The sequence below is a fragment of the Methanosarcina sp. DH1 genome (assembly GCF_020804205.1).
Classification (GTDB): Archaea; Halobacteriota; Methanosarcinia; order Methanosarcinales; family Methanosarcinaceae; genus Methanosarcina; species Methanosarcina vacuolata.
Genome location: NZ_WJBJ01000010.1, coordinates 1 through 57,671, shown reverse-complemented (window position 1 = coordinate 57,671; position 57,671 = coordinate 1). Strand labels below are relative to the sequence as shown.

Below are 57,671 nucleotides of genomic sequence, written 5' to 3'. Positions count from 1 at the left end.
CGTATCACGCTCGTGAGGCCCCGGTACATCATTAAGCAAAAAGATTGGGAAAGCTCCTTTCCAGCGTAATACTGTGAAAGAGATCTTAACCAGCTATGTTTTTTTCAGAAGGCTGGATATGAAATTAAGATAAGGGGTTATTTTTGCTCCTTTAAAAAACTTTATTTTATAAACTTATCCTCATTTCTTTTGTCTTTATTACAGGAGAGGCCAGAGGGCCACGAATACCCCGACCTTTACAGGCTGTCCGACAATGTAGATGAGATGGATTATAGTAAATGAGATGATCTCAAAACTCAAAATTACCTTTCTTAATCCTGTATTCTTAATCCTGTATTCTTAATCCTGTATTCTTAATCCTGTATTCTTAACCCTGTAATAGATGTTAAATGCAATTTTTTAGCTAAAAAAGTAATTATAGGCCGTTTATCTGTATTTAAAGCATTTTCGTTGGTTTTGGCAAAACCTCAAATTAAATAATTTTTTTACGATAAAAATATAAACCTATTTACAAAATAGATCTTATCGGCGCTTCTTGTCAAGTGAATAAAAATTGGGGGAACAGGAAGACCGACTGCGAAAGTATTTGGAAGATTTCAATAACTTCTCGGAACCGATATGACCTTTTATGGTCTTTCGGAGCTAAGAAAAAGCTCAGGCTTTGAGTTATTTTTACACATAAAAAGTACACTTCAGTGATGGGAGTAGTCACAAAGTGTACGTTAAACAACCGATTTTAAAGGGAAGAGTGCAGTGTTAGATTATCTTCACGTAATTTTCTGGTTTATATTTATAGAAATACTGGGCCTGGTTTCCATGCCTCTTGCCGGAATAGCTGGAAATCGGCTTGCTGACAAAGGTTATTCTGCAGCAAGGACTCTGGGAATAGTGCTCATTACGTACCTGGCCTGGCTTTTTTCCTATATATGGGGTTTTAACAGACATACGATCATTATCTCAGCATTTCTACTTTGCCTCATATCGGGAATTATCTATCGAAAACAAAGGAATTTACCGGAAAAAAAGATCCTGTTGTCAAATGAGCTCGTATTCGCTTCAAGCTTCTTTTTTTTTCTGCTTATACGCATTTATCTCTCTGAGATCTACAGGCATGAAAAGTTTATGGATTTTGCTTTTTTGAACGCAGTGATGAGAACCTCTTCATTTCCCTCGGCAGACCCCTGGTTTGCAGGCAGTTCCCTTGATTTTTATTACTATTTCGGATACCTTTCAGTGGGAGTTCCGGGAAAACTACTTTCTGTCGAACCGTCCATGCTTTTCAACCTGGCTATTGCGCTCACCTTTGCTCTGTCCTTCAATCTCCTTTTCGGGTTTGGATATAATCTTACTCATGGAAAAATCAGGTATGGACTTCTTACTGCCTTATCCGTGATCCTGCTGGGAAACTTGCAGGGACTTAAAGAATTCATATCCATGTATCTTACCAGAGAAACTGCACCAATAGAGTACTACTGGAACAGTTCGAGAGTTATCCCATATACAATAAATGAATTTCCTTATTTCAGTTTCATACACGGAGACCTTCATTCTCACATGCTTGCAATTCCGTTCCAGCTTCTGGTACTTGCTTTTCTCCTGAACATATATCTCAGGAAGGACAGCAACCGGGTCTTTGAAAGTATACTGGAACTTCTGATTTTTTCAGTATCACTTGGTTTTTTATTTCCGTCCAATTCATGGGATTTCCCGATATATCTTAGCCTGACATTTGCAGTTGTTTTTGCTTTTTACTACGGGAATTATATCCACAATAAAATCCTATCTAGATCCGTTAATGGCTTTCTGGGAACAGTTGTTTCAGTTTTCACTCTCAGCCTTCTTTCATATTTGCCCTTTTATCTGTCATTTAAACCGCAAGCAGCCGGTGGATTTGACTTTGTTCCGCCAGAACTTCGCACAACAATTGGAGAATTCCTGGTCCTGTTCAGTCTCTTCCTTTTTTTGACCTTTTCTTTCCTCATGACCCGCCTGGAATCCAGAAAAAAAATACAATATTTCATCTTGTGGACTGGAATATCGGCATTTCTTGCCAGAGAACTGGCTATTTCCCTGCTTGTAATCCTTATCCCACTACTTGCCCTTTCGCTCTATTCTTTCCTGAAAGACCTTCCTGAGAGAAGTAATGCAGGATTCAGCTCGCTTCTGATAGCAATGGCGGCATTCATAGCGATTATCTGTGAAGTTATCTTTCTCGATGACCCCATTTCCGGGAGTTTTGCCCGCATGAATACAGTTTTCAAATTTTACATGCATTTATGGGTTTTTCTGGCTATTGCAGCTTCTTATTCCTTCTATCAACTTTATTCCCGCTACAGGCACTTTCCCGAGAATGGTCTTCCTACGAACAGGGTTTATGGAAAAAAAGTCTGGATGTTTTCACTCGTGCTTCTGGTTCTCTCATGCAGTGTCTTTCCTGTAGTAGCTACCTTTACGAGAATAGAAGATATGAATGCGAAACCTGCCCTTGACGGCATGGAATACATGAAAGAGCTGGATAGCGGGGATTATGCTGCCATAAAATGGATTCAGGAAAACCTCAGAGGAATTCCGGTAATACTTGAAGCTTCCTCAGACGACAGCAGTTATCATTATATCTCGCGTGTATCGGCAAATACCGGACTTCCTACGGTTATTGGATGGACAAGCCATGAGAGGTTCTGGGGAAGAGACAACGAAGAAATCATGACAAGAATTGAAGACGTAAATGCCATTTACAGTACCGGCAGTATAAAAAAAGCTCTTGAGCTCATGAATAAATATAACGTAAACTATGTTTATATCGGTCAACTTGAACGACAGACGTATGATATAAAGACGGATAAGTTCGAGGACAAAACTTATTTTGAACCGGTTTACCAGGGTTCAGTCCGGATTTATAAAGTAAAAAAGGGGTTTTGAGTTTTCGGTTTTTAGGGGGAACCTTAAACTCAGAGTTATATAAAGGTCTATTTATACAAATCGTAGATTCGCTCCCAATAATGGAATGAAAATAGAGGGGTCTTATCCATTACCAGCGTATCGGTGGTTTTACCAGCTTATAACGAGGCAGCGAATATCGAGAAAGCTGTCTTAGTTACAGCAGAGACACTTTTTAAAACAACTGGTCAGTTCGAGATTATCATAGCAGAAGATGGCAGCACGGACGGTACAGACCGGATGGCTTCCAGGCTTGCGGAGCAGTATGCTTACGTTGTCCACCTGCATTCGGATAAACGGCAGGGCCGGGGAAAAGCTCTTAACCGGGCTTTTAAGGCCGCTTCAGGAGAAGTCCTCTGCTATATTGATGTGGACCTTGCAACAGATATGAGGTATCTGGAAAAACTTATCAGGGCTGTGAGCACGGAAGGCTATGATTTTGCTACAGGCTCAAGAATGATGCCTGAAAGCGATGCAAAAAGACCTTTTAAGCGGGAGTTTGCAAGCAAGGGATATAATTTTCTTGTGAGGCTTTTTCTGCGTTCAAAACTCTATGACCACCAGTGTGGTTTTAAGGCTTTCAGGAGAGAAGCTCTCTTTGAACTTCTCGATGAGATCGAGAATGAACACTGGTTCTGGGATACTGAAGTACTTGTCAGAGCCCAGCATAAAGGATATAGGGTAATAGAATTTCCGGTTTGCTGGAGACATGGAGGGTCAAGCAAGGTTAATTTAGCAAAAGATGTCAGAGGAATGGGGTCCGAGATATTCCGGCTCTGGAGGGAACTCTCATTCCCACTCGAAGTTTCAGGAAAAGGAAAAGTCTTTTTAACAACTGCCCTTGCAATTCTGATCCTTGCGTTTGTTGCAACCTTCCTGGGTGCATCCGATATTCTGGAAAATGTAAAGCAAGCGTCCTTCAGGACTCTGGTTCTAGCCTCTCTGGTGTACTGTGTTTCCTGGCCTTTAAGAGGAGTCCGTTTCCAGCAGATCCTTAACAGACTTGGAAATCAATACGGGCTTGGGTTTCTTACAGGCAGCATTTTTATCAGCCAATCCGCAAATGTAATTCTTCCGGCACGGATCGGAGACCTGAGCAGGATGTATATCCTGAAAAAAAGCAAGGACCTTGCCTTTACAACTAGCTTCTCCTCGATAACCGTAGAAAGAGTCTTTGATATAGTTGCAATAACTTCCATAGCAATACTTGCGTCTTCAGGTGCTGCATCCCGTTTTGAACTTGCCCCCTGGATGGAATCCCTGATACAGCTTTCCGGACTTGCAGTAGTGCTTTTTTTCTCAATTCTCTTTATTGTGTCTTTCCGAGAAGGCAACACAAGAAAAAGATTGGGAATGAAAAAATCCCAGAACGGGATCTCTGGAAAGATAAAGAGTTTTGCCTCTACTTTATTACATCAGATGAGCGTCGTTGCCGTACGTCCGAGCTCGTTTCTGGCAGTAACCGTCTCTTCTCTTCTTATATGGGGAATAGATATACTCACCTGTTTCCTTGTCCTTAAATCTTTTCCGACAGTAGCCGAAAGTGTCTTGTCTACATATATGATATCCCTGATTTTCCTGGCTGTAGCCCTGGGAAATATTGCAAAAATCTTTCCGATAACACCTGGAGCCATAGGAACATATGAAGTTGCCCTTACTGCAGTTTTCGGGCTTGGAGGAATCGAACCGGAGATAGGATTTACGGTTGCCGTGCTTGATCATATTATAAAAAATTCAATTACTTTGATAGGAGGCGGTCTTGCCCTCTCTGAACTCGGACTCAGGTGGAGAGAAGTGCTTTGTACGGATAAGGATGTTTTGAAAGGGTAACTACCACCTGGGTAAAGACCAACTGGCTTCTTGATTCACATATGGCCATATATGTCCATCGACATCCCCCAAAAGATGTAGTTCGGACCTCACTGGCCCTATTGAGCTATTTTTCCATTTGTCCGTTAGCTTTACACGAAAACAATCTGGTACAGAATACTTATAAAAGAATAACAAGAGTAAACAGGATAATGTAAATCAGATCTAAATATTTAAACCGGAGAAACTAAGAAAAATCTGACACTTGAACCGGAGAAACTAAGAAAAATCTGACACTTAATCCGGAGAAACTAAGAAAAATCTGACACTTAAACCGGAGAAACTAAGAAAAATCTGACACTTAAACCGGAGAATCTAAGAAATAAATGGAGCATTAAACCGGAGAATCTAAGAAAAATATGACACTTAAACCGGAGAATCTAAGAAATAAATGAAGCATTAAACACAAGAAATTAAAATAATAACCACATGCTTTATTTGAACTAATGGTTAAGTGGAAGAAATGTCTGAGAAAAAAATAATTGAAGTAAAGGATGCATATTGTCTTCCGGAGGACGTGCTTGATGCCGTGCATGCGGCAATGAATGAGGATGTGGGAGAAATCGGTAGCCTGTTTAAGATACTTTCAGATCCTACCCGCCTCAGGATTCTTAAAGCCCTTGAAGTCCAGAGTCTCTGTGTCTGTGTCCTTGTGGAATGTACGGACCAGCAGCATTCAGCTCTTTCCTATCATCTTAAACTGTTAAAAGAAGCAGGCCTGGTGAACTCGCGAAGAGAACGGAGTTTTCAGATTTATGAACTCACGGAGTTCGGAAACCTGCTCCTGAAGCATATTGAAAAGCACTTTGAAAAAACTTAAACATAGAAATCAAGAGGAATTTAGTATCCTCTTTGAAATCTTTTCTGTCTAGAAATCTTTTCTTTACTCCAGTCTTACTTTCTCATGGCTGTTCGAGAAAAACTTCTGCCTGGGGGAAGATCAGATTTTATCGTTTGATGCTACGGTGGTGAGCTTTGAGAACTTTACCCCTTTGAGGGCCATTATAGCTTCGGCAAGCTCCTTTATTTCTTCACCTTCCCCGTCTAGAACAATCACTTCAAAGCAGTTGTCATGATCAAGGTGTATATGCACCGAAGATTTTATCAGGTGAGAATATTGGTGCTGAATATCTGCGAGAGCATTTGAGAGCCCCCTTTTTGTATGGTCGTAAATAACCGAAACGGTTCCAACACGGTAACCCTTAATATCACCCATCCATTCGTAATAAGAAATGTAACTCCTGATGGCATCCCTTATGCCTTCAGAGCGAGAAGAATAACCTCTTTTTTCGATAATCTCATCAAATTTATCTAGAAGGGTATCAGGAAGGGAAACTCCTATCCTCATAAGTTCTGTTTCCATAATATCACCAAATAATCTTGGACTTGTTTACGAGTTAATACGTTAGTATATTATATGTAGCACTATATATGTTTTTTTCACATAGCTACTAATATAAAAGAGTTGATAACAAATATTCATTCTTTACAAATATTAATCTTTGGGAAAGCTCACATCTGCCACCAAAAATATATAGGCTTTTTTATGTTAGAAAAGGAACAATCCAGCCTGGAATTAATTAGAGATTAACGGATTAATATAGGAAGAAACAATATCAAAATATGATAAAAAGTAGAAGAAAGTCTTAAAACAACTTATGTTTCAACAGGACTTTAATAAAATTGTATTAAAGATTGCTTTCAGGAATGAGTACATTTTCCAGGTAAACCATTTTTCCGCCATCAACAATTTCACATTCTCTGTATCCTTTCATCGTTTTCTGTGTCCTTGCTCTCTTCTCCTTGCTCTCTTCTTGTTCTCTTTATCGCCTGTCCACCAGCCTTTTAGGCCTGCCTTTTATCCTGTTAAGTTCGAGCCCCAGAGGGCCTGTGAAATTGAATACTATTTTGAAAGTGCCTTCGGCATAAGCCCTGGAAAGTGGGGGCTTATATCTGAGAAAAATACGAAGAAAGTTCTCTTTTATAAGGTCCCGGTCGCACACCTCAGGATTTTCACATTCCATACTAACTCTGAGTACGGTTTCTCCCTCGTCTTCTGTGCCATAAAGAAAAGCCTCATATTCTCCGGTCAGGTAGTCCATGTTTTCGCGCTGAAAAACGCCCCTTTCCACATCTACGCGGTTAAAAGGAGTTCCTTCTACCCATGCGGTTTCAGCCTCCCGCTGAGGAGTCAGAATTTTCATGTGCGTCCTTCCGCAGGGACACTGTTTGCGCGTAAGCACTACAGTCGTGTCTTCTGTATCATAATTTAAAAGAAGGGTTCCTGCTTTTGCCCCAACAGGCAGCAGCGTGCTCAGGATAACTCTTCCGCACTCTCCGTCAGGTACATAATTCTCGAGATGGGGATCGTAAATATCAACATGGACAAGATCTTCAGGCACATGCAACCCTGAAACCTCATCACACTCACCGCACATCGTGCCTTCCGTGCTTCCATAGATGTTATACACAGGACAACCCCAGATTTCAGAAAGGTAATTTCTCGACTCGTCAGCAAAGGCTTCTCCTCCCACAACCAGTTTATCTATGCCTGACTCCCGAGGGTCGATAACCTCTGCCCGTAACCTTCTGGCAAGGCTAAGGAGCTTGAATACGCTGCCTACTATGCCTGTAGGTCTGTAAGCTTCGATAACGCGCAGGGGAAATGTGCACTTGCCCTCAGGAATAATGCTCATACCAAGCTGCCTGGCCGCAAGGGTCATGGTGTTTGCTCCTACGTTCATCCCATAAGAAGCACAGACAACAACCCTATCTCCAGGGCCGAAGCCCTGTGACCTGAAAATACGAGCGTATTTTTCCGAATACCGTTCCCAGTCTTCCCATGTAAGGAAAAAACTCTTTGGGTTTCCGCTGGTTCCACTGGTCTCATGAACTGTGAAAACGTCCTCCCAGCCCACACTCCTGAACATGAATTCGCTCGTTTCCGGAGGCTGGTTTTCGCGGATTGTATTTCCCGAGATTATTGGAAGGTCCAGAAGGTCTTCATGGGTTTTGATCTCAGCCGGGTTCACGCCATGCTTTTCAAACCATTTTCTGTAAAAAAGAGAATTTTCTGCCGCATATTTTACCGTGTACCGTACCCGCTCCTCTATGAGAGCATCCAGTTCTCCCCTGTCCATAGTCTCGATTTCAGGGTTGAAATAAGGTTTTGAGTTGTCTATAGAAAGCACCCCCAACTGGAATAATAAGATATAGAAAGATAAGATATAGAAAGTCTATTATTTATTGGCTTTAAAGATGAAACATTTTCTGCGGCTTGTAGATTAATAGCCTCTTTAAACTTTAAAAATAGTAAGGTTGGACAGATAAAATCCGGATCTCTCCCCTTCCACCTTTTTTCTCTTTAAGCTGCGTTTTATAGCTGTGCTTTATGGCTCTGCTTTATGGTTCCATTTTATAGCTATGCTTTATGGCTACGCTTTTTTCCACCTTATTTTTCTTAGACTTTTTAGATTTTTGTCAGATTCTGTTCATCTTCTTAAAGGTAAACACACTTTCCTTTTCATATCCTCAATTTCCCTGACAGCTACATTTACACCATAGACTGAAGACATCATCTTACTGGTTACAACGGTTTCAACTTTTCCTACAGCAACCAGTCTACCTCCAGACAGTGCTGCAGCCCTGTCACCTAACAGAAAAGCATGGTCTGGCATGTGTGTATTCATTACAATGGACATTCCAAGTGAAGCCAGTTTCTGGACAGTTTCCAGCACAAGGACCTGGTTTCCAAAATCGAGGTGAGAAGTTGGTTCGTCCAGCAAAAGCAAAGCAGGCTTCTGGACAAGAGCCCTGGCAATAAGCACCATTTGACTCTGTCCTCCACTGAGGTTAGCAACCGGCCTTTCTGCAAGATCAGAAATTCCCACCATTGCTAGCGATTCTTTTGCAAGTTTAATATCATCTGCACCAGGGGATGAGAACATGGAAAGATGAGGGGCACGGCCCATGACTACAAAATCCAGCACAGTAAATGGAAAAACCACTTCATTTTGCTGAGGTACATAACCTATATGCCTTGCAATTCCTCTTACCCCAAGAGAAGCTGTATCCTTTCCCTGAATAAAGACAGACCCGGCAGCGGGTTTGAGAATTCCTGCAATACATTTGATAAGTGTAGATTTTCCTGCTCCGTTTGGGCCCAGAATACACATGATCTCGCCCTTTTTTAACGAAAAAGATACATTTTCAAATACTGGCCTTTTTCCATAAGAAAAAGCAAGGGACCTTACTTCCAGCATCAGTTCCATCCCATACGCCCCTTCTTAATAAGATATGCAAAAAGCGGAGCTCCTACCAGGGAAGTGAGGATTCCCAGGGGAATTTCTGTAGCTACAATAGTCCTTGAAAGGTCATCCACAACCAGCATAAATGATGCTCCAATAACCATGCTCATCGGCAGGAGGCGGCTATAATTGGGACCGACGATCATTCTTGAGATATGGGGCACAACCAGCCCGACCCAGCCAATGACACCGCTGATACTGACTGCTGCTGAAGTTACAAGTGTCGCACAAACAATGATTACCAGACGCATTTTTTCCACGTCCATCCCGAGAGCTTTAGCTTCCTCATCCCCCAGGGACAAAATATTGATGCGCCACCTGAAAAGAAGCAATACGAGAGTCCCAATAAATATAGGCAATAATATGTAGAATAGATCACCGTACCTGACAGTGGCAAGGCTTCCCATAAGCCAGAATACTATTGCAGGAAGTTGATCATAAGGATCTGCTACATACTTTGCCAGCGACGTAAGCGCCGTGAAAATAGAGCTCACAATAATTCCCGAAAGCACAAATACCAGAGTTCCAGTACCTTTGCTGACTTTACCCATACTTATGGCAATAAACATCGCAAGGAGTCCGAAAGCAAAAGCCATCAACTGTATAATCAGATAATTGTTCCAGAGCAATATTGCAAGGCATGCTCCAAAACCAGCTCCAGATCCCACTCCCAGGATATAAGGAGACACAAGTGGATTACGAAAGATTCCCTGGAAAGAGGCTCCAGCTATGGAAAGAGCCGCACCTACCAGTAAAGCTGCAAGTATCCTCGGTAACCTTACATTGAACAGTACTGTGTGTTGAGTGGAAACCGAAGCAGGAGTGCCGAAAAAAAGAGATGAAAAAGCACTAATGCTTTCATCCGCAACTGCCGACAGTGGAGTCTGATATCTTCCGACAAAAAGGGAGATTACGAGTAATGCGATAGGTAACAGGTACACCAGAATAGTGCGATTAAACTTGTAATCAGGCATGAGTATACCTCATAACATGCCTGGACCAGATACCGGAGGAAGGTCTGTGAAATGACCTGTTAGGTTTTGCTTCCTCAAAAGGTATACCGTAAAACCGTAGATAAAACTCATCTGCTTCCTTTTTCAGGTCGATTGCTGAACTTCCAGGGTTCAGTTTGTCTGCTATGTACATGAGTCCCAGTATCCAGCGAGGGTTTCCGAAATCCCAGGACGGTGGGACTTCATATATCCGGTGCTCTTTTACCGCATCTGCAGATATGCCGTATTGCTGGCACAGTCCATAAAATTCATCGAGAGGTCGAGAAAGGAAACCTGAAATAAAAATTGTCTCAGGGTTCTGTTCATTTATAAAAGATGGAGAAACATTTACCCCGGGTTTGCCTTCTTTTTGAATCTGTTTATTGATACTGACTCCCCCGGAAAATGCCACAAGGTTGTTTTCCATTCTCCCAGCGTTCAGAGCAAAAAGAGGAGAACCCATACAATAATACACCTTATGACCGCTATTTTCCGCCGCAAGAGACTTGACAAGTTCCAGGCGTTCACGGATAAAAGAAATAAGTTCTTCTCCTTTTTCCGACGCATTTGCCTTCTCAGCAACAAGCCTGACAAATTCAAGGTAGGAATATGGTTGTTGTATCATATGATGTATTTGACTCAGGGTTTCGGGATTGGAGACCTTTACCCAGATTTCGATTACCCTGTGGTCGTCCAGTATTCCCAGGCATGTAAGTACTGCATGGACCATACTGAAAGCCCGGCTTATCCTGTAACCACCCATGAAGCCCTCTTCGTTGAAGCTCTCAGTTGCAGTTGACCCTTTAACCGGAGTATTTTTACCACAGGTACAGGTGTAATTTATCCAGGGTTTTAGAGGTTTGGAACCCATGGGCCCGTAAAACTCCCTTTCTGCAAGAAGGCTACCGCATTCAGGACAGTACGTGTTTAATGATTCCGTACCTGGAGAATTGAAAAGATAGGCATAGTCTACATGCTCCCGCAGAGAGGCACACAGGCTCTCGGCTTCTCCAATAGAGGGTTCAAGCTCAATCGGGGCATCCCCAAAAGGAATGAATCTCATTACCTGAACCGGAATGGTAGGGGAGATATTAGACAATGTTTTTGCAACATTTATTACGTCGTCCTCATTTCCCCTTGAGTATACGACCGAAGTTTCAACATGCACACCCATATTGAAAAGCCGGGAAATATTGCGGAAAACAGGTTCAGAGGACGGAACTCCACAGTTTACGTAACTCTGATCGGAATAGCCTTTAATTCCGATATTCATGAAATCTACAAATTTTCCAAGCTCCTCAAGTGTCTCATCTGTGAAATAACAGTTGGTAGAACAACCTGCAAGTAAACCTTTTTCTTTTGCCTGTAATGCAAGTTCCCTGAAAAGATAATAGTTTGCAGCAGGCTCATTGAGTGTAGAAACTACACCAAGGCATTCCTGCTGCACTGCTTTTTCCACCGCCTGAGACGGGGTAAGCGCAGGAAGGTCAAGCGATTTCCCTGAAGCTAACAGGCGAGCTACGCAGCCTGAACACTGGAAGTTGCATCCAGTACTGAAAACCTGAAGGAATTTACCTGAGGGATAATAGTGAAGTAAGGGAATGGTTTCTATAGAAACAGGATATGCTCCAAGATATCCGATATCAGGGTCCTGGATGATAGTATCACCAGCACATACGTAGTTCCCGCACCTTCCCCTGCTCCATTCATCGATTTCACACCTGAATTCACACACATTGCACTTCATTTTTAACCTTCCTTGCTTAATACCATCCAGAACCCAGAGTCATCCTGGACTACATGACAGGGAATCTCTGTCTGCCTTCCAGCTTCCTTTATATCCTGAAGGTTTTCAGGACTGAGACGTTCTTTTGAACTTGTATGCCAGTCCGGATCTATTTCAACCATTTTTTCAGAGATCTGTGCTCTCAACTCTTTTGTGCCGAAGCCACCTCCTACCCATGCCTGCCCACCCGGAGCAAGAACGCGAGAAATCTCATTAAAGGCAACAGGCAGGTCATTCCAGAAAAATACGGAACCACGGCTTACTATGAGGTCTGCACAATTATTCCTGAAAGGGAGCAGGTGTACATCAGACTGCACAGGAGCAACTTTACCTGAAATGCAATGGCGGAAAGCTTTGTTTTTTGAAAGCCTGCACATCTCAGTTGAAATATCGACTCCATATACCTGCATATCCGTTATTTCCGCAACAGCAATTCCGAGGGATGCGATACCGCATCCCAGGTCAAGGCATATACCTTTCTCTATCCCGCTTTGCTTGACAATATTAGCAGCTATTACAGGGTAGATGGGGGCAAAGATATTCTCTGCAATATAGGGAAAGCCCGGAGATTTGTCTTTCTCGCTCACGTCTTGACCTCTGCTGAAGGGTTAAGTAGTGTATCAAGTTCTTTATCTGTGAGATTATAATGGAAGAATTCCGAGTAGAACTCACGGGTCAGTTCGGAGAGGTCCATATCTGTGAAAAGATCAGGATACAGCATTTTTGCAGTCCAGGCAGTTCCGAGAATAAGGTGAGGGCCCTGTGGCCTGTCAATCCAGCAGAAAGGATTCTGAGGAGCAAGGTACACTCTTTTATTTTTCACAGCATCTACACTTGACCAGAGAGAATCAGAGTAAACTGTTGAATAGAACTGTGGATTTGAAGTGATGATTACCTCAGGGTTCCAGTTCATAACCTGTTCGATTGAAACCTGCGTCATGCCATTCCCTGGCGTAAGCTGACAGTCTGCAACGTTAATGCCACCGCAGATATCAATGACCTGGGAGTGCTGAGAACCTGAAGGATCGGTCATTAGCCCTTTTGGACCTTCGGCATAATAAACACGTACTTTCTGGTCTTCAGGAATGTCTTTTACAGTGTTATTTATCTCACTAAGGACTGAACTGCGGAAATCAATCAGTTTTTGTGCCTGGTCTTCACAATTAAGAAGTTTACCCACATATTGTATGGTAGGATCAGATTTGTTGACGAAGATAATAGAATCATTAACAGCCACTACAGGAATGCTTCCAAAATTTTCCTGTCTGCGCTCTATAGCCTCATGGATTTCCCCATCAGTGGTGTATCCTTCAATTACAATGTCAGGATGCATGTTGATTATAGTTTCATAGTTCCCGGTCTGTGTCCCGAACCAGCCCCCTATTACAGGCAGGTTTGAATAGTTTTCAGCCATGAAAGGTTGAGTAAAATTATTTTTGAAGTTCCACCCTGCAAGTTTGTCCGGAGCAAGCATATACACGAGGATGGTGGACGGCGGAGAAGTGGCTACAACTGAAGAGATTTCCGCTGGCACAGTTAACTGCCTGCCCAACATGTCGGTGATCTGTATCGTGCTTGAGTTTTGAACAGCCTGCTGATTCGCATTTTCTGCACATCCACAGGATGCAACAGCCAGAACCAGAATAGAGAGTAGTAGTATTGTACTTATTTTTCCACGCATAGAAATACCTGACCGACTTTTATAGTTTAATCGTTATGTTTGCATGAACATAATGTTATAAATATATATTCTTACAGGTGGAAACTGGAAAAACGCTCTTGAACACGCTTTTTACAAAGTTTCTTCGTTTTTACGGTCGACTGATAGTTTTCAGCATGTTTGCTATATCAGTTAATTGTTTTCATGGCAGATTAATAGGAAAACGGTAACCTATTTCCTACTACTATATATTTATAAGTTTGCTTTTTACGATTTATAGATTAGTCAGCCCACTTTCCGCAGAAAAAGTGTAGCATATTTGCAATCGCGTCTGTTATCGATTTTTAATTTGACACGACTTTATTGGATTTCGATGCAGGAGTTAAAAATAGTGAGATGACCATGTTTAAGACGGTTAACAGTTCGATGCTGTTGATTTTTCATTTCAACTGCGTAAGTCCTATAGACATCACCAAAATCACAGTTATGTCTTTTTCACACAATGAATATCGTCATAAGACGCTGAATTAAAACAAAAAACAACTATAGATTGGCTTATTACTGGACTCATTATAAGACGGGAAAAGAAAATTGAGAATTACTTTGCTATTCCTCATTTCGCGTGTGCATGGATAACATTTAGAGAGCAAGACTTTTTGGAGAGGGTCTAAGCGAATCAGCACGGTTCGCAAGTTATATATAATAAATCGCATATGAGTAATTTGATGGTAAATAGAGTTAAACGCAGGGTATCGTGCCTTCCAAAAGCCACATATTATAAACCCAGGAAGGTTTCTCTCTGCGATCTCGAAATTATTAACTTATCCATAGGAGAGCTTGAAGCTATCCGCCTTTGCGATCTCATTCACGTTGATCAGAACGAGGCCGCAGATATTATGGGTATCTCCAGAAAAACCTTCTGGAATGATCTGCAAAAGGCCCGACAGAAAGTGACTGATGCCCTTGTAAATGGAAAAGCAATAGAGATCTCCGGAGGAGAGTATATAAATAGAGGGGAGTGTAAAGTCGAATTCCTCTGCAGCGGGTGTGAGTATAGATGGGAATTACAGTGCAATACTGAGCACCCAGATAGCTGTCCAAAATGCGGCTCCGAAATCGTTTATCAAGTAGGCGGCAACGGAAGAGGAAATAATTTCATTGAGAACGATTATTGCTGCTCCAAAAGCAAGGGGAAAACAGCAGCGTTAAACGTTAAAGCAGGAAGTGTGAAAAATGACAAAAATTGCTATACCATCGATGAATGACAGTGGATTGGAATCTGACGTTTGTTATCATTATGGCTCATGCGAATATTTTACTATCGTGGATGTAAAAGAGAAAGATATTGAAAGTGTTAAAACAATAAGTAACCTGTCTCCTGAGATCGAGCATAATTGCGCTGCTCCGTCAAAAATTTTGGAATCAAATAATGTTAATGCTGTGCTCGTCGCGGGTATTGGCGGAAGGCCATTAATGTCACTGGCGGAAAAGAACATCAAAGTATTTGCAGGAATAAAGGGTAAGGTTTCCAATGCAGTTGAGGACTATAATAATGGATCGTTGCAAGAAATATCTATGAACGGCACCTGTAATTGTTCTCATCACTAAACTACTTAATTAACAATGCTTGAATTGGGGCTTGAATCAGAGCTATCTAAAGAGGTGGAACCGTAAGCCGACAAGAAACCAATTACTTAATTGACCTTATTCTGACAACTTTATTTTTTATTGTTGCAGTTACAGGTTTAGTTATGTATTTTTTAATACCTTCAGGAATTCCAAGAGGGCAATATATAGTATATATGGGATTAACGAAAGCTACCTGGATTTGGATACACAGCAAAGCAGGGATCTTGATAGTTATTCTTATAGTTGTCCATCTTATCCTGCATGGTCAATGGATTCTATGTACCACAAAGAGATTTTTCAGAATAGGAAAGAAAAACGCTGTTTGTGAGACTAATACAGTGACTGATAAAGTCCGATAAGAAAATTTTTCAAAGAGAATCTAAAAGTCGGAGTTGAGAGAATGGATATTAAAGAAATAAACAGATACGGGCAAGAACTTGTAGACTGCCTGAAACTGAAAACGTCCCCTGTTGCAGTAAAGCTGATCCCGAAAGGAGGAGAAATTCCCGAAGGAATGAAAGAAGTAGATGAGACTATGAGGCACTGCCAGCTGGTTGATAGGGTTAGAAGAACAGGTGAAGAGTTCTATACCCTTGGGGAAGACCAGATGTGCAAAGGCGGAGCCGGTGCAATGGGCCTTGGCGAAATGCCCCCAAAAGTCGCAAGTGGAGAATTTTATTTTAATAAACTCAAACAGTTCAGCACCCAGGGCGCTGCAAGGCGTACCCTTGAAAGAGTTCCAAAGCTTCCCCCAAACTCAACAGAAGCCATCCTGTATTCTCCTCTGGAAAAAACCACGTTTGTCCCTGATGTTGTTGTGGTTATCGGTTATCCTAAACAAATAATGTTACTTACACAGGCTGCAATGTATAAAGCAGGCGGCAGGGTTGAAGCGAGTTTTGCAGGAAAGCAGAGCCTGTGCTCAGACGGGGTTGTAAATGTATATAAAGAAGGCAAGATCGGAGTCACAGTCGGTTGCAGCGGTAGCAGGACATACACCAAAATCGCAGACGAAGAAATGATTATGGGAATACCCATTGAACTTCTGGCTGATGTAGCTGCTGGCCTCAAAGAAATTTGTCCGAAGTAAGTTTCGAGAAGAGTATCTTCAGGTTTATAAAGTTCGCTGAAATAACAAACTCCACAACCTGAGTGAATACTCTGATACATATTGTTTGTTTCATCATCTTGAAGCGGATCTGGATAGGTTTTACACAAGACCTATCTAACCTTCAAGTAAATAACTGTCACAAAATAATTTTATTTCTGATTAATAAAATAAATAAGATTCTGTTTTTGAGAGATACAGTAAATAAAATAAGATTTTGTATTTGAGAGATTCAGCAAATAAAATAAGATTCTGTTTTTGAGAGATTCAGTAAATAAAAATGTATATGCCCATGATGTATTTTATAAAAGGAAAAGAGGTTAATTAATCACTATTAAGTAACTTTTCTGGTTACACATATTAATTTTAGAATATTTTTGGAGAAAATTTACTTCTATTTTGTGACTTGAACTAAAATAAAGTCTTTTTGGAGTTATTAACTCTCAAAAGGTACAAGATACACGCCATCTGCTCTTTTTTGCCCTTTTAACAGCTCACAATGCCTCAGAATAGCAAACTGGTTCTCGGTTTCCAGAAGGGATATTTGAAACTTTTTTGCAATTTCTTCCTTTTTTGCCCCACCACTGGAGACGATAAATTCATAGATGGCTTTTTGTAATTCAGTCAGGCCCTCTGTACCTTCAAGCCCGGCCTCCTTTCTGAAGGCTTTCTTGGAATAAGCTGCCCAGGGGTCACAGACCTGAATCTTATGGTGAGCTTCTATGAAACAATCTTCACAGAAAACCTTGCCTTCCTCTTCTATACAATCTTCTTTTTCCATTTCACGCCCACAAATGTGGCATTTGACAGGATTGGTTATCTCTTCAGTCAATTTTTCACCTCATTTTTTCAAACGTTCAATTCATCCAGAATTGTAAGAACCACCACAGATCCATATGCTACTGCAGGCCCACCAGCCATTACTATGGCAGTACTGACAGCCTCCATAATCTCTTCACGGGTAGCTCCCAAGTTTACAGCCTCAGGAACATGCTTCCACAGGCAGGGTTCACAGCGAAGGGCAACTGCAATCCCTACCATCATCAGCTCTTTTGTCCTGGCGCTTAAAGCCCCGTCTTTGACGACTTCGGAATGAAGTCCCATTACAGCGTTCATCACTCCCGGGAGTTCCCCGGCCATTTCTTTCATCCTTTCATTCATCTCGGTTTTATCCATCAACCGTTCACCTCAGTATGCTTCAGAGTACACACATACACTGCATAAGAAATTCAAGAGTCAAAAGGCACCATATACATTTCTTCTCCCATTTTTCTCCACTTCAAAAGCTCGCAGTGCCGCAATATTGCAAGCTGGTTCATGGTCTCCTGCAAAGTGAGCTTGAAAAGCGTCGAGATCTTTTCGGGGGTTGCTCCTCCTTCTTCCAGGATAAATTCATAGATCTCTTTTTGCAGTTCTGTTAGTCCGTCTGTCCCTTCAAATCCGTGCTGTTTTCTGAAGAGTTTTTTAGAACGCACTGCCACAGGGTCTGCAAACTTTATTTTCTGGTGCCCTTCCAGATAACAGTCCTCACACATCGGCCTTCCGTTTTCTTTGACATATTCACTTCCCGGGATATTCTTTCCGCACCCCTGACACGTTACAAAGTAAGCTACAGATTCGTCAATTTCTCTGTTCCCGGCTTTATTCGTATTTATAAGGCCGTGAAACTCCAGATAACCTACTATTTCGTAAACTGTCGACCTTGATAACCCATATCCGGCTTTTGCTTTTTTTATAACGTCTCGAATATGAAATCCACACTCGATTTGGACTTCTTTAATGCATTCAAGGACTCCAATTTCTTCTTCATCCAGCACAAGCATCATTACAATCTCCGGAGCCAGAACCCATTCAGATTCAGTCTTATAAAGTAACGTTATAAAGGGGGACTAAGATCCCGACCAGCTCCAAAAACTGGACCTTAAAACGGGCTTTTACACTGAACTTTTTTCTATATCCATCAAATCAAATATTAGAACAGTGTTATTCCCATAAGTCAGTTTCTCTATCTATTTAATACTAATAGTATATAATGATTACGATATATTTATATATAAAAATTAGATTTCCGAAAAGAAAGAATAGTCAAAGAAGGAAGTCCTGTTCACACCGGAAAGTATATATGTGAAATGCATGATAATGTTATTTGTATATTAGTGTGTTTTACACTATGATGTAAATATTATCTAGATAAGTAAAACACATATTGAAAGATTCCCGCCGCATAACACTGACATTCCAATTACATCCACACTCCAGTTACACCGGCGAATATCATAAAACAGTGATCATAATGTCCAGAAACAAATACGGGCGACATACCCCTGCATTTATATTACTGTTCCTTGCAAAGGAACCCGCCTACGGATCTCTCTTGCTCAACAAAATGGAAGAAGAGCTGCCTTTCAATCTAATCGATGGGCCTTCCCTTTACAGGTCTCTACAGGATCTGGAAAAAGAAGGGGCTGTTGAGTCCTACTGGGACACATCAGAACCCGGGCCTGCTAAAAAGTGGTACAGGATAAACCCAAAAGGGATGGAAAAACTGGAGGAGTTCCGGCAGGACATAGAAATGAGAAAGAAAAACCTGGAATATTTCCTCAACGCATTCAGGAAACTGTGAACCCTGGTTACTCAAAAATAATAAGTTCATCCTGAAATTAAAAAACTCTCCAGAAATTCAAAAAATTGACATGAGATTCAAAAAAAAGATATGAAATTCAAAAAAAGGATATGAAATTCAAAAAGAGGATATGAAATTCAAAAAAATGGACATGAAATTCTTCGAATAACAGGCGCAAAGAAATGAAAGCACCTGAAAGCACTTTCATGCCAAATAAAATATCCCTTGAATTAAAAAATGGAAAAAATGTGGTGGTCCCCTGAGTGGTATAATTCTTTACGCCCTGGCTTTTATTTTTTTGGTCGTTTCCTTTTTCAAAGACCGGAAAAAAACGAAAATAGCTATCCTCAAAGCCTGGAAATCCTTCTCATCCCTTCTGCCGGAGGTTCTCTCAATTATGATGTTTGTGGGAATTTCTCTGGCAATCCTGAGCCCGGAAACGATCTCAAGACTGATTGGAGCGGAGTCCGGCCCATTCGGGATTGCAGTTGCCCTGATTGCAGGATCGGTTACCCTTATCCCCAGTTTTGTTACTTTCCCTCTGGGAGCTGCCCTTCTTAAAGATGGGGCAGGGTATGCCCAGATTGCTGCTTTTGTCTCTACTCTTATGGCTGTTGGAGTTATGACCCTTCCTGTGGAAATAAAATATTTCAACAGATACACGGCAATCCTCAGAAACATCTCGGCACTTCTGGTGTCCATAATTTTTACTGTCGTAATCTGGAGGCTTATGTGATGATAAGCAATGAAAACAATGCCATGAACCCCGGAATCTCCACCATGTTGAAGAAGTACAGGTTTGCGATAGGCCTTGCCCTTGTAATTGCAGCCATATATTTTACAAACAGGTCAGTTGGAACAGAAGCCTTTGACATATCCGTTTCGAATACAAAAGAAATGCTCAGCCTTCTCCCTCCGGTTTTCATCCTTGTGGGGCTGCTGGACGTCTGGGTCCCGAAGGAGACAATCATTCGATACATGGGAGAAGATTCCGGCTGGAAAGGAATACTTATGGCTCTTTTCCTGGGATCCGCAGCTGCAGGCCCTCTCTATGTCGCTTTCCCTATTACGGCTCTCCTCCTGAGAAAGAGAGCAAGGCTGGCATACATATTGTTTTTCCTGGGAGTCTGGTCCACCACAAAGCTCCCCATCTTACTTTATGAAATCTCATATATGGGACTAAAGTTCACAGCAATCCATGCAGCCGTTGGACTCCCTTTTTTCCTGTTGTTCTCAATAATAATCGAAAAGGTGATGCCGGAAGATTCCAGAGAATCCCTGTACAGGAAAGCCGAAATGGAGTTGCCCTGAAGAAGTCATACCCTGCACTCACACCCTCTTTCTTTCAGGATCTGAACCTGTTTGTCATAAGAATCCACAAACTCGTCCTGCACAGCTTTTCCTGTAGCAAGAGCAGGATCAAGAGGGGTATGATGTTTATAACCCCTTTCAGTCATTTCCCTGACAAGTGCTTCGTGCCGCAGATAAAGAGCTTTTAACTTTCCTTTCCATCGAAGGGTCTCGGGGTGGTGGGCATAAGCTTTCTTGTTATTGGTGATTATAGACCATAGAGCATGTAACTCACGGTGTTCCCCTAGAAGATGTTGCCTGCACATCTTCTCAGGAGGTATATCCCAGATTCTCATAAGATGAATTCCTGGCACATATAAGAAAGGGTTTTCGGAGATGGAGAAAAGTTTACTTAATCTAAAAATTAAAACCCATGTTCTGTGTCTGATTCTTTATTCTTATACATATTTACATACTATTTGAGAAAATATAGTCCATGAGACAGGGCATCCTCTGGTATTCTGGAATTTTTCTGCTGGTTATTATATTGGTTATTATATCCTTTTTATCCGCTCCTGCGTTTGCCCATGTGCCGGTCTTCGGAGGGGCCGGGAAAAGTCCTGAAACAGCAATCCATATTGAAGACCCTTCGAAATCAAGGGTGCTTTACGGAGAGCTTGCTTCAGGAGATCTTCGGTATTACAGTTTTAATGTGGAAAAAGGAGAGAGAATAGTACTCGGGCTCACTATTCCCGTTGAAGATGGACATAAGGGTTTTACCCCGAGCCTGATTCTTATCGGACCAGGACTTACGGACGAAGAAAAAATACCCGAGAGATTGGAAGTCCCCGAAAGATACGGTGCAAAAGTGCTTTCCTACAGCCTGCCTGAAAGCCCTGTATATGAGGGATTTACTCCAGGTGCCTTTTACTCACTTGTTAAGATCGATATCAAAGCTCCGGAAAGTGGAACATATTACATTGCAGTAGGTGCAATACAGGAAGCAGGTTCGAGAAAAGGAGAAGATGAAATACAGGAAAAAGGTTTGCAGGAAAGAGAAATCCCAGGAAAAGGAAATTATGGGCTAATTCTGGGATACAGAGAAACTTTTACCTTGAAAGAATGGGTATCCGTACCCCTGAGCCAGATAAAGATTTATCATTGGGAGGGGCAGGGACTGTTTTTGATTTTTACTCCGCTTGCGCTAACTCTTGCAGCCGGGATTCTAGCAATTTTCTTAAAAAGGGAGTCTATAGCCGGGTTTAATCCTGCACGCATTTCAGGAATACTTGCAGGCTTCTTCTTTCTTGGCACAGGAATGTCATATATATTTCAGATGTTGATCTCACTGAGTAAAAGTTCATTTTCCTCAGAAGTTTTTATTACTTTCATTCTGATTTTTGCCAGTGTAGGACTTGGAGTTATTGCAATGGCCTTAAGCCTCAAAGATGAAGGTTATGGCACTGGTTCCACAAAAAAACGGCTTTACTTCTCTGGTCTGGGAATAGCCGGGCTTCTGTTCTGGGCAGGGCTGTTCATTGGGCCTCTTCTGGCATTTGAAGCTGCAATATTACCCTGGAAGCGCAAATGATGAAGTTTAAACTCGAAAAATAATTTATTTAATGACATCATCCCAAAACCAATTTTATCGTATCCTCTTCAAATTGTACGGATAAAAACAGTAATATATTTTCAACCGAATAAATGTTTTATCCCAAAATTATTTCGCTTTTTAAACATCTTTTATTACAGTTGTATATCGYATACAGATGRCACATTATTTTACTTAAACTTTGAATTTGTTTCATTTTACGCAATCATTCCACRATACCAAAATGAAATTGGAATTTATTCAACATTTAACYTTTTGCGTCTCCTGCGATTGTATTATGAATTAGACTTCCAAATGGTTGTGAGTCTGCGAAATCATTTCAGGATACAACAAATTCGGATCCTAATTTGATTTCATTAGTAACTAATATATACGTTAAAAATGTATAAAGATCAAATTATTTTCATAATGTAACTAATTCAAACATAGTACTTCTAGAATAATTCTCTGAGAACAGTTATCTGAGAATAGTTGTTCGAGAATAGTTATCCGAGAATAGTTCAACATATGAAAAAAGGCTAGACCGAAACAGCCTCTGGTCTAGGCTGCCACCAAACAGATACGGTAAACCTGTATGCTAGCTTTCCGAATTCGATTATGGCTTTTTTAAATACACAAAAAGTAGCACGTTTTACTAATCTTAAGAGATCTCCAAAAGAAAAAGAGACATAAAGAGACATAATATATGAATTCAAAAAAATCAAGATTATGGACTAACGATTTTGTAGTCATTTTCGTTGAAAATTTTATAGCTGCTTTAAGTTTTTACTTATTGATGATAGTCATCTCTGGATATGCGATGGGTAAATTTAATTCATCACCAGGTGAAGCGGGCTTTTCTGCCAGCATATTCATAATTGGCGGACTTATTGCACGTCTGTTTGTCGGAAAATGGATCGGACAAATCGGTCATAAGAAGACCCTTTACGCGGGAGTTATTTTAAGCTTAATTATGACGCTATTATATTTTAGGATTAATAATATTTTTCTTCTGTTTACTGTCCGCTTTCTTCATGGCATGGGATTTGGCATTACTACTACAGCAACGGCTACAATCGTTGCAAATATTATTCCTCTGGAGAGGAAGGGTGAAGGGATTGCCTATTTCGGATTAAGTCAGATACTCGCAACCGCTATCGGCCCCTTTTTAGGTATGTTCATTAGCCAGCATGGCAGTTTCATCATGATTTTTGCTACCTGTGCAGTTGCCTCAGCAATCAGTCTTGTGATTCTGCCATTTTTATCACCCTTACATAAAATGGAATTAACAAAAGAACAGCTTGAGAAAATGAAGGGATTCAAATTTAACAACTTCTTTGAACCCAGGGTAATTCCAATTTCAGTTGTTTGTATGTTTATTTTCAGCTGTTATTCGAGTGTTGTGTCCTTCCTTGAAGTGTATTCCAAGGAAATTCATCTCGTGGATGCAGCCAGCTTCTTTTTCATAGTATATGCCGCAGTAATTTTAGTTTCGAGGCCGATTATTGGTCGACTGTTTGACTCCAAAGGTGAAAATGCAATCATGTACCCGGCAATTCTGATATTTACGGCTGGAATGATATTGTTTAGCCAAACTCATCACAGTTATACAATTTTGTTAGCTGCAGCTTTGATAGGGCTTGGATTCGGAGCTATACAGTCCAGTACTCAGGCCATTTCTGTTAAAATAACTCCACAACACCGTATGGGATTGGCGAATTCAACCTATTTTGCGTTTTCAGACATCGGAATGGGAATTGGGCCTTTGATGGTTGGATTTATTATTCCTTTTACTGGTTACAGAGGAATATACATGCTCATGGCAGTTTTTGCGGTGGTGTGCCTGCTATTGTATTATTTACTACATGGGAAAAAAGCTATGCGCCGCAAAGGTGTTGGACATTTCTAAATAGTGCCTGAAAGAAAATATAAACCTAAAAATCTACGAAACCTGAAAATCTACGAAACCTAAAAATCTACGAAACCTAAAATCTACGAAACCTGAAAATCTACGATTGTAATCCCAAATTAGTTTCATCCGGTATTAATTCTTAACTAACTTATTCCAAAGCAAACTTCCCGGCGTTATAAAATGGAGGATAAAATCATGGCAGATCCAAGAGAAATTCTCGGTTCGATCGCCATCATCTACCGGAGCCATCTAGCTTGTATGGCAAAATAATTCGAAGCTTACAGGATAGGAAGCGGACAATTTGATTTTTTTTAATGGTTTTATACCTCAAGGATGGCATATCGCAGGAAATTCTTGCAAAAACGCTTAAAGTTAGCAAAGCAACAAGTACAAGATCGATCAAGAACCTGGAAAAAGAAGGTTACGTGTACAGACAAAGAGATAAAAATGACCTTCGGGCTTATAGGGTTTATCTAACTGAAGAAGGAAAGGAAGTAAGAAAGGTGATTCTGGAAAAATTGGTTTTTTTGCCGATATGCTCCTTTCGGATTTCACAATTGAAGAAAGAGAACTTCTCAGGCGGTTGATTCGTAAGGCTTCATTTAAATTTCATGAATCGGAATTCAAGCTCCTTATTTTTGACAGGCTGATCGATGAATAAGCGCGATAAGAAGTTAGTGGATTTGTTCGATTGTCATCGACTATCTGTTATAGAAAGGATAATCTGATTTTCAGATAATCTCCGTACCTCTTGTTATCTTAAAATAGGTCTTTATGAATACTGATAGATATGAAAATGCAGATTAACGGAAAAGCTGTGGACGCATGCAGCGGCGAATTTTTCGATATCATAAACCCGGCAACAGGTGAACTTATTGACCGGGTACCAAAAGGCACGGAAGATGATGCGGTAATAGCCGTTGAATCGGCATCGTCAGCTTTTAATGGATGGGCTTCCACATCTCCGCAGCAAAGAGCCAGGATTCTTTACACAGCTTCGGGAATTGTAAGACAGAGACAGGATGAACTTGCCTTCCTGCTTACTCGGGAACAGGGTAAACCTCTTGCCGAATCTAAAAACGAGATAGAAGGTTTTGCACATGTCCTTGAGTATTATTGCGGGCTTGCAAGCAGTTTTCACGGAGATTTTGTTCCAGTTCATCAAAATGGATACGCTTTTACTGTAAAAAAGCCTCTGGGAGTCTGTACAGCCATAATTCCCTGGAATATGCCTGCACTTATTATGGCATGGAAAATCGGCCCTGCTCTGATCTCAGGAAATACGCTTGTCCTGAAACCTGCAAGCAATACCCCTCTTACTAACCTTACCCTGGCTTCTATCCTCAGCGAGGCAGGGCTTCCGCCAGGTGTGCTCAATATCGTTACAGGCCCTGGTGAGGTTGTGGGAGAAAGCCTGGTTAAGAGCCCGAAAGTTAAAAAAATCTCCTTTACCGGAGAAGCGAGAACAGGGAAACGTATAGCCGAACTTGCAGCCGGCGGGATGAAAAGAGTAACCCTTGAGCTAGGGGGAAGTGATCCAATGCTGGTCTGTGATGATGCTGACCTTGAAGCTGCAGTCGCAGGAGCCCTAAGGGGAAGATTTTACAATTGTGGGCAGGCCTGTACTGCTGTAAAAAGGCTGTTTGTTTTTGAATCCGTAGCAGAAAGATTCATAAAAAAGCTTGAAGCAGGCGTCCGAAATTTAAGGGTTGGAAACGGGCTGCATGAAAACATCGATATGGGACCCCTTAACAACCGCAGGCAATGGGAGTATATAAAAGAGCTTGTCGCAGATGTCGAAGAAAAGGATGAGGGCAGGATAATTACAGGAGGCAGAGTTCCAGAAAGTAGCACCTGCAGTAAGGGATATTTTTTCGAGCCTACGCTTATTGTAGATGTTCCCAGGGAATCCAGGCTCCTGAAAGAAGAAGTGTTTGGTCCGGTCCTGCCTGTAGTCCGGGTAAAAGACCTTGATGAAGCAATTGAAGAAGCAAATAATACCTGCTATGGGCTTGGCGCCTCTATCTGGACAAAAAACCTTGATAAGGCTCGTGCAGGATGCGAACAGTTGAATGCAGGAATTATCTGGCTTAATCAGCACCTTAAGGTTGCTCCTGAAGTTCCTTTTGGGGGTACCAGGGAGAGTGGGATTGGAAGAGAAAACGGGCCTGATGCTCTTTCTGAATATCTTGATCTGAAAACAATAATGCTAAAGATCTAAAACAGTAATGCTGAAATCTAAAACAGTAATGCTAAAAATCTAAAACAGTAATGCTGAAATCTAAAACAGTAATGCGGATATCTAAAACAGTAATGCTGAAATCTAAAACAGTAATACTAAAATCTAAAGTAGTACTGCTAAAAACTTGATATACTCAGTAAAAAAAGCTTCAAGAAAGCCCTGACAATCAAGACTGATAAAATAAAGATTTTTCGATGAGCTAGTTAACATGTAGCTCATCGGACCTTTTTCTAAAAAACCGTATCAATAAATTATAAAACTTATCGAATCATAAAATTTATTTTTTCTGATATTTGGGCAGAAGTTGCATAAATTCGGAAGCTTCCATAACCGGCACGCTGTCAATTACGCAAACATCCGACCAGGGCAAGTTGAAAGCTCCATAAGCTTCGGCACTTTCGGCTTCGTAAAGGATGTAATAGCGATTTCCGGAAAGGTCAACCCACTGGTTAATGATATCGATTCCTTCTGGAATCTCCAGTTTCTTAAAATGCTCAAGGATCTTATCGCGGTTCGAAGGGTCCCAGGTACTAACGTCCATGAATAACATCTTTTACCACTCCTCTTATTTTATGCTGCCAATACCCCTTCCCGGAAGCCAGGGCAGCTTTTTATAGCATCCGGGATCTCTTTGAGAGCAAAGCTCAAGGGAAAACAAGTCTATTCTCCTGTGCCATCTCCACAAATGCGGATTTGACCAGCAAGCCCCCAAATGCCGACTAACGGCAGAAGTCCAGATTTTTTAGAGTTTTACTGTCTTTTCCTAATTCATCATTGCTTAAATCCCCATAAATGATAAATCCGAAAGGACAGGTAATCATGCAGAACTTCTTTCTGCACGCAGATACAGACAATATATTATCATCCCTTAGCCTATATAATAGTTAGTCCTAAAAGACTATATTAAGTCCGGGGGCTTCATCAGGCGCACAAAACTTTTAATGAAAATACAGGAAATGAAAAACATAGGAAATAAAAACATAGGAAATGAAAAACATAGGAAATAAAAACACAGGAAATAAAAACACAGGGGGCAGGTTTCTCAGTCAAGCCAGCAAACCTCGCACTTCTCTTCTTTTTTCGTGAAGAATTTTGCAGCTTCAAACCCGGCTTTTACAGAGCCGTTCATGCTTCTTTCCGGATAATTGGTTGATGAGAACATTCCTGCCAGGTAAAGTCCAGATGGGCCTGGAGCAAACGGCAGAACCTTTTCAAGGTACCCCTGTTCATATACAGGTGCAGTATCCATTCTTCGGAAGAATTTCGTCCAGTGGATATCGTTTCTTGAGAAATCAGGAAACATATTTTCCAGGCCATTCAGGTAAGAATCCAGAACTTCGTCTTCCGTCTTCAGCCAGAGAGCATCGTTTTCATCCTGGAAATAGGAGGTTACATAAACGAGGTGTTCTCCATAGTCCTCAAAAGGCATAAAATTGGTGTGCTCAATTACGGCTCCAAAAGGCACGTCAGCTTTTATGTTCAACCAGTAATTCCCATCTTTCATAAGCCCTTTTTCAAGTCCTATAAGGGCACACGCAGTTCCTTGATACCGAATATCCTGCAGGGTCGCGTGAAGTGTCCCAAGTTTGCCTTTCGTAAGGATATCCAGTACTCTGGGTTCAACAGTTGAAATCACCGCATCGCAGGGTATGAAATCCCCGTCTGCCACCACTCCCTGCACTGTATTGTCTTTGATTATTATTTCCGTTATTATTTTATTCTGTAAGATCCTGCCTCCCTTTGCAGTGATTTCCTTTGCCAGAGCTTCTATAAGAGAATTAAAACCTCCTCTCAGGTACCCCAGTTTTTCCCCTTCTTTTCCCCTATCTGACCTTATTTTCACACGCCCTATAAGCCAGGCTGCAGAAACGTTTTCAGCATTTTCACCGAATTTGCTTTTCATGAGAGGAGCAAAAAAGTTTTCGTATACGGATTGTCCCGCAGTGTCAAGAATCCAGGTTTTTGCCTTTATTCTGTCGTAGGAAGTCGTATCATTTATTAGCTTTATTCTGAGCACCAGCAGCCCAAGTTTTACCAGATCATTAAAAGAAAGAGGTTTAAACCTTAAAATTTCAGCAGGGGTATTCATGGGATAGTTTTTACCGTCCACAAAATAGGCGTTTTTTCCTTTAAGCCACAGCATTTGACCTTCAAGCCCCAGTTCTCTGATCAGGTCAAGAAGCTCTGAATCACTCCTGAATATATGGTGATAATATTTCTCTATAAAGTACTTCTTTCCAGCAAAATCCTGACAATAACTTGCAGCCATCCCCCCGATTTCCGCATCTTTTTCAAAAATAACAATCTCATTCGATTTGCAAAGCTTATACCCGGCTGACAGCCCTGCGAGCCCACTTCCTACTATTACGATTTTCATACCCAACTTTTCCCTTATCTGTTACTTTTAAACAGAATCTTAATGCCCCTTAAGAAATCAAACAGATTTCAAACAGATTTCAAACAGATTTCAAACAGATTTCAAACAGATTTCAAACAGATTTCAAACAGATTTCAAACAGATTTCAAACAGATTTCAAACAGATTTCAAACAGATTTCAAACCCCTATCTCAATAGAAAAAAAGCTAAAGTGTTATATCTCTTTTTCCACAAAAGTTCTTATACAATAGTTCTTTGAAAACCCCTTAACCTATCGATGGGTTTTACCACATATATACTTTGAAAACCCCTTACCCTGTCGATGGGCTTTACCACTATATATCCTTTGAAACTTATATTAGATAAGCAGATATATTATAGTCAAATTATAGTCAAGGACCAAAATTTCGTCACCAATCTGAAGTAAAAGGTTAACCACGAAAATCACGGAAACCACAGAAAAGGAAATATGGGTCCAATTCTTCCGTGTTTTCCACGTTTCCCATGGTTAGAAAGTAAGTGCAAATACTTACGTTAAGGACTATAGTTGAGAATCTCTCCAGATAATCCGGAGGCTTGAGGGGTAAAGGGGTGTATTACGACCAGGAAATAAACTCCGTTTTTGAAGAGTTTGGAGTCTCAGAAGCAGGTTTGAGTTCTGAGGAAGCCGAAAAAAGGCTTGAGGAGTATGGTGAAAATGAACTTAAAGAAAAAGAAAAAGTTTCGGTCCTGCAGCTCTTTATCTCACAGTTTAAAAGTATCTTGATCATTATTTTGATAACGGCCTCCATTGTTTCGGCTCTTCTTGGGGAGTTCGTTGATGCAATAGTCATTATTTTTACGGTATTTCTTGCAGGAATTCTCAGCTTCGTGCAGGAATATCGAGCCGAGAAAGCAATTGAGCTTCTAAGGTCCCTTACCTCACCGGAAGCGACTGTTATAAGGGACGGGGTTGAAAATAAAATTCCCTCAACGAATCTCGTTCCTGGAGATCTGATCCTTATTCAGACCGGAGACCGCATTCCAGCCGATGCCAGGATAATCAAAGGGTTCAATCTTAAAACTGACGAATCCTCCCTTACAGGAGAATCCGTGCCGGTTCAGAAAAGCATAGAAGCCCTTCCTTCCGAAACTCCTGAAGCTGACCGGACAAACATGGTCTACACAGGAACTGCAGTTGCTTACGGAAGAGGCAGTGCCATTGTTACTGCAACCGGAATGAATACGGCTTTTGGGGAACTTGCCGGGCTTCTGGGGACAATAGAGAGGTCCAGAACTCCTTTACAGGAAAGCCTTGACAAGTTCGGCAGATGGATTGGTACTGCGACTCTTTTAATTGTAGCTTTTGTTGCAATGCTTGGGGTTTTTTACGGATTTCCTCTCCTTGATATGTTTTTATGGGGTGTTGCTCTTGCGGTTGCTGCTATCCCTGAAGCTCTCCCTGCGGTTGTTACAGTAGGGCTTGGGCTTGGGGTGAGGCGTATGGTCAAAAGGCACGCCCTTGTAAGAAAACTGCCATCCGTAGAAACGCTTGGAGCCACAAATGTTATCTGTTCGGATAAGACAGGCACGCTTACACAGAACAAAATGACAGTTGAAAAAATTTGTGTTAATAAGCAGGTTTTGAAAGTTACGGGAGCAGGATATTCTTCTGAAGGAGAATTCTTTAATGGAGATGAAAAAGTTTCTACAGATGATCCCCATCTTCAGATTCTCTTGATGGGAGCTGTTCTCTGTAACGATGCTGGTCTTTTTAAGGAAAGTGATAAATGGGAGATCAAAGGAGACCCTACGGAGGCAGCTCTTGTGGTTGTTGCTGCAAAGTCAGGGTTCCATAAAGTTGAGCTTGATCAAAAATATCCTCGCCTTGGAGAAATACCCTTTTCCTCTGAAAGAAAAAGAATGACTACCTTCAATAAACTGGAAGCCGATTCTGGCAGCTTACCTGTAAAAGGACTTACTGCTTTCTCAAAGGGAGCCCCTGAAGTGATTCTTGGCTCATGTACGAAGATTTTTCTTGACGGTGAAATAAAATCCTTATCTTCCGAAATGAAGCAGTTGATTGAAGAAAAAGTTAAGGAAATGGCTGATCAGGCCCTCAGGGTTATGGCTATTTCATTTCGTCTTCTGGATGAGGAACTCGATATCGAAAAATCTTCTTCAAAAGATCCCCCTTCAGAGAGAATAGAAGAAGATATGGTCTTTTCAGGTTTAATGGGCATGAGAGACCCTCCAAGAGAGGAAGTAAAGGTTGCAATCCAGAAATGTGAAGATGCAGGCATTAAAACCGTAATGATAACAGGAGACCATAAGATTACGGCGTCTGCAATTGCAAAGGAACTGGGGATTTTAAAGGAAAACGATCTTACTCTTACAGGCTCGGAGCTTGATAGCCTTGGGGATGTCGAGTTCGAAGAGAAGGTAGAGAAGGTTTCGGTTTATGCCAGGGTCTATCCTACTCATAAGTTAAGAGTAATAGACGCCCTTAAGAAAAAGGGCTATGTCGTAGCAATGACCGGAGACGGGGTAAATGATGCTCCTGCCCTTAAAGCTGCAGATATGGGAATAGCTATGGGAATTACTGGCACGGATGTCAGCAAAGAAGCCTCAAGCATGATCCTTACGGATGATAATTTTGCGTCGATTGTTGCAGCGGTTGAGGAAGGGCGAAATATATTCAAAAATATTAGAAACTTCATCACTTACGGACTCTCAGCCCATATCGGTGAGGTTCTCATAGTTCTCATTGCTATCCTGGGATGGCAAATCCTGCCTCTTATTGCTGTTCAGATCCTCTGGATTAACCTGATTACGGACGGGCTTCCTCCGATGGCCCTATCAGTTGAGCCTCCTGACAATGGTATTATGAGACAGAAGCCAAGAAACGTTGAGGAAGGGCTTATCACCCGTCGGGAAATATCAGCTAGTCTGGGAATTGGAGGGTTGATTGCGCTCCAGGCTCTTCTCGTTTTAAACTGGGCTCTTGACAGAAATTTCTCTATTGAGAAACTCCAGACCATGATCTTTACGCTGGTAGTTTTCTCAGAGATGTTTAACGCCTTTAACTGGCGGTCTGACCGATACTCGATCTTTTCCCTGGGGCTTTTTACGAACAAACCTCTGGTTTATGCAGTCCTGACAACAATAGTTCTGCAACTCGTGGTAATTTATGTTCCTTTTTTCCAGACCGCTTTTCGGACCGTTCCACTTTCTCTCTTTGAATGGGGAGTGGTGCTGTCTCTTGCTTCTACCACGCTGATCTCAATGGAACTCGTAAAATATTTCTCAGGAAAAAGTTCTCAGAAAAAAAATTAAGAGACTTTTTAAGAGACTTTTTATTGTCTTCTTGTTTTTTTAGCGATGTTTGCCAACTGTCATTGAAATAAATACCATATTTTGATGATCCCGGAAGATATCAAAAGTCTCTATTTTAAAACTGGGTTTCTAAAACCAGTACTTTGCACAGTTAGGGCCGCGTCTTTCTTTTTAAGGTGTTTACGTATACGTGTTAATGTAAGAGTCCTGCAACTGCCGGATATATTTTTCAATATGGGGTTTATATATAGGATTTATTTTGTAGATTATGCTTCTTCCTTCTTTTATCTCTATTATAAGGTCATTTTCTTTGAGATTCTTCATATACCAGCTAATTGTTGGCCTGGAAACTCCAAATTCTTGTGCAAGAGCTACATTCGTGTTACAATTTCCATTTATTATCTCTATAATTATCTTCTGGTTAGTTAAGTTTTGAAGAACAGAAATAACTTTTTTTTCATCCTCATTGTAAACAAGAAGATTTTCAAAATACCTTGTCTTCACACCGTCTTTATAGGATTCAATCTTTTTATTAGCTTTAAGGGTTTTAATGTGATATTTTACTATTTCTCTATCTAAACCAACCTGTTCTACAATTTCACCAATATATGCTCCAGGTTTGGTTTTTATATATCTATAAACTCTAAAACGGCTGGAATTTTCAAGTACATTCCCAGGATTTACAATTCGATATCCAACTATTGAGAAAAAAAGCTTTTTAGGGTAGAAAAGGTCGACTGTGGCTAAAATATACATCATACCAAGCCATAACAGAAACTGCCAGTAGGGTATTTCAGTGACCTCAAGCTCTGTTACTTCTTCTCCGTTAATTGGGACTCCTACCTGGTCACTTGAAATGGGTTGTACTATATACTCATGAGCCTCAGATGTTGATATTAAAAGAACAAATGAAAAAAATAATAAACAGAAGATGAGCTTTTTTTGAAGCTCAATGGTGCGCATAGACTTTAAATGTGTAATCCTCATTTCCATGGACAGATACACCTTTTACCTTGAACCTCCAGACTCCCGATTCCATACCATATCGAGAGGATATCTTGAGGCTTATTTTACCGTCTACTCCTTTTGGATCATCCTTATCATAGTAGGTCCTAAGAATGTGTCCTTCAGGGTCATAGGGACTAAGGGACAGTTTACTTTGTGTATTTCCCCAATTCAACATCAAGGTAAGAGCAGTTGTTCCTGAAGGGACAGTTGCTTTGTGAACTTTACTCTGTCCCTGTTTTATGTATGTCATTATGGCACCTCTTCTTCGTCCTCTTCTTCCTCTACCAAAATGGGGGAAAGTGAGATTTCAGAAACAGGAGACATTTCGTTCAAGCGTTCGACAATGTATTCTTTTCCGGTAGAAGTCAAAATAACTTCCCCATGTGAGTCTACTAAGTTCGAAGTTGTCAAAGTATCACCAAAAAAAAGGTGAAAAAAACGGTATATAAATCTTTTGACTAAGTATTAAATAAATAAAATCACAAAATTTTTAAAAATTGTATTTTATATTTAGTCTACTGTTTAAGGTACAATTTTTAACCATGAAGTTGATTATACCGGATTGTTACTAATCAGGCACCTTGAATCGGCATCTTAAGCCGTAATTAAAAATGTTTGACATTTACAATATACTTCAGTCTGTTTTGTAAACTGATGTCAAATGATGTCATTTTTTGATTTTGCGATGAGTTTCTTATTAGAGAAAGATCCATATGGAAAAAATCGATATTAGTTGACTTATTTAGGGTACCTATATAGTAACACCGGGTTTTATCTATAATGTACACGAGTCATATTTTTTCATAAATGAAATTTTTCGATATATTTATTAAGTATACTAACATAACGCAATCTCTTTTTCTCTATATTGGGAGGGATCACTATATATATTCAAATTATTTAACAGTTTTATTGTTAACCTCTGTAGAATCCCTGGTAATTCATGAAACTTCTCCCTATCGCACTACAGATCTTTTGGTACATTGCCAAATTTTCTGGCAATATCCAGAATTTGTGAGTACCAAACATCCCCTACATAGGCATTTCCACATATTGGTTTCTTTTCTGAATTCTCGTTATCATTACACTGAACCCAACCAAAATCTCTCATGAGCCTAAAGCTCTCATCCAGTTGTTTTGCACCGCACTCTATTGCATGATCAACTGCATAGACAAACTCTGCCCGGTGCGGATAGGAAACAGCAAATAAAAAGAAATGGATAAAGAAGAATGAATATTTTCGATGAAAGTGCCTCCAAAAATTGAAGAGTTTTTTGAAAGTGAAAAATTTTGCGCTGAAATTTTTTGATGGCTAAACATTAGCTACTTTTATGACTACATCAAAATAAGTATAAAGATAAATTCAACTTTATTTGTGATTAGTTCAGGTTTTAAGTTCAGGTTTAAATAATTAATGAGAAAACAAGCATTGTGGGGCAATCTACTATGATTGCAGCATGCATTTTGTGATCATAAAAAGAGTTCATCCCAAAACAAGGCTCATTTTCACATCAAAAAGAATCAGGATTAATTTCATATTCTAACTGGTTGATCATTCAGAGTTTGAAAATTTGGAGACCCATTCTAAATTTTGTTGGGATAAACTCATACTTTATGAAAGCCGTAATCAAGAGAGGTATAGGATCGAAACAATGAGAACCAGAGATATTAATAATGCTTCAAATATCGAAAAAAAACTTTGCGGCTACCTTTACGGCACCGCCTGCGCGGATGCCCTCGGACGTCCGGTAGAACATCTAACCCTTGAGCAAATCCAAAAGAAGTATGGGGAGGAAGGAATCCTTGAACTCCCACCCAATTCTCCCTGGACTGATGATACCCAGTTAATGCTTGTACTTGCTAGGGCTCTGCTTCGAGGAGCAGAACTTGAACTTCCCGATCTTATGGACAAGATTGCAGAGGAACTTGTACTCTGGCTGGATGAGCCTGATCTTGGTGCAGGAGCAACTACCAGAGGCGCAGCCCTGAACCTTAGGGACGGAATTCACTGGAGCAATTCCGGACTAAATTCAAAAACCTGCGGAAGCCTGATGCGGGCCGGAATCCTCGGTTTCATTTACAGAGATGATCCAAAGAAACTGGTTAAAGTTGCCCTGGCTTCAGGCCGGATTACTCACTCTCATCCAGTTGCAGAAGCTGCTTCTCTTGCAGGAGCATATGCAGTGAAACTGGCCCTTGATAGGATAGAACCCAGGGAAATGTTTGAACCGCTTCTTGAGGTAACTCAGGGAATCTCTCCGGAATTCACTCAGGCACTGAAAAGTTCCTATATCACGGCTTATAGTGACATCGAAGACGAAGAAGGTTTGAAGAAACTCGGGCAGGGATGGTATGCGGACGAAACTTTTGCCCTGGCATACTTTTGCATATTACGTTATCCGAATGATTATAAAAAAGCAATCCAGACCACAGTGAATATTACCGGAGACTCGGATTCGGTTGCAAGCGTAGCAGGAGGTATTCTTGGAGCCAGACTGGGAGTTGACGCAGTGCCTATTTCCTGGATTGAAGCACTTAAGGAGAAAGAAATACTGGAGGAAATGGTCGGGCCTTTGCTTGAAAAATATTTTCAGCTTTCAGGACGTAAATTGAGGTCTTGAAATTTGATTGAACTATTGAGGTAAATTTGAGGTTTTGAAGTTAAATTGAGGTCTTGAAGTTAAATTGAGGTCTTGAAATGGATTTTTCCGAAAAAAATGGTTCTCCAGGAAGAAACGTTTACTCTGAAAAAAATGACTGTTTTGAAAAAGATTCTCCTGAAAAAGATCTCTTTTCCGGAAAAGGGGTCTACTGTTTGATATTCGAAAACCGGAACTGCAAGATTGAGGTAGGTAAAAAGGGCAAGTTCTCTTTCAGTCCGGGGTTTCATATCTATGTAGGGTCTGCTCTGGGGCCAGGTGGCCTTAAAAGATTACAGAGGCACATCAAACTTTCCAGAAATCGTGACCGAAATCCCAGATGGCATGTGGATTATCTTCATCTGAATTCTGCTTTCAGGTTAGTTTCTGCAGTTTATGCTTTTACTTCTAAGCGGCTTGAATGTGAAATTGCCAGCAGGATCGGAGGCGATTCGGTGTCTGGCTTTGGGTGTACAGACTGTAAGTGTAGTTCTCATCTTTTTTACCGAAGCAAAAATCCTCTATCAGAGATTACTGAAGTTTTTGAAGCCTCTGGAATTTCTGCTTTTGTACTGAAACTTTAACCCTGGATCATCTTTTTTCTGTACTGTAGGAAAGTTTAAGGTAAAGCAGAATTTATTATATTATCAAAAAAATAGAGTTGTTTTAATCAGGGGATGTCCAATGGAACAATTCTCTTTTATTGCCTGCATGCCTGATATACCAGGAGCACTGCACAGGGCAGCCGAAATTATCACGCGGTACGAGGGAAATATTAACAGGATTCAGTACGACCGCAGGATAGATACACATACTGTTTTCTTTGAAGTGACTGCTCTTCCTCAGGCTTATGAAAAAATTCGTGAAGAACTGGAAAAAATAGGATATCTCCAGACTTCCCTTCAGCCTGTAGCTTTTGTGAAGTTCCATGTATATCTCCCGAACTGCCCTGGCGCTTTATTTGACCTCCTGAACGATATCACTTCATCGAAATCAAACATTACTTTTCTTGATTTTGATGACCGAGGACAGCATCCTGAAAGGCTTGTCGTAGGCCTTCACATTGAGGACCCTAATATGATAGATGCCTTCCTGAATCAGCTTAAGTCCAGATACAGGCTAGATATTTTAGAATATGATACCACCGGGGAAAAACTTGATGACACGGTATTTTATCTCAGGCTGGCACAGAAGCTCAGGTCGTTTATCGGGAGTGCTGAAGATGCTTTTTTGATGAGGTTCTTGCAGGACATTAATCATATTACTCAGGAACTCTCAAACCTTCAGAAAGATCCAATTGAGATTTTTGAGAACATCCTGAAAGTTGGGGAGTACCTTAACCGGACTTCAGGAGACAATTTTTATGCCGATGTACAGAGGGTCAGAATAAAGGACGATATCGAACTTTTCTGTTTTCAACCTCCCTGTGGGGGAAACATCTATCTTTTTGATACCCCTTCCGAAAGGGTTATGATTGACACAGGGTATGGAATTTATTACCCGGATCTCGTGAATATGCTCCAGCACTACGAGCTTGGAGATCTGAGCCGGCTTAAAAGGATTTACATTACTCATGCCGATGCTGACCATTGTGGGGCAGCCGGTTGTTTTCCCGTACCTTCCTACCTCAATCACGAAACTTTTCTGATCACACGGGAAACCAGCAGAGCCTATGGGTCAAGTAATCAGGATTGGATTCTGGAAGAGGTTTATACAAAGATAATTAACCTTTTTTCCAGATTTACTCCCCCTTCAAATACGGTTCTCTTTCCCGAAGTCTCCCTCTCAGACAAAACAACCGAAAAGCGAGGCGCATTTCCTGTTATCGCTCGGTTCCGGATCGGCGACATGGAATTCGAAGCCCTTGAAGGGATGGGCGGGCATATGCATGGAGAAGTCTTCTACCTCTGCCCCGAAGAAGGGCTGCTCTTTCCTGAAGATGCGGTGATTAATTTCAAAAGCCTGAGCCCTGATAGAACTGCATATAATGTTCTGGCTGATTATCTTATGACATCGGTGAATGTTGACAGCAAGCTTGCACGGGAAGAACGACATGCCCTTCTTTCCCTCATTTCCGAGATTGATGAACAGCTCGCCGGGAAAAACAAAAAATGCCTTATCTGCTGCGGCCACGGTTCAGTATCCGTAATGAACAATGGAAAACTTGTCGAATACACAGGTTCTGAGAGATATATGGCAGGGCAGAAATGTATTTCTAAAGAAAATTTGTGAAAATTTAAACAAAAAGCAAAAAATCTCAAAATCAAATCTCAAAATCAAATCTCAAAATCAAATCTCAAAATCAGATCTCAAAATCAGATCTCAAAATCAAAAGAAACAAGATTCATAGGCTGCAGACCACAGATCACAGATCCACATACCACAGATCCACATTTCCGTTGTTTTTTTTTCAGGGTCCATTCGGATTTTTCTAACTTTAGAAACTCAGTCGTTCTAATCTATAAAGGGTAAATTCGATCTCTTCTACGCCCAATATCAATGTATTTCCCGCGGCGGAAAATATCTTTAAAGAGTGATATTGCTGTGTCTAAAAGGCACTACAAAAATCCGGCCTGAAGAGTTTCGAAAAGTATTGGGTAAAATAGATGCGAGGGGTGCGATTCGAACGCACGAATTCCTACGAAAATGGGTCCTAAGCCCATCGCCTTTGACCTAGCTGGGCAACCCTCGCACTGATGTCTGATTTTAGTATTTCATTTAATATGTTTTAATTTATACAAAATAGGAAAAAGAGCAGTTCAGATTTTCTAATTCGAGAATTATTTAATGCGCCGACCGGGATTCGAACCCGGGTTTTGGGCTTGGAAGGCCCAAGTCATAGCCGCTAGACCATCAACGCAAACTGCAACACATCTAGAGGTATTTGTCATATATATTCTTTTCGCTACCAGAGTCCCGTCTTGAGAGATTAGGAGTGTCTGCGTTGAGAAACTCTAAAAAACATTTTTCTACGCGTGTATTTTTTGTGATATAGTAACTGGATGAGTTAAGTACAGATATTCGTTTGAGACTGTCCAGGGGGGGTTAAAACTGGATATTATGTACAATCTATCATTAATGAGTAAGCTCATTTCAACACCAATTTTATCCCCAAATCCATAAAGTTTTCATAACTATTTTCATGATTCAAAGATCTATTGATTGTTTGGAATTCGGGGTTCTAGGAAGTGATTTTGATTTTTGGGATCCGCTCGATGTGAAAATTTCCCACGTATGCTGGCGTTCCGCAATATCTCTTAATATTATATAGATAGTTTTATCTTATTGTCAACCTTCGATTTTGAAACGAAAATATTTTTTGAACACATATATTTAAGAGTATATTGTAGAAAATATACTCTCCATAAGTCTATTTTATTACACTGTTAAAACCAGATTTTTTCATTGATTTCTCTATATTTTTATTAATTTTTTAATAAAAATATCTTTTTTTCTATACTAATCTCTCAAAATATTATTATTTAACATCCAAAGCGATATAACACTTGAAATGTAACAATAATTTATCCCTGATGAGGGGGTAACAAATGCTATTTATTTGTGCTGTAATAAGCAAATATCTAATCTTCCTGGCCTATTGTCATCTTAATTTCTTATTTTCTTGTTCTCTTACTCTTGTTCTCTTACTCTTGCTCTCTTACTCTTGTTCTCTTACTCTTGCTCTCTCATCCTCTGAGTCTCTTGTTTTTGTTTTCTATCGGTATATCTCTATGATGTAGAATATGTATCTCGTCTACTAACCTTAATATAAATTTCAAAAGAGACTTTCACTTTCTAACGATCTGGTTCCAGACTTGACATAAAAATTGTTCTATTCTGGGGTTTGTTTCCCTGGGGTTTTTTATTCCAGAATTCTTTACTCCTGAGTTATTCGCCCCTAAGTTCTTTATTCATGAGTTACTTACATATGAGTTCTTTAATACCAATTCCTATACTTATGAGCCCTTTAATCATGAGATACTCACGTTTAAATCCTTTAATTTTGAGTTCCCCACTTTTGAGTTCTTCGTTCCTAAGTTCTTTATCCCGGATTTTCGGTCAAGCAATTTCCTATAACTTGCATATTCTTTTGTATAACTGACAAAATATCCAGAGCTTAACAAAAAGTTAATGTAATGATCGTGTTATACGGAGTTTAAACGAACACAAAAGAGAATACTGCTCGCACTTTTTCTTACTGCTGGTCTGTTCTGGCGTGTGCGCTTTGGAGTGTTCTTTATAAGGCTGCACGATATTGAGTCTGCAGATAGTCGTTTTGTAATAGTTAGGTTCTATCTAATCTCTCAGCTCATATCGGGCAAAAGGTAAAATTCCAAAACTAATTATAAAATTCCAGAAAATAATTATAAAATTTCAGGAAAATAATGGGAAATTCCAGAAAATAATGGGAAATTCCAGAAAATTATTCAATATGGAAATCTTAAGATGGCCCCCAAAATGACAGTTTTTGAACTAAGGGACGAAAATAATGAGAACTTGAAGGTTCATCTAGAATATACAGGCAGCTCCCCTTCTAACCTTGCCGAAGGAAACAATAAGTATTTACGAGACTGTGTTTCTGAACTTAAGCTTGAGGCGAATAAGATCGTTACCAGATGCCCGTTCAAGTACACGGAGTAATATTGATGAATATTGAAGAGTGGGAAGAATACAGATATGTTGAATCAGGAATAAATAACTTCATTGATCAAATGAACGAGTCCAGCTTAAAAAAAATGGTAGAACATGTCTGTAATACCGGAGGAAAACGAATTAGACCAATAATCCTCCTTCTCTCCAGTGAGATCTGTTCAGGTTCATACCAGCAGAGCCTCAATGCAGCTCTTGCTATCGAAATGATGCACTCGGCTTCCCTCATCCATGATGACCTGCTGGATCAGGGGCTTGTTAGAAGAAACCTGCCTTCAGCCCCTGAAAAATTTGGCCCTTCCAGGGCTCTTCTTTGTGGCGATTATCTGATTGCAAAATGCTTTGAGTTTATTTCTCCATATGGGGAACAAGTGGTCCGAGACTTCGGGAAAGCCGGGATGGATATGGCTGAAGGAGAAGTCCTTGATCTGAAGCTCGATAAGGACAATTTTGGAGAAAACAACTATTTCGAATGCATTTACAAGAAAACGGCTTCTTTATTTGCCATCAGTGCTTCCATAGGGGCATACACTGGAGGGGCTGACGAAACTCTGGCCAGGCGTTTTAATGTCTTTGGAAATTGCCTGGGAACTGCATACCAGATTGTTGACGATATTCTTGAGTTTCTTGAAGTGGTCGAAGGCAAGGAATCGAAATTCACATCTGAAACTCTGCCGCATGTTTACATGAAGAATATGTCAAAAGAAGAAGCAATAGAAAAATCTATAGAAGCTGTAAAACTGCGTGTTAATGCCGCAAAAGAGACACTGTTGACATTTAATGAATGTCCGGCAAGGGACAAACTCTTTCAGATTACCGATTATATAACTGTTGATATGCTTGAGATTGTTTAATGCTCAGCTTTTCCTGAAAAATGAACTGTGACACTGCCAAATTTCCAGTATCTAAAATGGAAAATAATATTATTTAATTATCTAATCTAATAAGTTCTCTAACTTCTAATAAGTCTTCCAATTTTTGCCAACAACTTTACCAGGTGTATCCATGCGAGTATATGATAGTCCGGTGCTTAAGGTAAATGCCAGTACAGAAAACGAAAAAATTGTGCTTGATACAGAAGGTCCTCTTTCCCAGCTTGCAAAGCCTTTCCTCAAACGCATAAACAACATTTTTGCAGAAGAAAAACCCATTTCAGTGGATGAAAATGAGATTATTTTTTCTACATGGATCCCACCTATTCCGGGGCCTGTTTTCAGCCGGGTGATAGGTGCTGAGATTGCAGCTATCCGGAAAAAAAGGGTTCCTGACCAGTTCTCAATAGGAATTACGGCTCGTTGTCCTAACCGCTGTATCCACTGTGGGGCAGCCGGTATCAAGCCAGAAAAAGAGCTTACCCTGGATGAAATTTCCGGAGCTGTAGACCAGAGCCTGGAGCTTGGGTCTTATCTTATTTCTTTCGACGGCGGGGAGACCATGCTTCGAGATGATCTTGTAGAGATGGTAGCCAGAGTAGATAAATCCAGGGCAATTACTACCTGTCTCACCTCAGGTTTCAAGCTTTCCGAAGAAAGGGCAAAGGATCTGAAAGCCGCAGGGTTATATGCATCAAGAATTAGTCTGGACAGCCCATATGAAGCCGAACACGACCGTATTCGGGGCCGAGAAGGTGCATACAAAGATTCAATCACCGGAATAAAAAATTCAATCAACGCCGGGATACTGACTGATATGTTTGTGGTTGTTTCTCCTCACAATATCGATGACCTTGAAGAATTTTACAACCTTGCATTTAACCTTGGAATGCATGAACTTTCAATCTATGAAATTATTGCAGTCGGACGCTGGCTTGAGCACGAAGATGAGGTAATAGGGGAAAACGATGTCTCAAGGCTTGAGAAATTCCAGAAAAAAATGAACTCTAAACCTGAAGGCCCCAGGGTAACCGCGTTTCCGTATTTCCTGGGCCCGAGTCTTTTTGGGTGCTTTGCAGGAAGACGGTGGGTGCACATTGCTTCGGACGGGGAAGTAATGCCGTGTGCCTACACTCCTCTCTCCTTTGGAAATATCTGTGAAGAGCCCCTGGAAACTATCTGGAAGCGTATGGGTAAGCACAAAGCCTACAAAAAAGATGATGCCGCATATTGCATGATGCGCAACCCTGATTTCAGGAAAGAATATATCCATACAATACCCCAGGGCGCAAAGATCCCTTACCGAGTTAAATAACATTTTTTATGTTATTTTTTAACTTTATTTTTTCAATTGTTAACTTCAGTAATAAGTATTTTTATAGCTTTTTTCCTGAAATAATCAGTTTTCCTTTGAAAACTGGTTAATTTTCTATGTCAAATTTTGAATACTGATGTTTGCATACTGGATCTGTCTGTCTTCTGAGCCTGGACAAAAGTCCATTTTTCAAAAGTTAACTTTTGATGGTTTGATTTTCTCGAAAATGGACTTGACTAGATAAAAATTTTCACAGTTTTGGTGGAATAAAGCAACTTATCATTATTACTCAAAAAACCCATTAAAAGCTTTTATTTTAGAAAAAAGAGGCCAAAATTCCTTGAATAAATTGATTCATTTATAATTTTTTAACTGACTTTAATAGAGTTTTGAATATATTCTCCATATTTTACTTGACTTATTCAGGTTACGCTTCACACTTTTTTTTCAGCACTTTATTTGATAATTTTTCGATACTTAATTATATTTCACTGTCAGTATTCAATTATTTTTTACTGTTATATTTAATCTTTTTCATTTTAACCTTATATTTTGCTATTTATATTATTAATTTTCTTAAAAATATCTTATAACTTGGATATGTAATGATTTTTCGTTATAGTTCTTCGACTCTTCTTTGATAAAACCGAAGCTGTTATATAGTTCTTTCGCGAAGGATTTGTTAACTACCTCCATTGGAGTAGGGATTTTTAATTATTAATTTATATATTAAATTTTGAGAGACGGAGATTCACATGGCTAAAAATGAAATCTTATCTGAAATCAAAAAAGCAGAGGAAAGCGCTAAAACAATGGTTGACGAGGCCATTGAAGCTAAAAACAGGCGTATCTCCGAAGCTCGGGCTGAAGCCAGGGAAATCCTGAAACAGTCCGAAATCGATGCACATAAAGCTGCACAAGACTCTTTTAAAGAGGGTGAAAAAAAGATCCTGGAGGAAAAAGATAAGATCATAAACGATGGTGAGAAAAACGCATTAGCCATGTCCCAAAAAGCTCAAGCTAACATCGACAAATCCGTCAATTACCTAGTACAGGAGTTTGAGAGGGCGGTCCTTAATGAGTAGACCTAAAGAGATGACAAGGGCCGTTATTGTCGGGCACAAAAGCATTCTAAAAGAAACCATCGATGCATTACATGATACAAATCTTTTTCACGTCGAAGACTTTGTCGAAGACGAGTCTGGTTTTAAGATCAGCAAGCCATTTAAAAACGCAGAAGAAGTCTCTAAAAAGCTTGTGAAGATCCGCTCTATCGCCAATTATTTGGGGATTGAAAGCAAAAAACCGGTAGTTCAGAAATCTGATGCTGTTCTGCGTGAACTTGACTCGAAGTTAAATGAACTGGACAAGACAATTTCAGCTAAAACGGAATCAATTTCCCAGCTTGAAAATGAATTAAAGGATATGGATTCCCAGAAAAGGGAAATCATGCCTTATCTGCCCATTGATCTTGACTTTGAATATTATCGTGGTTATGAAAACCTCAAGGTTTTCGCAGGCACTTTAAAAAATAATGTAGAAACAAGTCAGATTTCAAGTATCACCCAGGCTTACGAACTGTACTTTGATTCCCAATCAAAAACAGCGGTACTGTTTGTAGCTAAAAATGATGCCGATAAAGTTTACGAATTACTTCAGGGTCTTGGATTCAAAGAGCTTAGAGTTCCGGAAAGAGGTGGTGTCCCAAGCGAACTTTTGAGATCCATTGAACAGAGAGAAGCCGACGTCACTAGAAGGATCGAATCCTTAAAGGGCGAGATCGAGTCCTTGAAAACAAGGTACGCCGATTTTATCCTTGCAAGCGACGAAGTCCTGAGTATCGAGAGTCAGAAAGCAGAGCTGCCTCTTAGAATAGCTACATCTGAAAACGCATTCATAATCGATGGATGGACTCCCACCGAGAGTTATGACAAGGTTGTCAGTGTAGTTAACAGTGCCACTAAAGGCAAGGCGTACATCACCAGCCTCGAAGTCCATCATGAGGAAGAAGATGATGCCCCTGTCGAGTACAATAATTCAAAAGTTGTGGCACCGTTGCAGCAGGTTATGGATCTGTATTCTAGACCTAGATATTTCGAAATTGATCCATCTTCAGCGATATTCATTACTTTCCCGCTGATCTATGGAATGATTCTCGGAGACATCGGATACGCACTGATACTGGGCACGATTGCACTGGCTATTAAAAAAGCAATGAAGTCAGATGCAGTTAGTGATCTCATGAATATTCTTATCTATTGTCAGATTTGGTCTATATTCTTTGGACTTATTTATGGTGAGTTCCTTGGATTCCCTCTGGCGAGTACGCATGAAGAACAAGGTTTACTTCCGTTCTGGCATACAGCGACCCTGTTCAATTCAATCGGAGGAGAGGCATTTACTTTCCCAATTCACAGGGCTCACATGGTAATGAGTATGATTGCACTAAGCGTCTTCGTCGGACTGATTCACTTAAATCTCGGGTTCTTGTTCGGATTTTCAAACATTGCAAGGCACCACGGGATGAAACACGCTATTCTTGAAAAAGGCAGTTGGATGATTATTGAGCTTGGTGTACTTCTTGCAGCTGTTGGTTATTTTGGCGGTTCAGCATTGATGTATGTCGGTGCTATTGTTCTTGTTCTTGGAATTGCGATGCTCGCTATGGGTGAGGGTATCGCTGGTGTGGTCGAATTGCCGTCTCTTATGGGTAACGCTCTTTCGTATGCCCGTATTATTGCAGTCGGTCTTTCTTCGATTTATATCGCAGGTACAGTAAATGATATCGCCTTTGAAATGATCTGGTCTGATCATTCTCAGATTGGTTTCGCGGCAATAGCTGCAATTATCGTATTTATACTCGGACATGGTCTTAACACTGTTCTGAGTATTATTGCTCCCGGACTGCATGCACTCAGGTTGCAGTATGTAGAATTCTTTGGAAAATTCTATCAAGGCGGGGGCAGAAAATTCAACCCATTCGGATATATAAGAAAATACACGGAGGAATAAAAACATGGTAGATGGAGCAACAGCAGGTCTTTTTCTGGACGCAGCAGGAATGAAAGCACTCGGTGCAGCAATCGCAATCGCAATTACTGGGTATGCATCTGCAATCGCTGAAAAAGATATCGGTACAGCAGCAATCGGCGCAATGGCAGAAAACGAAGGATTATTCGGTAAGGGCCTGATCCTTACTGTCATTCCAGAAACCATTGTTATCTTCGGTCTCGTCGTCGCACTGCTTATCAATTCTGCTTAAATTTAAGAGCTCTGCTCTTAAATTTCTTAGAGCATTGCTTTAGCTTACCTGGGCCTTTTTCCTTGCCAGGTAGGCCTGAAGCTGTTATAATGCTCTAAGTTTTCTTAAGGTATCGTTGCACTCTAAGCAGCTTAGAGTTTTTGCTCTAGGCTTTAGAGCACTTTTTTGCTCTAAATTTATTTGGAGGTGTAAGCATGGGACTAGAGATTGTTGTAAAAGACATCCAAGAGGGTGCAAGAGCTGAGGTTTCCCGTATAAAAGCCGAAGGCGATGCAAAGGCCTCCGAGATTCTAAATGAAGCTAAAGAAGTACAGAAAAAGACACTCGGAGACAGTCTTGCCAAGGCAGAAGAGGACCTCCAAAATCTGCACCAGCAGGTCATATCAAGTGCAAATCTGGAAGTGAAAAGAATTACGCTTAATAAGCGTAAGGATCTTCTAGATAAAGTTTATGTCCAGACAGTTGAAAAAATCAAGTCAATGCCGGCATCCAAAAAAGAAGAGCTGTTGAAAACTATTCTCAGCAAGTACGAAGCTAGCGGTGCTAGAGTTTACTCTTCTAAAGATTCAGAAGATATCGTCAAGAAGTTGACTTCTTTATCTTATGCTGGCAATATTGGTTCTATCGGCGGAGTTATTCTGGAAAACGAGGACGGGACGGTCAGGTTAGATTTCACATATGATTCAATCCTGAAAAACGTGTATGAGCGTTCACTGAAGCAGATATCTGATATATTATACGGGTGATGTTCGATGCGGCTTTTGGAGAGACTCTGGGGACAAAAACCCTCACGAAAATCCGATAAGAAGAAAAATGGCACTTCAAATTATCCCTACGCCGTAACCCGTGTCCGCGCTATGAAGAGCAAGCTGCTCCCAAAAGAATCGTATCCCCGGCTTCTCAATATGGGGATTGATGAAATTACCCGCTTTATCCAAGAGTCTGAATACAAAAACGACATTGATGAACTGGCAATGAAATATAGTGGTGGCGATCTGGCAGAACACGCATTGAACAGAAATCTTGCGCTCACCTATGATAAATTGGTACGAATCACCTCAGGAGAATTGAATTACCTGGTTGTCGCATATCTCAAAAAATATGACATCTGGAACATAAAAACACTTCTCCGTGGTAAAATTTACAACGCGCCTGTTGAAGAAATTGTCGAGTCTTTGATTGCTGCCGGTGAGTTTACTTACACTTCAATGTCAGAGCTTGCAGCCAAGGCCACATATCAAGAAATAATTGAATCCCTGAAATATTCCGAGTATTACCCCTTGCTGCAAAAGTTTGACGGAACTAACCTGGCATACATCGAAAACGAACTCGACAAGGTATACTATACAGGCTTGTTTGAAGCAATCGGAAAACCAAGATCCAAGGACCGCAAGCTCTTTGTTAAAATTGTCAGATTGGAAGTAGACGTTAAGAATCTAATTAACCTCTTCAGGCTGAAAAAAGCAGGAGTTGTGCAGCTTGATGAAATCATGCCTCTCATGATTGAAGGCGGTCTCGAGCTAAAACTTGAGAAACTGGCGACTCTCCCATATGACGAGTTTGTCAATGAGCTTCAAAGGACTCAATACTGGGATATAATTTCAAGTGTTACGGGTTCAGATATGAATTCTTTGACTACTCTTGAAAGCAGGCTCACAAGATATTATCTTGAATCTTCAACCATTCTTTCGCATGTATCCCCGATCTCAGTTGCACCTATTCTGGATTATATCATTCATAAACATAATGAGGTAGTTAATCTCCGGATTATCTTCAGGGGTAAGGAGACTGGCCTCAGTGATGAGTTAATCAAAGACCAGTTGGTGGTTATCTAATGGAATTAGCAGTGATCGGAAAGAGCGAGTTTGTTACAGGATTCAGACTGGCAGGTGTCAGGAAGGTTTATGAAGCCGCGGACACCACAGCTACCGAATCCATTGTAAAATCGGTGCTTGAAGATAAAAGTGTCGGGATTCTTATAATGCATAATGATGACATTAGTGATCTGCCGGAAATTCTAAGGAAAAACTTGAATGAGTCAGTCCAGCCTACAGTGGTAGCCCTGGGAGGCAGCGGATCAGGCTCGAGTTTAAGAGATAAGATAAAACAAGCGGTAGGTGTTGATCTGTGGAAGTAAAAGGTGTAATTTATCGTGTGTCTGGGCCTGTCGTCACCGTTACCGGCTTGCAGGCAAAAATGTATGACCTGGTCAAAGTCGGTAATGAAGGTCTAATGGGTGAAGTCATCCAGATATTAGGGCCCAAGACCATCATCCAGGTATACGAAGAGACCGCAGGCATCAAGCCAGGGGAACCCTGTTATACTACAGGATCGTCTCTGTCCGTGGAACTTGGTCCGGGTCTTCTTTCCAGTATTTATGATGGGGTTCAGAGACCACTGCATGTCCTGCTCGAAAGGACGGGCGGTTTCATTGGCAGAGGTGTCACTGCAGATGGGCTTGACCACCAGAAACTCTGGGATTTCAAACCCATTGTCAAGAAAGGCGATGTCGTAAAAGGTGGAGAAGTAATCGGTGTTGTACAGGAAACCGTGAATATCGAACATAAAATCATGGTGCCACCTGATATCTCAGGCACAATTGCCGATATAAAGAGCGGAAACTTTACGGTAATGGACACAATCTGTACCCTGAATGATGGGACCGAATTGCAGATGATGCAAAAGTGGCCTGTCAGAAGGCCCAGACCTGTTAGAGAGAAACGCACTCCAACAAGGCCTCTGGTTACAGGAATGAGAATCCTTGATGGGCTCTTCCCTGTTGCAAAAGGCGGAACGGCTGCAATCCCAGGACCTTTCGGGTCGGGAAAGACCGTTACTCAGCAGTCGCTTGCAAAGTGGAGTGACACCGAAATTGTGGTCTACATCGGTTGTGGTGAACGCGGAAACGAAATGGCAGATGTTCTGAGTGAATTCCCTGAACTCGAAGACCCGCAGACCGGGCGCCCACTGATGGAACGTACTGTTCTTATTGCTAACACGTCAAACATGCCTGTGGCCGCAAGAGAAGCATCTGTGTACACCGGGATCACCATTGCAGAATACTACCGTGACATGGGATTAGACGTATCCCTTATGGCAGACTCCACTTCCAGGTGGGCAGAAGCTATGAGAGAAATCTCCTCCCGTCTGGAAGAAATGCCTGGTGAAGAAGGTTATCCTGCATACCTGTCTGCAAGGCTTGCTGAATTCTACGAGCGTTCCGGGGTTGCGGAGAGTCTCTGCGGTGAGAACGGTTCCATTACTGTTATTGGAGCAGTATCTCCACCTGGTGGTGACTTCTCAGAGCCTGTTACGCAGAACACCCTGCGTATCGTAAAAGTGTTCTGGGCTCTCGATGCCAAGCTATCTCAGAGGCGTCACTTCCCGGCTATCAACTGGCTGAACAGTTACAGTCTGTACAAGGACAGTCTTAATGACTGGTTTGGAGAAAACGTGGCTCCTGATTTTGTGGCTTTGAGAGAAAGAGCAATGGAAATGCTCCAGACAGAATCCGAACTGCAGGAAATCGTGCAGCTTGTAGGTTCCGACGCTCTCCCAGAAGATCAGCAGCTTCTGCTTGAAATCACCCGTATGATCAGGGAAATTTTCCTGCAGCAGAATGCATTCCACCCAATAGATGCCTACAGCCCGTTCTCTGAACAGTACGAGATCCTGAAGGCTATCATGAAATGGGGAGACGCTGCGATGGATGCCTTGAAATCAGGTGTTTCAGTACCTGAAATTCTCAAGCTTGAATCCAAAAATGTGCTTGCTAAGGTCAAGTATGAGGAGAAGTTTACTGAGTCTCTGAACGTTGTCCTGGCACAGATGGATAAAGAGTTTGCATCCCTGAGAGGTAGGTAAGCATGGTAAAAGAATACAAGACAATCACTCAGATTGCGGGGCCACTTATCTTTGTTGAAAAAACAGAGCCTGTAGGCTATAAAGAAATAGTTACTGTCAATCTGCCTGATGGAACCAGCCGCAGAGGTGAGGTGCTGGACTCGTCTTCAGACATAGTAGTTATCCAGATTTTTGAAGGTACTACTGGTCTGGACAAGGAGTGCGGTGTAGTTTTCACAGGGGAAACCCTGAAGCTCCCTGCATCCATTGACCTTCTCGGAAGGATCCTTTCAGGTTCAGGAGAACCACTTGACGGTGGGCCCAGGATTGTGCCTGACCAGCTTCTGGACATTAACGGAGCTGCAATGAACCCATATGCCAGGCTGCCTCCAAAGGATTTCATCCAGACAGGCATCTCCACAATAGACGGAACAAACACCCTTGTCCGTGGACAGAAACTGCCTATTTTCTCAGCTTCAGGTCTCCCACACAACGAAATTGCTCTGCAGATCGCAAGGCAGGCTGCTGTGCCAGGATCTGAATCTGCTTTCGCAGTAGTTTTTGCAGCAATGGGTATTACCAATGAAGAAGCCCAGTACTTCATGAGCGACTTCGAAAAGACCGGAGCTCTTGAAAGGGCTGTTGTGTTTCTGAACCTGGCAGATGACCCTGCTGTCGAACGTATAGTTACTCCGCGTATGGCTCTGACTGCAGCTGAATATCTGGCATACGAACACGGCATGCACGTACTTGTCATTTTGACTGACATTACCAACTATGCAGAAGCTCTTCGTCAGATGGGTGCCGCCCGTAACGAAATCCCTGGTCGTCGTGGGTATCCTGGTTACATGTATACTGACCTTGCAACCCTCTATGAGCGCGCAGGTATTGTAAAGGGCGCAAAGGGATCAGTTACCCAGATTCCGATTCTTTCGATGCCTGGTGACGATATTACCCACCCGATTCCTGACCTGTCCGGGTATATTACCGAAGGGCAGATTGTGGTTTCAAGGGAACTGCACAGGAAAGGTATCTACCCGCCAATTAATGTGCTTCCATCTCTGTCAAGGCTGATGAACTCCGGTATTGGAGCAGGCAAGACAAGGGAAGACCACAAAGCAGTTTCTGACCAGATGTATGCAGGTTATGCAGAAGGTCGTGACCTGAGAGGTCTAGTGGCTATCGTCGGTAAAGAAGCTCTATCTGAGAGAGATGTCAAGTTCCTTGAGTTTGCTGACCTTTTCGAACAGAATTTCGTTACACAGGGCAGAAACGAAAACAGGACAATTGCAGACACCCTGGACATTGGATGGAAAATCCTTGCACACCTGCCTGAAAACCAGCTGGGTAGGATTGACAACAAATACATCCAGAAATACCATCCTGCACACAGAAAGGGTCAGTGATTACCATGGCTCAAGACGTAAAACCAACTCGGTCGGAGCTGATTGAGCTCAAGAAAAAAATCAAGCTCTCTGAAAGTGGGCACAAGCTCCTTAAGATGAAGAGAGATGGTCTTATTCTTGAGTTCTTTAAGATTCTTAACGAGGCAAGGAACGTCAGAACCGAACTAGACGCTGCCTATCTAAACGCTGCAGAAAAAATCAATCTTGCCTCTGCTGTAAATGGAATGGTTGCAGTCAAGTCAACCGCCTTTACAGCAAAGGAATCTCCCGAAATTCAGCTTTCAGGTCACAACATCATGGGTGTTGTGGTGCCACAAATCAGCTCTACTGGTGTCCGCAAATCTCTTGTTGAGAGAGGTTATGGTATCGTTGGGACAAATTCATATATTGATGAGTCTGCAGATGCCTATGAGATCCTGGTAGAAAAGATTATTACGGCAGCAGAGCTGGAAACAACGATGAAAAGACTTCTTGATGAAATCGAGAAGACTAAGAGACGTGTAAACGCTCTCGAATTCAAAGTTATTCCGGACCTCATTGCAACCATGAAGTACATTCGTTTTACCCTCGAAGAGATGGAAAGGGAAGGTACTTCCAGGTTGAAGAGAGTCAAGGCGAGAATGAAATAATCAAGCTTGATTTAAAATGGCTGCATGTGACGATCGACCTAATTTGGTTGAAAGAGCAGTATTCAAGTTGGGTGAACCCAAAAACCAGGCCCGCCTGTTGCAGGTGGCCTGGAGAATTTCCCTTTTGATGATGGTTTTAGGGTTCATCATTATGATAAGAACAATTTCTCCGCTTATATGACCTGAATTTCAGGATGATTCTGATCCTGAATTCAGTCATAGATTTTTGAATCTGTCCAAATTTATTTTGGGTTAATATATAATTTTCATGCCTGTTTTAAAAATGTTATTGTTTACCTGGATTGAAACATGACCTTTCTGTGTTTACAATCTGTGTAGTTGAGGTTTGAATCTATTTCCTATGCTGTCGGACACTTTTATTATTTAGAAAGCTATTTTAACGACAAACAGTAATTTCTATTTTATATGCAAAACGAAGCAAGGCTTCTCCATATTACCGGTACTGTTCAGGGGGTAGGTTTTCGCCCTTTTATATATCAGCTTGCAAAAGCCCATAGGCTTTTTGGGTACGTGAAAAATCTCGGAAACTATGTGGAAATCCTCATAGAGGGAAATAAGGAAAGCCTTGATAATTTCATTAAAGAACTCCCGGAAAAAAAACCTCCTCTGGCTAAAGTTAAGGAATTAAAAACAAAAAATGTCCCTTTTTCCGGATATTCAAAATTTATTATCGTGCCCAGCGAATCCGGGGTTTTTGAAAATTCCATAATTCCTCCTGATACGGCTATTTGCGAACAGTGCAGGTCTGAGATGTTTGATCCTTCTTCCAGGTATTTCCATTATCCTTTTACAGTCTGCACAAACTGCGGGCCCAGATATACAACCGTCCGAACCCTTCCTTATGACCGGGAAAATACCACGATGGTAGATTTTCCTCTTTGCCCGGAATGTGAAACCGAATATATCGACCCTCTCAACCGGAGATATCATGCCCAGCCTGTCTGCTGCCCAAAATGCGGGCCAGAAATCTGGCTTTCGGACCCCGAAGGAAATGTCCTGGTAAAAGGTTATGAAGCAATTGCACATGCTTCGGATCTCCTTCAACAGGGCTCAATTCTTGCCGTAAAAGGATTCGGGGGTTTTCATATAGCCTGCAATGCGCGAAAGGAGGAACCTGTAAAGGAACTTAGAAGGCGGTTAAGGCGCCCGGAACAACCTTTTGCGGTCATGGCAAAAAATGCTGCAGTTACGGAAACCTTTGCAGAACTTGAAGGTGCAGGCAGGGAATATTTAACTTCTTACCGCCGGCCTATTACCGTGCTCCCCAGGTCAAAGGAATCCAACCTGGCAGAATCGGTTACTTCTGGCCTGCACAATATAGGGGTTATGCTTCCCTATACAGGCACTCAGAATCTGCTTTTTGATCTCGTGCCTGATGCAGTATACGTTATGACCTCGGCAAACCTCCCAGGAAGGCCCATGGTCGTTGAGAATAAAGAGGCGCTTGAGAAACTTAAAGGGATTGTCGATTATTATCTGCTGCACAACAGGGTTATTGCAAACCGGAATGATGATACGGTTATCAGGGTTGTGAATGGAAGGGCGGCTTTTATTCGCCGTTCCCGAGGTTTTGTGCCTGAGCCCGTAGAATTGCCTTTCGAAGTCCAGGCTTCTATAGGCGTGGGGGCTGAAATGAATTCTACGGTTACTGTGGCAAAAGGAAAGCTTGCCTATGTTTCTCAGTATATAGGAAATACCAGTCATGTAGAAACCTTCAGGTACCACTCCGAGGTTGTCAGGCATCTGATCCAACTTACCGGGATCAAGCCCATTTACTGGGGCTGTGACCTTCACCCTGCATTTAATACAACACGTTTCGCGCTAAATATGGGAGGGGAGGACACTCTTCAGGTTCAGCATCATCACGCTCACATGTTAGCGCTTATGGCTGATAACTCTCTTCCCCTGGATTCCCGAATTCTCGGAATCGCGCTTGACGGCGTAGGATATGGCACTGACGGTACAGTATGGGGAGGAGAACTCTTTGAATCCTCTTACTTTGGATATGAACGTATTGGGCACTTACTCCCTCAACCAATGCCAGGTGGGGACCTTGCCTCGAGGATACCTTCAAGAATGGTTCTGGGGATTCTTTTTGAGAAGCTTGGGAGAGCAGAATTGGAAAAACTTCCCCTTTCTTTTCCGAAAGGAGATATGGAGTTTTCAACTGTGATGAAACAGCTTGAAACCGGGATAAATATTGCTCAAAGTAGCAGCACAGGACGAGTACTGGATGCAGCAGCTGCCCTACTCGGGATCTGCAAGATGAGAACCTATGACGGGGAGCCATCAATGAAACTCGAATCTGCCGCAACAAAGAGTACCCATTTCGTAGACCTTCCCATAATATTCAGGAAAGATCAATTCTCCGGAGTTCCTCTGCTTGACACCACCGAGCTTCTTCTGGGAGTATATGAACTTTCCGGAAAGTATTCCCCTGCTGATCTTGCTTTTGCGGTTGAGGAAAACCTTGCGAAGGGAATTTCGGAACTTGCCATCTCTCTTGCCGCAAAAAGAGGGCTTGAAAAAATAGGCTTTAGTGGAGGAGTTGCCTATAACAATCATATCACTTCGTGCATTGCAAGGACTGTTACAGAAGCAGGTTTTGAATTCCTGGCTCACCGCCAGGTTCCCTGTGGAGACGGATGCATCTCATTCGGGCAAGCTCTTGCGGCAGGGTTGAGCATAAATCCTGAGAATAAATTTTAAAAACTTTTCTGTCCGTCGGGCAGGCTATTTCTTATAAAATATGATTATAACTTCTCTTAAACGATGAGATTTAGTAAGATTTCGGCATTCTCTTACTCATTTACTTTTTTTTCGAAAAAATTGAGCATTGATAATACAATTTTACTGAAATTTGATTAGAAAGACTAAAATACAAAATTAAATAAATGATACATACTTAGTAGAAAAGGGAGCATAAATGGGGCTAGGTAGTGTACGCATCAGAGTTGTAACAAACAGGGATGAGATTTCCAGCCTGGAGACCGAGGAAAAGGCAGTACATCTTGCTTTTAGACCTTCGGACCGAGACCTTTTCAGTCTGGTCAAGGCATGTCCTGAGATCGAGTTACTTCAGCTTCCCGCGTCTTCCTACGAAGGACTCTCTAAATTTATCAAGATGTATCTTTCTTCTTCAGGTATTCATCTGGTAAAAGGGGATGTCAGCGGGCACTGGCATGATCTTAACAATTACTTTGTAATACCCGCTTACGTGCTTGAAAAAATAAATGAACTTAAAGTCCAGGGAAGGTCTGAAGAAGAAATAATATGTGAGATTACACATATAAGAAAAATTAGCCCTGATATGATTCTTCACTTACTTCACAGCTCTTTTCTGACATCAGGCCCTGAGAGGCCGCGAATGAACAAAGTTTAAATAGAAGAATTCTGGCTTTTCTTCAGTGGGTTTACAGGCGTTTCCACCACTTTTTTGAGGCTTTTTGTTCGTCTATCTGCCTTAACCCCTCGGATGCTAGTTTTTGCTGCATTTTATATTTCCGGTTTTCCTCACTAACCCTCGAAAAAGCTTCTTCTTTACTTGCAAGGGTTCCTTTTAACTGTTTTATAAACTCTTCTTTTTCTCTGAGCTGAATTGCCAGTTTTTCTTCTCCTTCAAAGGCCGAGAGCTGTTTCTCAAGGTTTTTTACTTTTTCTTCTGCTGTTGTAAGCATAGTTTCCATAGTGCTTATTTTTCTTTCTTTCAAGGTAAGTTTCTCTTCAATTTTTTTCATCTCTCCAACCCTTGTAATAACCTCTTCAGCCAGGGTCTTAAGATCTTTATCTTTTATGGAAATGCTTTCCTCGAGTTTTTCAATCTCTCTTTCTTTTACTGAAAGTTCCTCTGTAAGGATCTTTACATTTTCTACTTTTTCCCTGAGTTCCTTAGTAAGACCTTCAATCTCGTCTTCTTTTTCTGTTATTCTGGACTCAAGGCGTGTGTCGTCTTCACTTTTTTCCGTAAACTTTTCCTGAAGGGCTTGCAGTTCCGAATCCTTCTCAAGGAGAAGTTTTTCACGTGCTTCAATTTCTGTTCTCAGGCTGCCGATTTCTTCTTCCCTGTCTATAGCCTGTTCGTCAAGTTCTTTTATTTTCTGGATTTTTTCCTTAAGTTCGGCTTCCAGGTCTCTCGTTTCTATCGGCTTGCTGTCAGGCTGAGTATAAACAGTATTTATTTCTGAGCTCTCGTTGTCCTCTTCTACAATAAAAGCTGGAGACATTTCATTTTCACTCTCAGAAGTATACTCTTTTTCCTCGGAAAGGAGCCCTATCTGTCCCCGGGTGTTTTCACAAATTTCAGCCCAGGCAAGGATGGAAGCTACAGGGACAGTTCTCTTAAGTACGGGATCGCCTATCCTGCAGCCGTAAACTTTACTGGCAATGTAACCTTCCAGGGTCTCAAGACCAAGATTTTGATCCCCCAACCTTGAGTTTGTTGCGTTTCCTTTCTTTACTTTCCCGCCATTTTCCTTTATACAATTGACAGCTTCGGTAAAGATTTCCCAGGGGAGAAATGGTTCTTTTTTCAGGTTGTCAACATAGACTCCATCCATTTCGGATCGGGCTTCAAAGAATTTTTTCCCGCTCATCAGCGGAATCTTTGCCGGATTTCCTTTCTTATCGAATTGACTCTTTATTTTTGAGATAACAGGATCTTCCATGCATGAGCCTCTTCAAATGATATCTGAAGTATATTGAACATGGCATTTTATAAAAGTTGTGTGATTTTGCCGGGAACCTGGATTAATTTAATTTTGTAACATTTAAAATATATTAAAATTGCCCTGACCTGACGAAAATGAAATTATCTCCAACAAAATTCTGGATTTTTTATGGATTTTGTTCTTGACGCAGCCACAAAATCTCTCAAATATTTCTTTAAGTTTTTCTAAAAACACTGTTACACATATTGATTTTTATTATTTAGATGGAGTTTTTGCAAAAACGCCTGATAAAACACAAATAAAAATATCTTTTAAATGATTTCAGTTATTATAGAAAAATATTTAATGAAGAATTTTTTACTATCAAGTGAAAAAATAGATACATCTGGAGGTTAAACTTTGAAAATAAGGGTTGTGAGTTCAAGAGAAGAAATCTTTACACTGAATCCAAATGAGAGAATAGTACATCTGGCTTTTAGGCCTTCAAACAAGGATATTTTTTCATTGGTTGAGAACTGTCCGAAGATTGAAGTTATACAGCTTCCTAAATCTTACAGGCGTACAGTCTCAAAATCCATAGAAATGTTCCTTGAAATGCAGCGTATCCAGCTTATCGAAGGCGATGTCTGGGGCCACAGGAAGGATATAAACGAGTATTATCGTATTCCTTCATCAATAATTGAGGAAATCAGAGAGCTGAAAACTGAAGGTAAATCTACTGAAGCCATCGAGGAAAAGGTCTCAAGAGAAAGCAAACTTAATCCTGAGATGGTTGCTTACATCCTTAGAAAAGATGTTACAGCCTGAGAGGCTGAAGCAGTAGCTTTAACTTCTCCTCATTTTTTTCTTTTTTATATTTTGTTTACTATTGTTTTACGATTTGTATTCTTTTTATAAGCTCATTATTTCTTCAAAATATGCTTTTTTTATAATTTGAGTCTCTTATAATTATGATCTTTTTTACTTTTTTACTTCCCAAACATATTTAATTTTATTATTCCATAACTTGACTCAGTCCCAAAATCTAGTGATAAAAGTAAGTGTAACATCACTACACAAAATTATAATTCTATAATTATGTAATGATGTTACGGCAAAAACAATGGTAACTATAAACCTTACTCTTAATAACTTTTCGGAGCTCCCTGCTCTCTTAGACGTTTTTGGTTGTTTTGGAAACGAYTATGAATATACYACACGAGGAATTTTTCGTAGAAAAATTCCTCCAGTCTGTTCAATTTGTAGTACTCCAATGGTTCATAATGGCTATAATCCYCATACTAAAGAAGGTCTTGGAGAAATCAACATTGGTCGATATAAATGCTCAAATTGTGGTARTACACACGAAGAAGATCATAGTTTTTGGGAAGATCTGAAGACTTTACTTTTTAATTCATTCAATGATTTCTTCCAGTTACTCAGATACCATAACGTTTCATACGATGGAATTTCTGATATAATGGACTTCATCTATCCAAGRTCAAAAAGCACTATTTTAAGAGCATTCTACGAAGAAATGGAGCAGAAAACTGTTCCATTTTCAGAAAATATACATATGGTGCACTATGACGAACAACATCCAAAAGAAGGAAGATGTCAGAAATACCGTTTAACTTTACTGGATGCAAAAACTCAAAGAACGATAGCAGATGAACTTTTTGAAGATAAGAGTTCAGAAACCATCAAGGGATTTTTACAGAAAAATCTGGATGCATCAGAGC

Annotated in this window: 50 protein-coding genes, 2 tRNA genes and 3 pseudogenes (1 of these 55 running past the window's edge); 36 read left to right on the top strand and 19 right to left on the bottom strand. The window is 40.9% G+C overall.

The features are described from left to right. From FXW07_RS05250 to FXW07_RS05235, 4 genes are all read left to right on the top strand, one after another. Positions 1-35, top strand: partial view of a DUF378 domain-containing protein gene (locus FXW07_RS05250; protein ID WP_048122454.1) — the end only. 199 nt of this gene lie to the left of the window's left edge; the window shows 35 of its 234 coding nt (coding positions 200-234); its start codon lies beyond the left edge, outside the window; its stop codon occupies positions 33-35. Positions 36-753: 718 nt separating this feature from the next. Next, a complete protein-coding gene (locus FXW07_RS05245; protein WP_229394522.1) occupies positions 754-2,919 on the top strand; it encodes a DUF2298 domain-containing protein in 2,166 nt (721 codons plus the stop codon). A 123-nt stretch (positions 2,920-3,042) separates the two neighbouring features. Then, a complete protein-coding gene (locus FXW07_RS19495; RefSeq protein WP_229394521.1) occupies positions 3,043-4,767 on the top strand; it encodes a flippase-like domain-containing protein in 1,725 nt (574 codons plus the stop codon). Positions 4,768-5,269: 502 nt separating this feature from the next. After that, complete coding sequence (locus FXW07_RS05235; RefSeq protein WP_229394520.1) at positions 5,270-5,626, top strand: metalloregulator ArsR/SmtB family transcription factor; 357 nt, start codon at positions 5,270-5,272, stop codon at positions 5,624-5,626. A 120-nt stretch (positions 5,627-5,746) separates the two neighbouring features. Here the strand turns inward: FXW07_RS05235 and nikR are convergent, their stop codons facing one another. The 7 genes from nikR to FXW07_RS05200 form a co-directional block, all read right to left on the bottom strand. Continuing rightward, positions 5,747-6,169 carry a nickel-responsive transcriptional regulator NikR gene (nikR, locus tag FXW07_RS05230; protein ID WP_048122457.1) on the bottom strand — a complete coding sequence of 141 codons (423 nt, stop codon included), beginning with the start codon at positions 6,167-6,169 and terminating at the stop codon, positions 5,747-5,749. A 460-nt stretch (positions 6,170-6,629) separates the two neighbouring features. After that, positions 6,630-7,997 (bottom strand): coenzyme F390 synthetase, encoded by a 1,368-nt coding sequence (gene ftsA, locus FXW07_RS05225; protein ID WP_346655628.1) that lies wholly within the window; start codon positions 7,995-7,997, stop codon positions 6,630-6,632. 300 nt (positions 7,998-8,297) lie between these two features. After that, the gene (locus tag FXW07_RS05220; protein ID WP_229394519.1) at positions 8,298-9,077 is read right to left on the bottom strand and encodes an ABC transporter ATP-binding protein; all 780 of its coding nucleotides are present in this window, start codon (positions 9,075-9,077) and stop codon (positions 8,298-8,300) included. Then, the gene (locus tag FXW07_RS05215; protein ID WP_229394518.1) at positions 9,068-10,087 is read right to left on the bottom strand and encodes an iron ABC transporter permease; all 1,020 of its coding nucleotides are present in this window, start codon (positions 10,085-10,087) and stop codon (positions 9,068-9,070) included. Before FXW07_RS05215 ends, FXW07_RS05220 begins: the two co-directional genes overlap by 10 nt. Further along, on the bottom strand, positions 10,080-11,852 hold the full coding sequence (locus FXW07_RS05210) for a radical SAM protein (protein WP_229394517.1): 1,773 nt from the start codon (positions 11,850-11,852) through the stop codon (positions 10,080-10,082). The genes FXW07_RS05215 and FXW07_RS05210 overlap by 8 nt, the downstream gene beginning before the upstream one ends. 2 nt (positions 11,853-11,854) lie before the next feature. Beyond that, positions 11,855-12,478, bottom strand: coding sequence for a class I SAM-dependent methyltransferase (locus FXW07_RS05205; protein ID WP_229394516.1), 624 nt, complete (start codon positions 12,476-12,478; stop codon positions 11,855-11,857). Then, positions 12,475-13,572, bottom strand: coding sequence for an iron ABC transporter substrate-binding protein (locus FXW07_RS05200; RefSeq protein ID WP_229394515.1), 1,098 nt, complete (start codon positions 13,570-13,572; stop codon positions 12,475-12,477). Before FXW07_RS05200 ends, FXW07_RS05205 begins: the two co-directional genes overlap by 4 nt. A 545-nt stretch (positions 13,573-14,117) precedes the next feature. Here FXW07_RS05200 and FXW07_RS05195 point away from each other — a divergent pair. From FXW07_RS05195 to FXW07_RS05175, 5 genes and pseudogenes are all read left to right on the top strand, one after another. Next, a pseudogene (locus FXW07_RS05195) lies at positions 14,118-14,222 on the top strand (IS5/IS1182 family transposase); the annotation flags it as partial. Between the two features lie 42 nt (positions 14,223-14,264). Next, positions 14,265-14,558 (top strand): annotated as a pseudogene (locus FXW07_RS05190) (DUF134 domain-containing protein); the annotation flags it as partial. Positions 14,559-14,784: 226 nt separating this feature from the next. Next, positions 14,785-15,159, top strand: coding sequence for a NifB/NifX family molybdenum-iron cluster-binding protein (locus FXW07_RS05185; RefSeq protein WP_229394514.1), 375 nt, complete (start codon positions 14,785-14,787; stop codon positions 15,157-15,159). An 89-nt stretch (positions 15,160-15,248) separates the two neighbouring features. After that, positions 15,249-15,539, top strand: a complete 291-nt coding sequence (locus FXW07_RS05180) for a DUF4405 domain-containing protein (RefSeq protein ID WP_346655629.1) — start codon at positions 15,249-15,251, stop codon at positions 15,537-15,539. Positions 15,540-15,580: 41 nt separating this feature from the next. Continuing rightward, complete coding sequence (locus tag FXW07_RS05175; RefSeq protein ID WP_229394513.1) at positions 15,581-16,270, top strand: DUF169 domain-containing protein; 690 nt, start codon at positions 15,581-15,583, stop codon at positions 16,268-16,270. A 454-nt stretch (positions 16,271-16,724) separates the two neighbouring features. Here FXW07_RS05175 and FXW07_RS05170 read toward each other — a convergent pair whose 3' ends face one another. Genes FXW07_RS05170 through FXW07_RS05160 form a run of 3 tightly spaced genes read right to left on the bottom strand, consistent with a single transcriptional unit; the run spans position 16,725 to position 18,114 of the window. After that, entirely contained in the window at positions 16,725-17,120 is a 396-nt protein-coding gene (locus FXW07_RS05170; protein ID WP_229394512.1) for a hypothetical protein, read from the bottom strand. Positions 17,121-17,137: 17 nt separating this feature from the next. Beyond that, positions 17,138-17,464 (bottom strand): carboxymuconolactone decarboxylase family protein, encoded by a 327-nt coding sequence (locus tag FXW07_RS05165; protein ID WP_229394511.1) that lies wholly within the window; start codon positions 17,462-17,464, stop codon positions 17,138-17,140. 53 nt (positions 17,465-17,517) lie between these two features. Then, positions 17,518-18,114, bottom strand: coding sequence for a hypothetical protein (locus FXW07_RS05160; protein ID WP_229394510.1), 597 nt, complete (start codon positions 18,112-18,114; stop codon positions 17,518-17,520). Between the two features lie 467 nt (positions 18,115-18,581). Between FXW07_RS05160 and FXW07_RS05155 the strand changes: the two genes are divergently transcribed. From FXW07_RS05155 to FXW07_RS05145, 3 genes are all read left to right on the top strand, one after another. Beyond that, a complete protein-coding gene (locus FXW07_RS05155) occupies positions 18,582-18,911 on the top strand; it encodes a PadR family transcriptional regulator (RefSeq protein ID WP_229394509.1) in 330 nt (109 codons plus the stop codon). A 298-nt stretch (positions 18,912-19,209) separates the two neighbouring features. Next, entirely contained in the window at positions 19,210-19,647 is a 438-nt protein-coding gene (locus tag FXW07_RS05150) for a permease (protein ID WP_229394508.1), read from the top strand. Beyond that, the gene (locus FXW07_RS05145; protein WP_229394507.1) at positions 19,647-20,222 is read left to right on the top strand and encodes a permease; all 576 of its coding nucleotides are present in this window, start codon (positions 19,647-19,649) and stop codon (positions 20,220-20,222) included. Before FXW07_RS05150 ends, FXW07_RS05145 begins: the two co-directional genes overlap by 1 nt. A gap of 5 nt (positions 20,223-20,227) precedes the next feature. Here FXW07_RS05145 and FXW07_RS05140 read toward each other — a convergent pair whose 3' ends face one another. After that, the gene (locus FXW07_RS05140) at positions 20,228-20,557 is read right to left on the bottom strand and encodes a pyrimidine dimer DNA glycosylase/endonuclease V (protein ID WP_048122486.1); all 330 of its coding nucleotides are present in this window, start codon (positions 20,555-20,557) and stop codon (positions 20,228-20,230) included. A gap of 140 nt (positions 20,558-20,697) precedes the next feature. Between FXW07_RS05140 and FXW07_RS05135 the strand changes: the two genes are divergently transcribed. From FXW07_RS05135 to FXW07_RS05120, 4 genes are all read left to right on the top strand, one after another. Next, complete coding sequence (locus FXW07_RS05135) at positions 20,698-21,792, top strand: hypothetical protein (RefSeq protein WP_229394506.1); 1,095 nt, start codon at positions 20,698-20,700, stop codon at positions 21,790-21,792. 706 nt (positions 21,793-22,498) lie between these two features. Continuing rightward, on the top strand, positions 22,499-23,701 hold the full coding sequence (locus FXW07_RS05130; protein ID WP_229394505.1) for an MFS transporter: 1,203 nt from the start codon (positions 22,499-22,501) through the stop codon (positions 23,699-23,701). Between the two features lie 317 nt (positions 23,702-24,018). Continuing rightward, a complete protein-coding gene (locus tag FXW07_RS05125; protein ID WP_229394504.1) occupies positions 24,019-24,291 on the top strand; it encodes a MarR family transcriptional regulator in 273 nt (90 codons plus the stop codon). 203 nt (positions 24,292-24,494) lie between these two features. Further along, entirely contained in the window at positions 24,495-25,925 is a 1,431-nt protein-coding gene (locus FXW07_RS05120) for an aldehyde dehydrogenase family protein (protein ID WP_229394503.1), read from the top strand. 298 nt (positions 25,926-26,223) lie between these two features. Here the strand turns inward: FXW07_RS05120 and FXW07_RS05115 are convergent, their stop codons facing one another. Both FXW07_RS05115 and FXW07_RS05110 read right to left on the bottom strand, forming a co-directional pair. Beyond that, on the bottom strand, positions 26,224-26,496 hold the full coding sequence (locus FXW07_RS05115) for a DUF3303 family protein (RefSeq protein ID WP_011305536.1): 273 nt from the start codon (positions 26,494-26,496) through the stop codon (positions 26,224-26,226). A gap of 492 nt (positions 26,497-26,988) precedes the next feature. Next, the gene (locus tag FXW07_RS05110; protein ID WP_229394502.1) at positions 26,989-28,323 is read right to left on the bottom strand and encodes an NAD(P)/FAD-dependent oxidoreductase; all 1,335 of its coding nucleotides are present in this window, start codon (positions 28,321-28,323) and stop codon (positions 26,989-26,991) included. Between the two features lie 576 nt (positions 28,324-28,899). Between FXW07_RS05110 and FXW07_RS05105 the strand changes: the two genes are divergently transcribed. Then, complete coding sequence (locus FXW07_RS05105) at positions 28,900-31,638, top strand: calcium-translocating P-type ATPase, SERCA-type (protein WP_255678712.1); 2,739 nt, start codon at positions 28,900-28,902, stop codon at positions 31,636-31,638. A gap of 180 nt (positions 31,639-31,818) precedes the next feature. Here the strand turns inward: FXW07_RS05105 and FXW07_RS05100 are convergent, their stop codons facing one another. From FXW07_RS05100 to FXW07_RS05090, 3 genes are read right to left on the bottom strand one after another with little or no spacing between them, the layout of a single operon-like run. Then, a complete protein-coding gene (locus tag FXW07_RS05100; protein WP_229394501.1) occupies positions 31,819-32,631 on the bottom strand; it encodes a winged helix-turn-helix transcriptional regulator in 813 nt (270 codons plus the stop codon). Beyond that, a complete protein-coding gene (locus FXW07_RS05095) occupies positions 32,588-32,896 on the bottom strand; it encodes a hypothetical protein (RefSeq protein ID WP_229394500.1) in 309 nt (102 codons plus the stop codon). The genes FXW07_RS05100 and FXW07_RS05095 overlap by 44 nt, the downstream gene beginning before the upstream one ends. Further along, positions 32,896-33,057: a hypothetical protein gene (locus FXW07_RS05090; RefSeq protein WP_229394499.1), complete on the bottom strand. Its 162-nt coding sequence runs from the start codon at positions 33,055-33,057 to the stop codon at positions 32,896-32,898. Before FXW07_RS05090 ends, FXW07_RS05095 begins: the two co-directional genes overlap by 1 nt. A 1,241-nt stretch (positions 33,058-34,298) precedes the next feature. On the opposite strand from FXW07_RS05090, the gene FXW07_RS05085 reads away from it, so the two are divergent. From FXW07_RS05085 to FXW07_RS05075, 3 genes are all read left to right on the top strand, one after another. Then, positions 34,299-35,267: an ADP-ribosylglycohydrolase family protein gene (locus tag FXW07_RS05085; RefSeq protein WP_229394498.1), complete on the top strand. Its 969-nt coding sequence runs from the start codon at positions 34,299-34,301 to the stop codon at positions 35,265-35,267. Positions 35,268-35,344: 77 nt separating this feature from the next. Further along, complete coding sequence (locus FXW07_RS05080; RefSeq protein WP_229394497.1) at positions 35,345-35,869, top strand: GIY-YIG nuclease family protein; 525 nt, start codon at positions 35,345-35,347, stop codon at positions 35,867-35,869. Between the two features lie 100 nt (positions 35,870-35,969). Beyond that, positions 35,970-37,517, top strand: coding sequence for an MBL fold metallo-hydrolase (locus tag FXW07_RS05075; protein ID WP_229394496.1), 1,548 nt, complete (start codon positions 35,970-35,972; stop codon positions 37,515-37,517). A 375-nt stretch (positions 37,518-37,892) separates the two neighbouring features. Here the strand turns inward: FXW07_RS05075 and FXW07_RS05070 are convergent. Beyond that, positions 37,893-37,977 (bottom strand) — tRNA-Leu (locus FXW07_RS05070). 96 nt (positions 37,978-38,073) lie between these two features. Then, positions 38,074-38,145: transfer RNA gene (locus FXW07_RS05065), tRNA-Gly, on the bottom strand. 1,598 nt (positions 38,146-39,743) lie between these two features. On the opposite strand from FXW07_RS05065, the gene FXW07_RS05060 reads away from it, so the two are divergent. The 14 genes from FXW07_RS05060 to FXW07_RS04995 all read left to right on the top strand — a co-directional run bounded on the left by FXW07_RS05060 (position 39,744) and on the right by FXW07_RS04995 (position 54,665). Next, a complete protein-coding gene (locus FXW07_RS05060) occupies positions 39,744-39,926 on the top strand; it encodes a hypothetical protein (RefSeq protein WP_157206112.1) in 183 nt (60 codons plus the stop codon). After that, entirely contained in the window at positions 39,902-40,789 is an 888-nt protein-coding gene (locus FXW07_RS05055; RefSeq protein WP_229394495.1) for a geranylfarnesyl diphosphate synthase, read from the top strand. Before FXW07_RS05060 ends, FXW07_RS05055 begins: the two co-directional genes overlap by 25 nt. A 151-nt stretch (positions 40,790-40,940) precedes the next feature. Beyond that, complete coding sequence (locus FXW07_RS05050) at positions 40,941-42,122, top strand: radical SAM protein (protein WP_229394494.1); 1,182 nt, start codon at positions 40,941-40,943, stop codon at positions 42,120-42,122. Between the two features lie 755 nt (positions 42,123-42,877). Next, positions 42,878-43,207 carry an ATP synthase archaeal subunit H gene (ahaH, locus tag FXW07_RS05045; protein ID WP_048122509.1) on the top strand — a complete coding sequence of 110 codons (330 nt, stop codon included), beginning with the start codon at positions 42,878-42,880 and terminating at the stop codon, positions 43,205-43,207. Beyond that, on the top strand, positions 43,200-45,134 hold the full coding sequence (locus tag FXW07_RS05040; protein ID WP_229394493.1) for a V-type ATP synthase subunit I: 1,935 nt from the start codon (positions 43,200-43,202) through the stop codon (positions 45,132-45,134). The genes ahaH and FXW07_RS05040 overlap by 8 nt, the downstream gene beginning before the upstream one ends. A gap of 4 nt (positions 45,135-45,138) precedes the next feature. After that, a complete protein-coding gene (locus FXW07_RS05035) occupies positions 45,139-45,384 on the top strand; it encodes an ATP synthase (RefSeq protein ID WP_048109111.1) in 246 nt (81 codons plus the stop codon). 194 nt (positions 45,385-45,578) lie between these two features. Next, positions 45,579-46,130, top strand: coding sequence for a V-type ATP synthase subunit E (locus FXW07_RS05030; RefSeq protein ID WP_048122513.1), 552 nt, complete (start codon positions 45,579-45,581; stop codon positions 46,128-46,130). A 6-nt stretch (positions 46,131-46,136) separates the two neighbouring features. Further along, on the top strand, positions 46,137-47,219 hold the full coding sequence (locus tag FXW07_RS05025) for a V-type ATP synthase subunit C (protein ID WP_229394492.1): 1,083 nt from the start codon (positions 46,137-46,139) through the stop codon (positions 47,217-47,219). Continuing rightward, complete coding sequence (locus tag FXW07_RS05020) at positions 47,219-47,521, top strand: V-type ATP synthase subunit F (RefSeq protein WP_048122517.1); 303 nt, start codon at positions 47,219-47,221, stop codon at positions 47,519-47,521. Before FXW07_RS05025 ends, FXW07_RS05020 begins: the two co-directional genes overlap by 1 nt. After that, the gene (locus FXW07_RS05015; RefSeq protein WP_229394491.1) at positions 47,512-49,248 is read left to right on the top strand and encodes an ATP synthase subunit A; all 1,737 of its coding nucleotides are present in this window, start codon (positions 47,512-47,514) and stop codon (positions 49,246-49,248) included. Before FXW07_RS05020 ends, FXW07_RS05015 begins: the two co-directional genes overlap by 10 nt. A 2-nt stretch (positions 49,249-49,250) precedes the next feature. Beyond that, a complete protein-coding gene (locus FXW07_RS05010) occupies positions 49,251-50,633 on the top strand; it encodes an ATP synthase subunit B (protein ID WP_048122521.1) in 1,383 nt (460 codons plus the stop codon). Positions 50,634-50,638: 5 nt separating this feature from the next. Then, the gene (locus FXW07_RS05005) at positions 50,639-51,262 is read left to right on the top strand and encodes a V-type ATP synthase subunit D (protein ID WP_197078781.1); all 624 of its coding nucleotides are present in this window, start codon (positions 50,639-50,641) and stop codon (positions 51,260-51,262) included. A 426-nt stretch (positions 51,263-51,688) separates the two neighbouring features. Next, positions 51,689-53,992 (top strand): carbamoyltransferase HypF, encoded by a 2,304-nt coding sequence (gene hypF / locus FXW07_RS05000; protein WP_229394490.1) that lies wholly within the window; start codon positions 51,689-51,691, stop codon positions 53,990-53,992. A 217-nt stretch (positions 53,993-54,209) separates the two neighbouring features. After that, complete coding sequence (locus FXW07_RS04995) at positions 54,210-54,665, top strand: DUF1699 family protein (RefSeq protein WP_229394489.1); 456 nt, start codon at positions 54,210-54,212, stop codon at positions 54,663-54,665. Positions 54,666-54,696: 31 nt separating this feature from the next. Here the strand turns inward: FXW07_RS04995 and FXW07_RS04990 are convergent, their stop codons facing one another. Then, positions 54,697-55,947 carry a chromosome segregation ATPase gene (locus FXW07_RS04990; protein WP_229394488.1) on the bottom strand — a complete coding sequence of 417 codons (1,251 nt, stop codon included), beginning with the start codon at positions 55,945-55,947 and terminating at the stop codon, positions 54,697-54,699. Positions 55,948-56,349: 402 nt separating this feature from the next. Between FXW07_RS04990 and FXW07_RS04985 the strand changes: the two genes are divergently transcribed. Together FXW07_RS04985 and FXW07_RS04980 are read left to right on the top strand one after the other, a co-directional pair. Beyond that, a complete protein-coding gene (locus FXW07_RS04985; RefSeq protein ID WP_048122531.1) occupies positions 56,350-56,757 on the top strand; it encodes a DUF1699 family protein in 408 nt (135 codons plus the stop codon). Between the two features lie 295 nt (positions 56,758-57,052). Next, positions 57,053-57,671, top strand: a pseudogene (locus FXW07_RS04980) (ISNCY family transposase); the annotation flags it as partial.

Bases quoted from the DNA above. Each gene is read 5' to 3' on its own strand.
- FXW07_RS05235 (WP_229394520.1), top strand. From the start codon at position 5,270: ATGTCTGAGAAAAAAATAATTGAAGTAAAGGATGCATATTGTCTTCCG.
- nikR (WP_048122457.1), bottom strand. From the start codon at position 6,169: ATGGAAACAGAACTTATGAGGATAGGAGTTTCCCTTCCTGATACCCTT.
- FXW07_RS05220 (WP_229394519.1), bottom strand. From the start codon at position 9,077: ATGGAACTGATGCTGGAAGTAAGGTCCCTTGCTTTTTCTTATGGAAAA.
- FXW07_RS05215 (WP_229394518.1), bottom strand. From the start codon at position 10,087: ATGCCTGATTACAAGTTTAATCGCACTATTCTGGTGTACCTGTTACCT.
- FXW07_RS05210 (WP_229394517.1), bottom strand. From the start codon at position 11,852: ATGAAGTGCAATGTGTGTGAATTCAGGTGTGAAATCGATGAATGGAGC.
- FXW07_RS05200 (WP_229394515.1), bottom strand. From the start codon at position 13,572: ATGCGTGGAAAAATAAGTACAATACTACTACTCTCTATTCTGGTTCTG.
- FXW07_RS05185 (WP_229394514.1), top strand. From the start codon at position 14,785: ATGACAAAAATTGCTATACCATCGATGAATGACAGTGGATTGGAATCT.
- FXW07_RS05175 (WP_229394513.1), top strand. From the start codon at position 15,581: ATGGATATTAAAGAAATAAACAGATACGGGCAAGAACTTGTAGACTGC.
- FXW07_RS05165 (WP_229394511.1), bottom strand. From the start codon at position 17,464: ATGGATAAAACCGAGATGAATGAAAGGATGAAAGAAATGGCCGGGGAA.
- FXW07_RS05160 (WP_229394510.1), bottom strand. From the start codon at position 18,114: ATGATGCTTGTGCTGGATGAAGAAGAAATTGGAGTCCTTGAATGCATT.
- FXW07_RS05155 (WP_229394509.1), top strand. From the start codon at position 18,582: ATGTCCAGAAACAAATACGGGCGACATACCCCTGCATTTATATTACTG.
- FXW07_RS05145 (WP_229394507.1), top strand. From the start codon at position 19,647: ATGATAAGCAATGAAAACAATGCCATGAACCCCGGAATCTCCACCATG.
- FXW07_RS05140 (WP_048122486.1), bottom strand. From the start codon at position 20,557: ATGAGAATCTGGGATATACCTCCTGAGAAGATGTGCAGGCAACATCTT.
- FXW07_RS05135 (WP_229394506.1), top strand. From the start codon at position 20,698: ATGAGACAGGGCATCCTCTGGTATTCTGGAATTTTTCTGCTGGTTATT.
- FXW07_RS05130 (WP_229394505.1), top strand. From the start codon at position 22,499: ATGAATTCAAAAAAATCAAGATTATGGACTAACGATTTTGTAGTCATT.
- FXW07_RS05125 (WP_229394504.1), top strand. From the start codon at position 24,019: ATGGTTTTATACCTCAAGGATGGCATATCGCAGGAAATTCTTGCAAAA.
- FXW07_RS05120 (WP_229394503.1), top strand. From the start codon at position 24,495: ATGAAAATGCAGATTAACGGAAAAGCTGTGGACGCATGCAGCGGCGAA.
- FXW07_RS05115 (WP_011305536.1), bottom strand. From the start codon at position 26,496: ATGTTATTCATGGACGTTAGTACCTGGGACCCTTCGAACCGCGATAAG.
- FXW07_RS05110 (WP_229394502.1), bottom strand. From the start codon at position 28,323: ATGAAAATCGTAATAGTAGGAAGTGGGCTCGCAGGGCTGTCAGCCGGG.
- FXW07_RS05100 (WP_229394501.1), bottom strand. From the start codon at position 32,631: ATGGAAATGAGGATTACACATTTAAAGTCTATGCGCACCATTGAGCTT.
- FXW07_RS05095 (WP_229394500.1), bottom strand. From the start codon at position 32,896: ATGACATACATAAAACAGGGACAGAGTAAAGTTCACAAAGCAACTGTC.
- FXW07_RS05085 (WP_229394498.1), top strand. From the start codon at position 34,299: ATGAGAACCAGAGATATTAATAATGCTTCAAATATCGAAAAAAAACTT.
- FXW07_RS05080 (WP_229394497.1), top strand. From the start codon at position 35,345: ATGGATTTTTCCGAAAAAAATGGTTCTCCAGGAAGAAACGTTTACTCT.
- FXW07_RS05075 (WP_229394496.1), top strand. From the start codon at position 35,970: ATGGAACAATTCTCTTTTATTGCCTGCATGCCTGATATACCAGGAGCA.
- FXW07_RS05060 (WP_157206112.1), top strand. From the start codon at position 39,744: ATGACAGTTTTTGAACTAAGGGACGAAAATAATGAGAACTTGAAGGTT.
- FXW07_RS05055 (WP_229394495.1), top strand. From the start codon at position 39,902: ATGCCCGTTCAAGTACACGGAGTAATATTGATGAATATTGAAGAGTGG.
- FXW07_RS05050 (WP_229394494.1), top strand. From the start codon at position 40,941: ATGCGAGTATATGATAGTCCGGTGCTTAAGGTAAATGCCAGTACAGAA.
- ahaH (WP_048122509.1), top strand. From the start codon at position 42,878: ATGGCTAAAAATGAAATCTTATCTGAAATCAAAAAAGCAGAGGAAAGC.
- FXW07_RS05040 (WP_229394493.1), top strand. From the start codon at position 43,200: ATGAGTAGACCTAAAGAGATGACAAGGGCCGTTATTGTCGGGCACAAA.
- FXW07_RS05035 (WP_048109111.1), top strand. From the start codon at position 45,139: ATGGTAGATGGAGCAACAGCAGGTCTTTTTCTGGACGCAGCAGGAATG.
- FXW07_RS05030 (WP_048122513.1), top strand. From the start codon at position 45,579: ATGGGACTAGAGATTGTTGTAAAAGACATCCAAGAGGGTGCAAGAGCT.
- FXW07_RS05025 (WP_229394492.1), top strand. From the start codon at position 46,137: ATGCGGCTTTTGGAGAGACTCTGGGGACAAAAACCCTCACGAAAATCC.
- FXW07_RS05020 (WP_048122517.1), top strand. From the start codon at position 47,219: ATGGAATTAGCAGTGATCGGAAAGAGCGAGTTTGTTACAGGATTCAGA.
- FXW07_RS05010 (WP_048122521.1), top strand. From the start codon at position 49,251: ATGGTAAAAGAATACAAGACAATCACTCAGATTGCGGGGCCACTTATC.
- FXW07_RS05005 (WP_197078781.1), top strand. From the start codon at position 50,639: ATGGCTCAAGACGTAAAACCAACTCGGTCGGAGCTGATTGAGCTCAAG.
- hypF (WP_229394490.1), top strand. From the start codon at position 51,689: ATGCAAAACGAAGCAAGGCTTCTCCATATTACCGGTACTGTTCAGGGG.
- FXW07_RS04995 (WP_229394489.1), top strand. From the start codon at position 54,210: ATGGGGCTAGGTAGTGTACGCATCAGAGTTGTAACAAACAGGGATGAG.
- FXW07_RS04990 (WP_229394488.1), bottom strand. From the start codon at position 55,947: ATGGAAGATCCTGTTATCTCAAAAATAAAGAGTCAATTCGATAAGAAA.